Here is a 57,671-nt window from a genome sequence, read left to right as displayed (position 1 = left end):
GAGTAATGCACAAAAGACGGGGCTGTCTCTGCTTAAATTACGCATTCGTACGCGTCCTCTCAACAGAATGAGAACAGGACAGTTCTCATTCAGATTTCTGTGAGGCCGCTCCAGACTGTGCCATGAATTTTTCCAGTACTGATATCACAAAGAGTTCGAATGAAAAAGACTCATCTCATTAGCCTGACTTTATTCGCTTTTAGCGTGGCAGCGAACGTGCATGCCGATGAAAAACGCTATATTTCCGATGACCTTTCCACTTGGGCGCGCAGCGGTCCCGGCAATGATTACCGTCTGGTTGGCACCTTAAACGCTGGCGAAGAAGTGCAATTATTGCAGACAAATGCCAACACCAAATACGGTCAGATCCTCGACCAGCAAGGGCGTACTACCTGGATCCCACTGGCCCAGCTTAGCGATCGGCCCAGCCTGCGTACCCGTGTGCCACAGCTGGAACAGCAGGTGAAAGACCTTTCCGCCAAGCTGGCAAACATCGACGGCAGTTGGAATCAACGCACGGCTGATATGCAGAAAAAAGTCGCCGGTAGTGATGATGCGATCAACAGCCTGAAAGCCGAGAATCAGCAGCTGAAAAATCAGCTGGTGGTGGCGAGGAAAAAGGTCGATGCCGCTAATGTCCAGCTTGACGATAAGCAGCGCACCATCATTATGCAGTGGTTTATGTATGGCGGCGGCGTAGCTGGCGTTGGCCTGCTGCTTGGTTTGCTGTTGCCACGGATGATCCCGCGTAGGAAACAAAACAACCGCTGGATGAATTAAGTAACTGACACTGTTCAGGGTATCTGCGGATGCCCTTTTTCCCGTGTCTGCGATTTATCATTTCAACAACACGAATGATATAGTGCGACGATTCATCATCAGTTTATTCTGGTGATTCGCTTTCTGGAGATGCTCAGTGAAAACATACCTTGTCGGCGGCGCAGTGCGCGACGGACTGTTAAATTTACCGCTGAAAGATAAAGACTGGGTGGTGGTGGGAGCCTCTCCCCAACAGATGCTGGATCGAGGCTATCAGCAGGTTGGCCGTGATTTTCCGGTATTCCTGCACCCGGAAAGCCACGAAGAGTATGCGCTGGCCCGTACCGAACGCAAATCAGGCCAGGGCTACACCGGATTCGTTTGCTATTCTGCGCCGGATGTCACCCTTGAACAGGATCTGGCGCGCCGCGACCTGACCATCAATGCCATTGCCCAGGATACTGACGGCAATTACTACGATCCTTACGGTGGGCGTGCCGATTTACAGCAGCGCCTGCTACGCCATGTATCTGACGCTTTTAATGAAGATCCGCTGCGCGTATTGCGCGTGGCGCGCTTTGCCGCCCGTTTCGCCCATCTTGACTTTCACATAGCTGACGACACGCTAACACTGATGCAGGCTATGACGCAAAGCGGAGAGCTGCACCATCTGACCCCGGAGCGAGTATGGAAAGAGACGGAACTCGCCCTGCAAACGCGCAGCCCTCAGGTGTTCTTCCAGGTGCTGCGTGACTGTGGCGCGCTGGCGGTGCTCTTCCCGGAGCTGGATAACCTGTACGGTGTGCCCGCACCGGCAAAATGGCACCCGGAGATCGATACCGGGGTACATGCCCTGATGGCGCTGGCGATGGCTGCCAGGCTTAGCCCGGAGCTTGATATTCGCTTTGCCACCCTGTTCCACGATGCAGGTAAGGCCCTGACGCCACCAGAAAAGTGGCCAAGCCATCACGGGCATGGCCCGGCAGGAGTGCCTCTGGTTGCCGCCTTATGCGAACGTTTGCGCGTGCCGAATGCGCTGCGTGACCTGGCGCTGCTGGTGACCGAATTTCATGATTTGGTACACACTGTTCAGTGCCAGCAGCCAGCTCAGCTGGTTGCGCTATTCGACCGTGTAGATGCCTGGCGCAAACCGCACCGCGTGCAGCAGATCGCATTGACCAGTGAAGCCGATGCCCGTGGGCGCACCGGCTTTGAAAGTAATCCTTACCCGCAGGGTGATTATCTGCGCGAAGCCTGGCAGGTAGTGCAAGGCGTATCGGCTAAAGAAGTGGTGGAAGCAGGGTTCAAAGGAATGGCAGTGCGCGATGAACTGACGCGCCGCAGGATTGCCGCACTGGATGCCTGGAAACAGATGCAGTCATAGCACTGACCTCGTATCAGACTTTGGGGCGATCGGGAAAGCGATCGCCCCAAAGGCCGGTACAGTGATACTTACAGCACGAACAGGGCGTAGACCGCCGCTGCCACAATAAAGCGGTAGATAGCAAAGGGTATAAACGAGATGCGTTTGATGATGTGCAGGAAGCTTTTAATCGCAACCAGCGCCACGATAAAGGCCGTGACAAAACCAACGGCAAACATGGGAAGATCGGCCCTTGTCAGGAAACCCATGCTCTTATAGAGATCCAGCCCGGTCGCGCCAATCATCATCGGCACCGCGAGAAGGAATGAGAACTCTGAAGCGGCATAACGGCTGACGCCCATCAGCATCCCGCCCGAGATAGTGGCACCGGAACGCGAGAAACCTGGCCACAACGCCAGACACTGGAAGCAACCAATCATAAAGGCCTGGCGGTAAGTGATATCATCCACGCCTTCCGATTTTGGCTGTTTTGGCTTCAGTAGTTCTGCCGCAATCAGCAGCACGCCACCGACCACCAGCGCATACATCACGTTGACCGGATTAAACAGCGTTTTGATCTGGTCATGCAGCAGCAGACCAATCACTACCGCTGGCACCATACCCAGCAGAATATGGATTAACGTCAGTCTGCCCTGCCCGACCCCTTCGTGTTTAACCTCACCAAAGTGAATGCCAATCAAACCAAACAGACGACGCCAGAACATCACCACGACGGCAAGAATTGAGCCAAGCTGGATCACCACCTCAAAAGTCTCTGCCTTGTTTCCCTCAAACCCCAGCAGGTGACCGACAAGGATCATGTGTCCGGTAGAGGATACGGGGAGAAACTCCGTCAGCCCCTCCACAAGGCCAAGTATTGCCGCTATCCACAGCTGATGAATGTCTGCCATTAAATCTACCCCTGTTAAAACATGAAAAAGGCGGTCGCTTTACGCTACCGCCAAATTGTACCCGTTATGCATTAGGGCAACCTTAGGACAGAGGATAATGTGATTTGGTTTCATTGTGATGGCAATCACATTGGATTTATTTCGGATTAGTCCCGCGCTCGATCACCACACCCACCTGCCGTGCCTGCGCTACCGCGCCCGGTTTACTCAGCTTAATCCGTACCCACGGTGAGGCGAACCGAGCCAGCAGCAAGGTTGCCACCTCTTCCGCAACGCGCTCAACCAAGGCGAATTTACCCTGACTGACATGTTCAATGATGACTTCGGCCACATCGGCATAGCTCAGGCAGTCGTTCACATCGTCGCTGGCAGCGGCTTTGCGGTTGTCCCAAGCCATTTCGACATCGAACACCAGCTTCTGCTGAATAGTCTGTTCCCAGTCGTAAACGCCAATGGTGGTGATAACGGACAGTTGATCGATAAATACGATATCCATGATGTGGCTCTCTGTTTTTGTGGTCACCGGATACCATCCCCGGCAGTTTATGCGTATTATCCACAGATGGTGACAACAAAACGACCCCAACAAGACGGAACGGTGTTATGAGTGTATTCGCGCCTGGCATGATCCTTTTCGCGTATCTGTGTGGTTCCCTCTCCAGTGCAATCCTGGTTTGTCGACTGTTCGGATTACCCGACCCTCGCCATCACGGTTCAGGAAATCCGGGTGCCACTAACGTACTGCGCATCGGTGGCAAAGGAGTGGCAGCCACGGTACTGGTTTTTGACGTGGTCAAGGGAATGCTGCCAGTCTGGCTGGCTTATCACTTCGGGGCGACACCTTTTTATCTTGGGTTAACCGCGATTGCCGCCTGCCTCGGTCATATCTACCCGGTGTTTTTCCATTTTAAAGGTGGTAAAGGCGTTGCCACGGCGTTGGGAGCGATTGCGCCCATTGGCTGGGACCTGACCGGATTGATGACCGGCACCTGGCTGCTCACCGTGCTGTTAAGCGGCTACTCCTCACTGGGCGCAATAGTTAGCGCGCTGATCGCGCCCTTTTACGTCTGGTGGTTTAAACCGCAGTTTACCTTTCCGGTGGCGATGCTTTCCTGCCTGATCCTGTTACGTCATCATGACAACATTCAGCGCCTGTGGCGCGGGCAGGAAAATAAGATATGGAAGAAAAAAAACAGGCAAGGGTCAGGAGAAACCTGACCCTCTGATTCAGATAGCTGGCAGTTCAGCCAGTGGCCAGCGAGGACGCACGGTAACACTGAGTTCAGCGTGCGTGCCGCCTTTCAGACGCACCATGCCAGCATAGGCGATCATTGCCCCGTTATCGGTGCAAAATTCCGGGCGGGCATAAAACACCTCTCCTCCGCGTTTCTGCATCATTTCGGCCAGCTTAGCGCGCAGCGTACTGTTAGCGCTAACGCCCCCGGCAATCACCAGCCGCCTGAAACCGCTCTGATCCAGCGCCCGGCGGCACTTGATCGCCAGTGTATCAACCACGGCGTCTTCAAAAGCACGGGCAATATCTGCACGCGTCTGGCTGCTATCGTCATTGTCACGAATGGTATTGGCGGCGAACGTTTTCAGCCCGGAAAAACTGAAGTCCAGGCCGGGTCGGTCGGTCATCGGGCGTGGAAAAATAAAGCGTTTTTCCACCCCTTGCTGCGCCATTCTTGACAGCATGGGGCCGCCGGGATAGTCCAGCCCAAGCAGTTTGGCCGTTTTATCAAACGCTTCACCTGCGGCGTCATCAACTGACTCACCCATCAGGGTATATGCACCAATACCGGTCACGCTAATTAACTGCGTATGACCGCCGGAAACCAGCAGCGCAACAAATGGGAATTCCGGTGGGTTATCTTCCAGCATCGGTGCAAGAAGATGCCCTTCCATATGATGTACGGCAATCGCTGGCACCCCCCAGGCAAACGCCAGCGACCGGCCGATGGTGGCTCCCACCAGCAGAGCGCCGACCAGCCCCGGCCCAGCCGTGTAGGCTACCGCATCAATGTCCTGTGCCTGTAGCCCGGCTTCCTGTAGCGCCGCCTGGATCAGCGGCACGGTTTTGCGCACATGGTCACGCGAAGCCAGTTCCGGCACCACGCCACCGTAGTCGGCATGGAGTTTGACCTGGCTGTAAAGTTGATTGGCGAGCAAACCGGCGACATCATCATAAATGGCAATGCCGGTTTCATCGCAGGATGTTTCAATTCCGAGAACACGCATGGCTTTTTTCACCTCATTCTTGCGGCGCGCAGTGTAGCATGAAGGCGCCCTGCCGAGCGGCAAATTTACCCACGGGACGGTTACACCTTGTACAATAAGGTGTTTTTTTTCACACCCGAAGTATGCGATTCGTGTATAATCAGCCCCCTGAAAAAAACCGGCAGCCGCACAGGCGCATCTGTTGGTGACATAATGCTATGGTGCTTTACAACGCAGCCTGTGTTGGAGTAAAATTCCGCACCATTTTGAAATGAGCTGGCACCGATGCCAGCAGCAAAACCGAATTTATCGAGGTGAGAGTTACATGCCGGTAATTAAAGTACGTGAAAACGAGCCATTCGACGTAGCACTGCGTCGCTTCAAGCGTTCTTGTGAGAAAGCAGGCGTTCTGGCTGAAGTTCGTCGTCGTGAGTTTTATGAAAAACCGACTACCGAACGCAAGCGCGCTAAAGCGTCAGCAGTTAAACGCCACGCGAAGAAACTGGCTCGCGAAAACGCACGCCGCACTCGTCTGTACTAATATCCTGAAGGTTCGCCTTCACGCTTAACAGACAAGTTAGTAGTTATCAGGCCGTGCTTCCGAAAGGAATGCGCGGCTTGTTGCCGTTTATGAGCCATAAACAGTTGGAAGCAACTGAGCGAATCCCGGGAACTTACAAACAGTAAGTGACCGGGGTGAACGAAGGCAGCCAACACCGCCAGACGCTGAAAGATGAAGGGGATTTATGGCAGGACGCATTCCGCGTGTATTTATCAATGACTTGCTGGCACGCACGGACATCGTGGATCTTATCGATGCTCGCGTTAAGCTGAAAAAGCAGGGCAAGAACTATCACGCATGCTGTCCTTTTCATAATGAGAAAACCCCTTCTTTCACCGTTAATGGTGAAAAACAGTTCTATCACTGCTTCGGCTGCGGCGCACACGGTAACGCCATCGACTTCCTGATGAATTACGATCGTCTGGAATTTGTCGAAAGTATTGAAGAGTTGGCGACCTTGTATGGACTGGAAATACCGTATGAAAGCGGTAGCGGCCCCAGTCAGCTCGAGCGCCACCAGCGTCAAAGTCTCTACCAGCTGATGACTGGCCTACGCGATTTTTATCAGCAGTCATTGGGCCAGGGCTCAGCATCCGGCGCTCGCGACTACCTGGCGCAGCGCGGGCTGAGTAATGAGGTCATTAAGCATTTTTCCATCGGTTTCGCCCCGGCAGGCTGGGACAACGCGTTAAAACGTTTTGGCAGTAATCCCGACGATCGCCAGTCGCTGATTGATGCCGGGATGCTGGTCACCAATGACCAGGGACGCAGTTACGATCGTTTCCGTGAACGTGTGATGTTTCCCATTCATGACAAGCGCGGACGGGTGATTGGCTTTGGTGGACGGGTATTGGGCGATGCCATGCCGAAATACCTTAACTCGCCGGAAACCGACATATTTCATAAGGGCCGCCAGCTGTATGGCCTGTATGAAGCACTAAAAAATCACCCTGAACCGGGCAAGCTGCTGGTGGTAGAGGGCTATATGGACGTGGTGGCGCTGGCTCAGTTTGGCGTGGATTATGCCGTTGCATCCCTGGGGACCTCCACCACGGCGGAACATATTCAGCTGCTGTTCCGCTCGACCGATACGGTTATTTGCTGCTATGACGGCGACAGAGCGGGGCGTGAAGCCGCATGGCGCGCACTGGAAACCGCTCTGCCTTACATGAATGACGGTCGTCAGCTACGCTTTATGTTTCTGCCTGACGGCGAAGACCCGGATACGCTGGTGCGTAAAGAAGGTAAAGAGGCGTTTGAAACACGCATGGAGCAGGCGATGCCGCTCTCGACCTTCTTATACGACACCTTGTTGCCTCAGGTAGACTTGAGTACTCCTGATGGCCGTGCTCAGCTGGCGACACTGGCACTGCCCCTGCTTCGACAGGTACCGGGAGAAACCTTGCGCATCTATTTGCGTCAGGTACTGGGCGACAAGCTGGGTATCCCCGATCACATTCAGCTGGAAAAGCTCTTACCAGAGAAAGCGGAAAGTGCGAAACCCGCAGCACAACCTCAGCTAAAACGTACAACTATGCGTATACTTATTGGGCTGCTGGTGCAGAATCCACGGCTGGCGGCGATGGTGCCGTCCCTGGAGGGGTTAGCACAGTCGGAAACGCCTGGTTTTTCGCTCTTTGTTGAGTTAGTGAGCACTTGCGTTGCTCATCCTGGCCTGACGACCGGACAGCTACTAGAGTTATATCGCGGCACAAAATTTAGCCAGAACCTTGAAACCCTGGCAACATGGAACCACATGATCGTAGATGACGAAGTGGAAACCATGTTTCAGGATGCGCTAGCCAGCATGTACGACAATGCGCTGGAGCGCAGGCTGGAAGAGCTGATCGCCCGCGATCGCACTCACGTATTGAGTGCTGAAGAACGTCGTGAGTTCTGGGCATTAAGCCAGGCTCTGAAAAAACAATAAAAAGGTGAACCCTTTTTGTTATTACCCGACTCACAAACAGAATTTAGAAATGTTATCGGTTTTTTAGATAGCTTTAACACAGAACACAGCGGCTTAAGTGCCGAATAAGCGTCAGGTCAATCCTGACAGCCGCCACGACGGGCAGCGGCAATAATCTCAACGCCCTCACTGTTATTGTTGGCACGTTAGCCGACCGACACCAATCTAATTTAACAGAAGTGTGGACACCGTCTTATGGAGCAAAACCCGCAGTCACAGCTGAAGCTACTTGTCACCCGTGGTAAGGAGCAAGGCTATCTGACCTATGCCGAGGTCAATGACCATCTGCCGGAAGATATCGTCGACTCAGATCAGATCGAAGACATCATCCAGATGATTAACGACATGGGCATCCAGGTCGTGGAAGAAGCGCCTGATGCCGACGATCTGATGCTGAATGAAAACAGCAGCGATACCGATGAAGATGCTGCCGAAGCGGCTGCTCAGGTGCTATCCAGCGTAGAGTCTGAAATCGGGCGTACAACCGACCCGGTGCGTATGTACATGCGTGAAATGGGTACGGTTGAGCTGTTGACGCGTGAAGGCGAGATCGATATCGCAAAACGCATCGAAGACGGCATCAACCAGGTTCAGTGCTCCGTTGCAGAATACCCTGAAGCGATAACCTATCTGCTTGAACAGTACGATCGTGTTGAAGCCGGTGAAGCGCGCCTGTCCGACCTGATCACTGGCTTTGTCGACCCTAACGCCGAAGAAGATATTGCGCCGACCGCCACGCACGTGGGTTCTGAGCTGTCTGCGGAAGAGCGTGAAGATGACGACGAAGATGAAGAATCTGATGACGACAGTTCGGATGATGACAACAGCATTGACCCTGAACTGGCGCGTGAAAAGTTCAGCGATCTACGCATCCAGTACGAAACCACCCGTACGGTGATCAAAGCGAAAAGCCGCAGCCATGCTGACGCCATCGCAGAGATCCAGAACCTGTCCGATGTATTCAAACAGTTCCGCCTGGTGCCAAAGCAGTTCGATTTCCTGGTAAACAGCATGCGTGTCATGATGGATCGCGTTCGTACTCAAGAACGTCTTATCATGAAGCTGTGTGTTGAACTGTGCAAAATGCCTAAGAAGAACTTCATCACTCTGTTCACCGGCAACGAAACCAGTGAAACCTGGTTCAAAGCGGCGCTGGCAATGAACAAGCCCTGGTCAGAGAAGCTGAAAGATGTTTCAGATGACGTGGCCCGTGGTTTGCAAAAGCTGCAACAGATTGAAGAAGAAACCGGCCTGACCATCGAGCAGGTGAAAGATATCAACCGTCGCATGTCCATTGGTGAAGCGAAAGCGCGCCGTGCGAAGAAAGAGATGGTTGAGGCTAACCTGCGTCTGGTTATCTCTATCGCCAAGAAATACACCAACCGTGGCCTGCAATTCCTCGATCTTATCCAAGAAGGCAACATCGGCTTGATGAAAGCGGTAGATAAATTTGAATACCGTCGCGGTTATAAGTTCTCCACTTATGCCACATGGTGGATCCGTCAGGCCATCACCCGCTCTATCGCCGACCAGGCACGAACCATCCGTATTCCGGTGCATATGATTGAGACGATTAATAAACTCAACCGTATTTCGCGTCAGATGTTGCAGGAGATGGGCCGTGAGCCAACGCCGGAAGAGCTGGCCGAGCGGATGCTGATGCCTGAAGATAAAATCCGTAAGGTGCTGAAAATTGCTAAAGAGCCGATCTCTATGGAGACGCCGATTGGTGATGATGAAGATTCACATCTGGGCGATTTTATCGAAGATACCACGCTGGAGCTGCCGCTGGACTCGGCAACCTCAGAAAGCCTGCGCTCTGCCACCCATGATGTGCTGGCAGGCCTGACAGCGCGTGAGGCGAAAGTTCTACGCATGCGTTTTGGTATTGATATGAATACTGACCATACGCTGGAAGAGGTAGGCAAACAGTTTGACGTTACGCGTGAGCGTATCCGTCAGATCGAGGCGAAGGCGCTGCGTAAGCTGCGTCATCCAAGCCGCTCCGAGGTTCTGCGCAGCTTCCTCGATGATTAATCGCTAGTCTGCGATATAAAATGGCCCCTTCGCTCACCGCAAGGGGCCATTTTTTTGTTTAGACGCTATCGCCGTTCACGCCGCTGTAATCCGTGCTCCAGCTAACCCAGTGACCGATACAGTTGCGCGTAGGCCTCGGTCATCTCCTGCTGGGAAGCACGGTTCAGTCCGCTAGGATTCGGCAGTACCCAGATTTCCGTCTCGCCCACAGCCAGAGGCTGCCTGCCCCACTCCACCTTAGTACGGCGAAAGGCCTGCTGATAAGCCTGCTTGCCCAACACCGCCAGCGCAGCGGGCTGGAAGCGTTCTATCTTATCCATCAGCGCCTGCCCGCCGCTGCGCAATTCGCTGCCCTCCAGTTCACTGGCCAGCACCGTTGGCCGCTCGACCAGCATGGTGATGCCGCAACCGGTTTCCAACAGCTGCTGTTCCTGTTCAGGCTTTAACTGCGTCCGGGTGAATCCCGCCTGGAAAATGGTTTTCCAGAAGCGGTTGCCGGGATGGGCAAAATGAAAACCGGTGTGAGCCGTGGACTTTCCGGGATTGATACCGCAGAACAGCACCCGCAGACCGGGCTGAATAATATCGGCGATGCCGTGTGCTTCCATGTCTCCGTCTCTCTCAGGCAGGCGTTCCCCGGTATGACACCGGGGAACGGGTAAAACTTAGAAGTCGTAACGCAGACGCACCAGGTTCATATCGCCCAGGTTGTCGGTACTGGAGGTAAAGACGTGTTCGTAGTCAACGCGGAAGCCGTAGTCCAGCTTGAAGGTGACGCCCACACCGTTATCAATACGCTGGTAGTCGCGCCCGGTGACATATTGCATACGGTCACCCATCACATACGGCATCACTGACTTCAGGCCATATTGGTTAACCGCAACGGTATATCCGGCGAGGTATTCAATACCCCAGGCATCACCTGAGAAGTAGTGATTAACATCGACTTTTTTGCTCGGCAGGAAGTTATCATACCAGCCGCCGCCGACGGTAAAGGTCCAGTTGTCCGGCGTCCAGCTCAGAGCAGTACCGAAGATGTTCTGGTCATATGATTTTTCATCACCGTTGCCAGGATTGCGCATTTCCGCCCGGGTGTAGTTCCATGCGGTGCCCCAGGTCAGCTCTTTAGAGATATGATAATCCACGCCCAGCGATCCGCCGCCCTGGCGCTTATAACGCAGACCATTGCCCGGCAGGTATTCATTATCAGCAAACAGGTAGGAGGCGTAAACATCAGCATCGCCGAAGGTATTTTTATATTTCAGCATCTTGCGTGAACGATATGAACCATCGTAGTCGCCTTTAATGCCATTACCCGGAGCCTGGCCCAGCATGTCGTAGTCCCAGAGATCGGTTTTCGCCCCGACCACATCGTAATACACGCTGTTTTGCTGGCCAAAGGTGAGCTGCCCCCAGGTTTTGCTTTTCAGGCCGGTATACAACATGCGGCGCGAGGTGTTATTCGCCCCGTCAGCATGGTGACTATCCCAGTCGAACAGAGTTGGAAAATCTATCCCCAACTCGTAGTAGTTTACCCAGCTGATATCATCAAAAAGATAGTAATCAGCCGCAAAGCGTAAACGGCTGCCGCCATCAAAGCCGTTACGTTTGTAGGATCCCTTGTCACCGTCGCCGGTTAAATTGTTAAACTGCGGACGAATGCTGCCACCCACGGTAAAATTAAGGCGGCTTAATGGATCGCCTGCCTGCGGATTCTGTTTCAGAACGGTAATCTCCGCATTTGCAGCGAAGGAGGCACTGCCAATAACCAGCCCCAGACCAATGGCCTGAGTTAAAATATGTTTTTTGGTTAACATTTCGTAGCCCTGTGTAGTATAGAAAAAGGAATAGCCAGCGCATACTATCCTGATGGCTGTCCTTTAATAGCGGTAACAGAGCTAATTTGTCTGTATTTATGTCAGAATAGATTAAGCAAGTATGTCAAACAATGAATCTGTTAACACAATCAAACCATTGTGACCTGAACTTTATTCGGCAAAAGGTGCGTACAAGGAACTGCCTGCACGATGCTGCCACATCACAGAGGCAAAGCGATTATCCGTAGCGGGTTCATCCCCGATCGATTGCTTGTTAAACCAAATATAAACACAACCCATTATGCAGTGAAAACCACCTAACCCCCTGTTTCTACGGAGGGTTGTCTGGGGTAATTTACTGCGTTAAATTTCCTCATCATTTCTTTCCTCGCAGCTACCTGACAGGGAGTGCGTCAAAACAGGATAAACTCAACCTAATGGTTTCAGAATGGATAGCGTTGCTGTTATTTTTCACTTCGGCTCTCCTCTACACTTGGAAGGCTGGACGCCATAAGCTGTGGTTTATTGCAGTATTGTCGTTGCTCGGCGTCTACATCGTGCTTAATGCTTCGCTGTTAGCCAGTGACTATTTTACCGGCGAAGGGATCAATGACGCGGTCATCTATACCATCACCAGCAGCCTGAGCGGCGCCGGACTGCAAAAATATATGTTGCCCGCAGCAGGGCTGGTCGTGATTTTATTGCTGCTGTTTGCCTTGCTCGCGTGGGTTTTACGCCTGCGCAAAAGCCACAATTACAGCCCGCTTTACAGCATACTGGCATTAATACTGGCGCTGGCCTCCATTAAAACCACCCCGGCTTACCAGCAGGTGACGGCGCTGATCCAGTCACAAACGAATAAAGGCGAATCTGACTTTTACAGCAACTACCGGATACCCGCTAAAACCCTGCGCGGCGAGCGGCCTAACCTGGTGTATATCTATGCGGAAAGTCTGGAACGCACCTATTTTGACGAGCAGGCCTTCCCTAATCTGGCACCAGAACTGAATAAGATAAAAGACCAGTCGCTTGATTTCAGTCATACCGAGCAGTTACCCGGCACCGAATACACCATTGCCGGTATGGTCGCTTCACAGTGCGGCATTCCCCTGTTCGCCCCGTTTGATGGCAATGCGTCCAGCTCGCTTTCCACCTTCTATCCGCAAAATATCTGTTTGGGCGATATTCTTAAATCTTCGGGTTATCAGAACTATTTTTATCAGGGTTCCAGCCTGAGCTTTGCCGGTAAGGACCTGTTTCTCTCCTCTCACGGTTTTGACCATCTTTATGGATTCAAGGAACTGAAAAGCGTGGTGAAAGACGAGAAGTATCGCAACGACTGGGGCTGGTATGATGATACGGTGCTCGAACAGGTGTTCGATAAATACACAGAGCTGGCGCAGAAGGGGCAACCCTTCTCGCTGTTTGCCCTGACTGTTGATACCCATCATCCGGACGGATTTATCTCACGCAGCTGTCAGCGCAACGCTTACCCGTTCGAGGGGAAAGAGAATAAATCCTTTGCGGCAGTGGCCTGTAGCCAAGAGCATATTGCCCGGCTTATTGAAAAAATCCGTGCCACTCCCTGGTTCAAAGATACCCTTATCGTGGTCAGTTCCGACCATCTTGCGATGAACAACACCGCCTGGAAATCCCTTAACCAACACGATCGTCACGATCTGTTCTTTATGCTGCGCGGCGATGACGCCGACGGCCGGGTGCTCAATAATAAACGCAATACCCTGGATAACGGCGCAACCGTGCTGGATGCGATGGGCGGCGATAACTTTATTGGTCTGGGGCGCAGCAGCCTGTCATCCACTTCGCTTTCTACCACTTATCTCAATATCAAAGAGAAGATCAATGAGTGGAAACCAGACGTGATAAAGCTGTGGAACTTCCCTAAGACGATTTCAGACTACACAATCGATACGGCGAAAAATACTTTCAGCTTCTCGGGCGCGCATTTCAAACTGCCGCTGCTGCTGTCCGTGATGCCGAACAGGATCGAACCCAAGCTGGATGCCTGGCTGGCAACACCGCTAAAGCAACAGCTGGCAAGATTCTCCGCCGATGAAAAGTTCGTCTGGATCGACCACTGTTTTAAGATCGGCAGTATCTGGGATGATGCGCTGGCGCTGAATAGCGGCCTGTGCGTGGCTAACGGCACGCTCAACGTGCAACCGACCATTTTGCAAGTACAGCCTGGCACCTCGCAGGGGAAAATCCTTTTCCCGGCGAGTAACGAACAGAGTGAGGATCGCTACCTGCGTAGCCTGGCACGCCTGCGAATTGCCGATACCGACCTGACATATCACTCCGACACTATTCTATTTAATCTGCCCGGCATGCCGCAGCAGGTGCAGAAGATCTCCGGCCTCTCTTATCCTGAACCCTGGGGGCGCTGGTCGGATGCCAACCTACAGCCGGATGTCACCATACAGTATCGGGAGCCGCTGCCCGCAGCCTTCACACTGACGATAACCGCGCGCACCTGGGGCAATAACAGCCTGCACCCGGTGACGGTGAAAATGGGTAACTGGCAGCAGCAGGTGACTTTTTCCGCGCATGACACCACCCTGACTCTGCCGGTCGATAATCCCGCACGGGCGCGCACTATTACCATCACGCCATCGCAATCGACAGAGTCCACTGAGGGAACAATGGACGGCTTTGCCGCGCGAAAACTCGGCATTGGCCTTGTCAGCCTGCTTGTCACTCCGCAGCCATGACCAGCACGATGACTCCACAGGAAAGACTTGCAGTTAAAGTCAAAAAAACTACTATGAATCGCCCATTCATTCACTGACAAGAGCGGCCACCCGTTGAAACCCTTGCTTTGTGCTTTTTTGCTGCTTCCCGTACTGGCACTGCCGCTGGCAGGCCATGCGCGAACCGCTCCCGATCCCTTATTGGCAGCTAAGACGGTGGAGCGCTACGCCGATAATATTTTTTACAACACCAAAGCCAGCGCAATGGCGATAGTGGCGATCGATGCCAATCAGCGGATGTTCGTCAGCCGTGGTTCGGTGCGTCCCGGTAGCCAGCAGCCACCGCAAAAAGATTCCCTGATCCGCGTGGCGTCACTCACCAAATTGATGACCAGCCAGCTGATGGTTAAGCTGGCCGAAGAGGGGCGTTTGCAGCTGGACGACCCGCTTAGCAAATATGCTCCTCCCGGCAGCCGGGTGCCGAGCTTTGACGGGCAGCCTATCCGCCTGATTAATCTGGCTACACATACCAGCGCCCTGCCGCGAGAGCAGCCCGGCGGTAAAGCGGTACGGGCGGTATTTACCTGGCCTACCTACAGTCAACGCTGGAACTGGCTGCGCAGCGCGCAGCTGAAATGGGCGCCCGGTGAACGGGCCGGTTACTCTAACCTCGCTTTCGATCTGCTGGGGGATGCACTGGCAAGGGCTGGCGGTAAGCCTTATTCGGCTCTGTTCCGCGAGAAGATCACTCGCCCGCTGGGAATGAAGGACACCACCTTTACCCCCTCGCCGGATCAGTGTGGTCGCCTGATCATCCCGGCCAAAAGCCCCAGTCCTTGCGATAATTCCCTGGCGGCTATAGGCAGCGGCGGCGTTTATTCCACCCCGGATGATATGGGGCGGTGGATGCAGCAATTCCTCTCATCTGATGTGCATACCCGCAGCCCGCAGGCCGATCGTCTGCAAACGATGATTTATCAGCGTAGCCAGCTGACGAAAGTGGATGGAATGGATGTGCCGGGACGGGCCGATGCGCTGGGGATGGGCTGGGTCTATATGGCACCGCACGATGGCCGCCCGGGTATTATTGAAAAAACCGGCGGCGGCGGCGGCTTTATCACCTATATGGCAATGGTGCCGCAGTACAGCGTAGGGGTATTTATTGTGGTTGCCCGGTCGGCAGAAACTCGCTTTACGCCCATGAGCGACGGAGCGAATAATCTGTTAACCGAGCTTATTGGCAATACCTCCGGCAGCGCCCGGCTAGCCGCCAGCATTATGGCTAACTGAGCAACACCGCCAGAAAGCGAAGTTAAGCGGCACTTTCTGGCGGTATGATAATAATATCCTCTTTATCGCCCGTGACGCGTGACCGACGCAGCCGCTGTTCACGAGCCAGCAGCCGTCCCCGGCTGTCGTAATAACGGCTGGGCCAGATCGCTGCCGGATGAAGCCCCAGTGCGGCAGCAATAATAAACTCCCCTTTTGGCCACGGCCTCTTCAGCGCATTCGCCAGCGTACCGGAATTCAAACCGGCCTCACGCGACAATGCCGCCAGTGACGTCTTGCGTTTTTTGAATGCGGCCAGAATATCTGCCGGATGCATATCTGTTCTTTTTTTCATGCCTTCCTCTGCTTATGATTTATGTCCGTTTAACTCCTGCTACCCTTAAAAGTTAGCACTAAGTATTACTTAGTACAATTTACTTGAGCAGCTAAGAGAATCCTGTTAGTTATTCAGAAGTCAGGATCGACATGCTGCCACATCGTTTGAAAGAAGCTCGCCTGAAAAAAGGCCTTTCCCAACAGAAGCTTGGGGTTTTAGCGGGCATTGATGAAGCCACCGCCAGCGCACGGATGAATCAATACGAGCGCGGCATACACGTTCCTGATTTTGAACTGGTCTGTCGGCTTGCGGCAGTGCTGGATGTGCCTTCCTGCTACCTTTACGCGGTTGAAGATGATCTTGCCGAGCAGATCCTGCTGTGGCATGAACAACGCAATAAAAGCAAATCTTAGCCCCGCCTCGTCTTTTTCTGCTTATAAATCATGCTTTTTTATCATAAGCCGCGTCATTGACTCAGCGGCCTGATTGCGGTTATTTATTATTCTGCTATCTGACTGAATCTAAGGATAAATAACGTGAAGCCTGCCCTGAATCATACTGTAACCGCCGCGCTGTTGATGCTGGGTTCCCTGCTGGCGGGTTGTGACAACAAAAATTCGGACGCCCATCATATTAAGGTAGGTGTGATTAACGGTGCCGAGCAGGATGTGGCAGAAGTGGCGAGCAAAGTGGCGAAAGAAAAATATGGGCTGGACGTTGAATTGGTGGGTTTCAGCGGTTCACTGCTGCCCAATGAGCCGACCGCCCATGGCGATCTTGATGCCAACGTCTTCCAGCATCGCCCGTTCCTCGAACAGGATAATAAAGCCAAAGGCACGTCGCTGGTTGCCGTCGGCAATACCTTCGTGTTCCCGATAGCCGGTTATTCGAAAAAGATTAAACGGATTTCCGAACTGAAAGACGGTGATACCATCGCCATCCCTAACGATCCGACCAACCTCGGGCGCGCACTGTTGCTGCTAAACAAAGAAAAGCTGATCGCCCTGAAGCCCAACACCGGGCTATTGCCAACGGCGCTGGACATCACCGCGAATCCACGGCGTTTAAAGATTATCGAAATAGAAGCCGCACAGCTGCCGCGCGCACTTGACGATGCCCAGGTGACGGTGGCGATTATCAATACCACTTATATCCAGCAGACCGGCCTGAATCCGCTACGCGATAGCGTGTTTATTGAAGATAAGCAGTCACCCTACGTCAATATTATTGTGACGCGAGCAGACAACAAAGACGCAGCCAACGTGCGCGATTTCATTCATGCTTATCAGTCGCCGGAGGTGGCAGCGGCGGCGGAAAAAATCTTTAACGGCGGTGCCGTGGTGGGTTGGTAAATCGTGACAGCAAACGCCACGCGACGACACGCGTGGCGGAAATGGGCGTTAATGCAACTGTCTTTTCTGATGCAGACTCAACGCCGCCGGGCGTATAGCCGCAATGCTCCGCTCATATTCATCCGGTGAAAATGTGTCCAGTTCGGCGAAGTGCTCTTCCTTGCCATGTAGCGCAATCACCTGTAGCGCCGGGTGCAGGGATTCATGTAGCCTGGACCAGTCGCCCAGCGCCACGCCTTTCATATAGCCGAAACACCACTCTTCCACCACGGTAAATTCCTGGCCTTCCACTTCACGGGTGCCAAACAGCGGTTCGAACTGGTCGGGATATTCATTCAGGCGGTCGGCAATATCATTCATATGCTGCGCGATCAGGTCCATAAACTGCTCGAACTCCTCCTCGCTTTCCCAGTCAGGGTCGTGCTCTTCCCCACCCCAGATCAGCGGCAGCCACAGCTGCGGCTCCACCAGCGTTGGGCCGGAGAGAATGGCGGTAAACAGTCCGTCCAGCTCAGAGGCATCAAGTACCGACTCTTCATTACCATATTTGGTTAAGATATCGTCCAGCCACTCCAGCTCTTCTTCTGTTAATGGTCCTTGCTGCATACTTATCTCCTCGCTGCGCATAGGGATTTTCATCCGGCGTCTGCCGGTCTGGGGCTATTCTGGGCGGCAGGAAGGGAAAAATCCACCTTAATCGATGTGCTTTCGCCAGGCTGACGGATCTTATTCTGACGTTTCGTGCGCCGGCCGTTTGCAATCTTTAGCAGAAGAGCAACGCTATTTTCAGCCTGCCGTCCGTCATTCTGTAGCAAGAGAAAATAGCGTCATAGCCTGATGATGTCGTCATAATGCACGGAAAAAAACACTCACCACGCTAATAGTTTATAGCTGACATATATGTGTATAACTTGGAATTAATCCAGTTTTTTCGGAGTATCTCCCTTGCATCCTCTCCGCTGTCGATAGCCATCACTTGCATACATCATTTTTTTCAGAAACACATTCAGACAGATCATTCAGCTAAAAATTTGCCTCATGGTAAAACTAATCACACCACCATCTTGCTTCTTATGCGCATTAAGACCAGCAATCACCATATTATGAAAATAAAGAAATAGGATATTTACGTTAAATTTGAGTTAAGAAAAAATAATTTATCCAGAACGGTTATTTTTAAGATTGACCTTATTATGTAACCATAAAAACCATAATTATTATTATCGAGTAGATAATGTATTATCTAATAGGAATAATCTTAAATGATGTTAGGTTAATACTCTGTTTTTATCGATTTAACGATCTATTATGTTGCTTAATGCATTAGTTGAAGTAGGATATATGCATACGAAATGTTGATTTGCGAGATAACGTAACCAAGTGTGAAAACAGGCGGTTCGTATTTGAGCCATTGTTCTTTGCAATGGCCAGGGATGCAAAGGGAATGAACGGGATGCCAACCATATCGAAACAGACGCACACCACGCGCCGAGCGCTGGTTCTGGATAATAACAGTTATTTTCTTGATGCCGTAGAAAAATGGGCAGGGTTAAATAACATCATTGTTAGTGCGACCAGCCATTCGGATGATTTTTTCTACCGCCTGGCGATGAATGACGATATCGACATTGTATTTGTCTCTTATAATCCTGTTTGGACAAGAACGCTGCATCTTCTCGACAAGCTACAGCGATTCTACCCTGATATCAGAACGGTCGTTGTGGTTGATTTCCCTCATACTCCATCCGTTATCTTGATGAGAAGTTTTGGGGTAAATATCATTATTACCAAACAAGATATTTTAAGCTGTCTGCCAAAAACCATAACTCTCGCTCCATCGAGCCTTTACCTTAGTCCATCTATTGCTGGACAGGTTGACGGTGAGCACCTTGAATTTAAAAATCGTCTTACCCATGAAGGCGTCACGCTGACTCAAATGGAGCGTACGGTGCTGGCCGAACTTAGCGGTGAAAAAACGATTAAGCTTATTGCCAGAGAACGGGGATGTAGTGCGAAAACCGTTAGTCAGCATAAACAAAATGCGTTATGCAAAATGGGTTTCAGAAAGTTGAAAGAAGTATTTTCAATCAATAAAAAAATAAATATGGCAGGGCTGGTTTATCTACTCGCCACCATACTATTTTGCCAGCCTTACCTGGATATTCTTAAATTTAGTTTTTAAATGGATAGGTTTACTTAAAATCCATAGACCTACTCTTAACTTAACGTTTCATACAAGTTAGCAAGAGACGCACCTATTCCCTTTTCGGGAGGGGCAGCTTTTCTCGCTTATTAGCGTAGTGCATCAATGTGTTTTATTAAGGAGATAGAAGTAATGAAATTGAATAAACTGTCAGCCGTATTAGGATTAGGTTTTGTACTGGCGAGCGGTGCCGCTTTCGCTGCTGATCAGGGTCATGGAACGGTGACCTTTAAAGGATCTATTATTGATTCACCTTGCTCAATCACTCCTGAAACAGCTAACCAGACTGTTGATATGGGACAGATCTCTAACAAGGCTCTGCAGAACACCGGTAAGTCAACCGCGCGTCCTTTCTACATCAAGCTGGAAAACTGCGACGTCTCTTCACTGACCAACAAAACCGTCACCACCACCTTTACCGGCACCGCATCTAAAGCACAGCCTAAAAACCTGGCGTTAGTGGGTCAGGCTTCCGGTGCAGCGCTGGTTATCACCAATGGTGACGGTGCTTCTATCGACCTGGGCAGCGCATCACTGCCAACTTCCGTGCAGACCGGCAACAATACGCTTTCTTATGCTGCATACCTGCAGGGTGACTCTGCCGATGTCGCTGTAGTGCCAGGTGACTTCTCCGCAGTTGCTAACTTTACTCTCGCCTACCAGTAAGCCTGAAACGTCGTGACAGGCGCCTCAGTGCGCCTGATTTACAGAAGTTAACGGTTATCAACGGGAAGGGGGAGCGATGGTCACAGGCCACAATTCTGTTTTTTTACTTTGCCTTATGCTGATGCCTTCGGCGGTTTTTGCCGACCGCCAGGCCGATCAAGGGCACGGGCTGGTTGAAATGCAGGGATCGATTATCGATACCCCCTGTGCCATTGATGTTGCCGATCGTAACCAAAGCATTGATATGTCGGTGATCCCTGTCAGCCAAATTATGCGCGACGGTCAGGGACCTACACGTCCATTTACTATTCGATTAATTAACTGTGTGCTAACCCCGCTAAAACCGGGTCAGCCTATGGTTTCCAGGTTCAGCGTCACCTTTGACGGTGCAACCACCAACGATAACCTGTTTGCCGTATCCGGAGAGGGCAAAGGGGTTGGGCTGCAAATTGCCGATGCCAATGGCAACCTTGCCGATCCTGGGCAGCCTCTGGCCGGTGGCAATCTGCAACCCGGTAACTCAAATCTTGATTACACGCTGCGCCTGGTGAGCAACCGTCAAACGTTGCGTGCAGGCACCTATGCCGCCACTATTCGCTTCAAGCTGGACTATTACTGATGAATGTCTACCGCTATTTCGCCGTACGCCCTCTTTCCGCGCTGCTGGCTTTAGCTGCATTGGTGAATCTTCCGGCGTTGGCTGTAGAAACGATCGAGTTCAACACCGATGTGCTGGATGTTAAAGACCGCAGCAAAATCGATCTCAGTGATTTCTCCCGAGCTGATTATCTGATGCCGGGGCAATATCAGATGGTTGTCCGCATCAACAAAAACGAGCTGCGCGAGCAAAACATTACGTTTATGCCGCCCGCAGACGACCCAAAAGGCAGCATACCCTGCCTGACGCCGGAGCTTGTTAAACAGCTCGGCTTCACCGCGTCTGCCATGCGCGAATTACGCTGGTGGAATAATGGGCAATGTCTGAGATTAGACTCCCTGAAGGGAATGACCGCCCGTGGAGATTTAGGCAGCGCATCGCTATACATAAACGTTCCCCAGGCGTATCTGGAGTACGTTGCTGACAATTGGGATCCACCCTCACGCTGGGATAACGGTATCAGCGCGCTGATGTTCGATTATAACCTGAATGCCCAGAGCACCCATCAGTCTAAAGGTCACGAAACCCAGACTCTGAGCGGTAACGGCACCACCGGATTTAATCTCGGCGCATGGCGACTGCGTGCCGACTGGCAGGGAGGTTACGACCACTCTACCGGTAAGGGCGAGGGCAGCAACAATAACTGGGATATGAGCCGCTACTACGCGTATCGGGCTATTGCATCGCTGCGTGCCAAGCTGATGATGGGCGAGAGCTATTTGAACTCCACCATTTTCGACAGCTTCCGCTTTCTCGGCGCCAGCCTGGTCTCCGACGACAATATGCTGCCGCCCAACCTGCGCGGCTACGCGCCGGAAGTTTCCGGAGTGGCTAAAACCAATGCAAAAGTCACGGTAAGTCAGCAGGGACGCGTACTCTATGAAACGACCGTATCCTCAGGGCCGTTCCGCATCCAGGATCTTAATTCGGCAACCACCGGTACGCTGGATGTCAACATTCAGGAACAGGACGGAACCAGCCGCACTTTCCAGGTCAGCACCGCCAACGTTCCCTATCTGACCCGACCGGGCCAGCTGCGTTATAAGTTAGCGCTAGGTAAACCCTCTGACCTGAAGCATAACACTCAGGGGCCGGGATTCGCCGCCAGCGAACTCTCATGGGGAATTAATAACGGCTGGTCGCTGTACGGCGGAACCGTGTTGGCCGGAGACTACAACTCTGCGGCGGTTGGCGTGGGGCGCGATCTGCTGTCATTCGGCGCGCTGGCGTTCGACGTCACCCAGTCGCGCGCCACTCTGCCACAGCAGGGAATGTTAAGCGGGCGATCGTTCCGCCTGAGCTATTCAAAACGCTTCGACGAGTATGACAGCCAGGTGACCTTTGCCGGCTATCGCTTCTCCGAGCGCGACTATATGAGCATGACGCAGTACCTTGATTCCCGCTATCACGGTAACAACTACGGCAGCAGTAAAGAACTTTATACCGTCACCTTTAATAAGCAGTTCCCGGATATTGGGATCAGTTCCTATATCAACTACAGCCATCGTACTTACTGGGATCGTCCGGCTAACGACAACTATAACCTGTCGCTATCGCGCTACTTCAACGTAGGCCGCGTGCACAATGTCAGTATTAACCTTTCGGCCTATCGTAACAGCTATAACAACCGCGATGACGACGGCATGTTCCTTAGCCTGACCGTCCCCTGGGGAAATACTGCCAGCGTCACCTATGACGGACAGTTCAACAGTAGTGGTAGCAGCAATATGGTGGGTTATTACGACCGTATCGACGATAACAACTCCTACAACGTCAAGACCGGCGTCGCACAGCAGGGTCGTGGCGCGGCCAGCGGCTACTTCACTCATGATGGTGATATGGCGCAGATGACCGCCAATGCCAGCTATGAAAGCGGAAGATACTCTTCGGTCGGACTGGGGTTACAGGGAGGTATCACCGCCACGCCGCAGGGTGCCGCGATGCACCGGGTTAATGCCTTGGGAGGCACCCGCATGATGGTCGATACCGACGGAGTCAGCGATGTTCCGATACGCGGTTATGGTGGTCTCAGCCACAGTAACCACTTCGGTAAGGCGGTTATCAGTGACGTAAACAGTTACTACCGCAACAGCATCTCGGTCGATGTCAACGCCCTGCCGGATAACGTTGATGCCACCCGCTCGGTGGTGCAAGGCACGCTGACCGAAGGTGCCGTGGGTTACCGCCGCTTTGGCGTGATTTCCGGAGAAAAAGCGATGGCAAACCTGCGGTTAGCGGATGGTTCTTCTCCGCCGTTTGGTGCCACCGTCGTGAACCAGAACCACTATCAAACCGGCATCGTTGGTGATAATGGCAGCGCATGGTTAACCGGTATTAAGCCTGGGGAAACAATGCGTGTGCGCTGGAATGGCAAAACGCAGTGCGTTATTTCTCTGCCTTCACCGCTGCCGCCACTGACCAGCAACCTGCTGCTGCCGTGTCGCGCAGCAGGAAACGACCTGGCAAAAGACGATGCCGTAGAGAAAGAGAACGGCCTGTAAAGGCCGGATGAAGATGACGCACGCCGGGGTGAACTTCCCTCCCCCGGCGAAAGCTAATGAGGTGATAAAGTGAACAGATCGGTGATGAAATATTTGGCGGCAGTAACCCTGACAACGGCTGGCCTGCTTGCGGGCGTACAGCAGGCCAGCGCGGCCATAGCGCTCGACCGCACCCGCGTGATTTTCGACGGCGCGAATCACTCCATGAGCGTGAATATCAGCAATCAGAACAGAGAGCTACCTTATCTGGCACAGGGATGGATTGAGGACGATAAAGGCAACAAGATTGAGTCCCCGCTGATGATACTTCCCCCGCTACAGCGTGTGGAGCCAGGGGCAAAGAGTCAGGTAAAAATCCAGGCCACCCCGGCACTGAATGCACTGCCGCAGGATCGCGAATCCCTTTTTTACTTCAATCTGCGCGAGATCCCGCCGCGCAGCGAAAAACCTAACACGCTGCAAATTGCGCTGCAAACTCGCATTAAGCTGTTTTACAGGCCGGCCAGACTGCAGGCGGGGCAAAATGAGTACAACGATCCCTGGCAGAAAAAGATCACCCTGACGCGCGAAGGCGATAAGTATCGCCTGAATAATCCAACCCCCTACTTCGTCACCCTTGTTGCGGCAGAAACGTCGCAGAGCGGGAAGGATATCGCCAGCTTTAATCCGCTGATGGTTGCCCCACAAAACTCATCGCTGCTTACCCTAAGCGCGGAAACCCTCGGCAGTACTCCGGTACTGACCTATATCAACGACTTTGGCGGCCGTCCGAAGCTGGTGTTTAGCTGTAACGGCGCAACCTGTAGCGTGAAAGAGAACCTGCCGGGCTAAGCTGAACATCGGCAGGGTTGCAGGATAGTTAACGGATAACACAGATAGGGTATGGTCGTCAGACTCTGCCCATCGCGGAGGAGAGTACGATGGCAGGAACCGGGCATCAGGAAGTCCGTAACGGACGATACATCGTCAGGTCAGGCGCGATTGCCATGCTGTTATGCCCGGCGATTGCGCTGGCCACGGTGGATAACTGGAACGTTGAAGGCGAAAACGGCGTACTGCACGTCACCGGCGCGCTGAGCGCCGCCGCCTGTCGGCTGGATATGCAATCAGCCCGTCAAGAAGTGGCTATGGGTACAACCCCGCTGTCGAGCCTGAGGCGCGTTGGCGATCGCGGTACGCCCGTTGCCTTCCAGCTTTATTTGCGTGACTGCATGATGAGCGGAGGCAGCCAGCAGGATCGGCGCACCGCCGGACGAGTATGGGACCCGAAACAGCCCGTGGTGACGCTAAGTTTTAGCGGCAATAGCGACATGCAAAAGCCGGAGTTGATCCAACTTAAAGGCGTTTCCGGCGTTGGCCTGCGCATCCTGGACGAACAGAGCCGAGATATCCGTTTGGGTAGCCGGGGAATGCCGCTGTTTCTCACCCCGTGGAACGCCCAACTGACCTACTACGCCGTGCCTGAGCGAACGCCGGCAACGCCGATCGCCGGACCGTACCAGGCGGTTGTTGATTTCAGACTGAGCTATGAGTAAGGGAAAGCCCATGCGATTTACCCGTTTATCAACATGTTCTACTCCCGGCCTTGTCGCTGCGGCTTTGCTGTTCTTTATCAGCCTTGATGCATCGGCCTATACCTGCCGCAACAAGCAGACCGGTCAGAGCCTCAAAGGAGGTAACTCCTCCGTGACCGTACCGATAAGCCGTACGCTGACGTTCGGCGAACAGGTGGTCTTTGATATCGGCCAGTATTACGAATGTAAGAACGATAATCCGGGAACTTACAGCGACTATATGGAGACCCAGGCTAACGCCTCGTCGACCACCTTGCCCGCGTCGTTTGACACCGGTGCTCTGATTAACGGGGGGAAATACGACTTCCCGCTCCCCAAGGTGAACGTTTTTTCCCTGCCGAAAGGGGGCGACAGCAATTACCATAATGTCCCGATACAGGTTTACTATTCGATGAAGGACACCCCAGGGGAGCTGGTAAAAATATCTAAAGGCCAGACGCTGGCCACCCTGAGACTGCATAAATACGCCACCACTACCGGCGGTCCTCAGGATACACAAGACTTCACGTGGAATATCATCGCCGCCAATGACTCCATATTTTCTTCAGGCAGCTGCGAGATTAACGGCGGCCGCAATATCGATATAGATTTTGGCCAGGTTGCCAGATGGCAGCTGACCAGCGCCGGTTCTTACAGCCCGTTCAGAAGACAGGTAGAAGTCCCTTATAACTGTAAGAATCCGGTATCGATGTCGGTGGCGATTACCCTTTCAGCCGACAGCGCCACATTCGCCAGCGACACGATAAAAACCTCCAACGCCAACCTCGGTGTACAGATGTTGCAGAATGGTCAGCTGGTGAAGCCGGGTGATTCCGTGCACACGCAGCTAGTCAGCGGCATTGGCCGCAGTCAGTTTGAGTTTGTCCTGCTGAAAAATGCCAACAGCACGGTCGACACCGGTGATTTTACCGGCAGTGCGGTGCTGGTGATGAGCGCGGATTAACGTTTGGAAAGGGAACCAGATGAAAGCCCCTTAGGGAAATGACCTAAGGGGCTTACTTTCGTGCGCAGATCGCGCCGCATGCCTACCTGAGCAACGATGCTCCCCTTTTGCAAAGACTTTCGCCGCTGAAAGCGCTGTCAGTCCCCCCTAACGCTCTGCGCAATCAAAGCCGCCAAGCGCTACAAATGAATCAAAAAGTTAACTCCTGCCTGGAAACCTGAGAGCTTAAACATCGGATTGCGGCGCTTGTGGCCACACTATAGCGCGAGAAGGTACGCAAAACGCCTCGCTTGGTTTAAGATCACCCCCCGCGCCGCCGAAATGGACTATTGAGATAACCATGAAAAAAATCGCCATCAACAGTAACGAGGCTCACTCTGCCGATCTGGTAGCAGGAAATATTGAACAGCTCAACGCGCTGTTTCCTGAGCTTGTCACCGAAGGGCCAGACGGCGTTGTGGTCAATGTTGACGTGCTGAAAGGACTTGTGGGTGACCGCACCGTCACCGATGCCGATGAGAAATATGGCCTGAGCTGGCATGGAAAGCGTAGCGCCCGCCAGCTTGCGCTGACGCCGAGCACCGGCACCCTACGTCCGGCCACCGAGGTTAGCCTCAACTGGGAGTCCACCCAGAACCTGATGCTGGCAGGCGATAATCTCGAAGTCCTCAAACTGCTGCAAAAAAGCTATTCCGGTAAGGTCAAACTGATCTTTATCGATCCGCCTTATAACACCGGTAAAGACTTTGTTTACCCGGACAATTTTCAGGACAACATCAAAAACTATCTGGAACTCACCGGGCAGATGGAGAACGGGCAGAAGCTGAACAGCAACGCTGAAGCCAGCGGGCGTTTTCATACCGACTGGCTCAATATGATATACCCACGCCTGAAGCTGGCCCGTAACTTACTGAGCGACGACGGCGTGATGTTTATGTCCATCGACGATGGCGAAGTCGCCAACCTGCGTAAGGTCTGCGACGAAATTTTTGGCGAAGAGAACTTTATCGCCAACATCGTTTGGCAGAAGAAATACACCCGCTCCAATGACGCAAAATGGTTCTCCGATAACCATGACCATATCCTCGCCTATGGCAAAAACAAAGAGCGGGTGACGCTCAACGGCCAGGAGCGTAATGAAGATCAGCTCAAGGCTTACACCAACAAGGACAACCATCCGAAAGGCCCGTGGAAAGCCACGCCACTGCATGCCAAAAGCGGCACCAACACCAAAGCGTTTACCTTCAAAAACGGCGCTGTCTGGGCACCGCCGAAAGGCACCTATCGCCGGTTCAATGATGCCGCCATGCAGCAGATGGACGAAGATGATGAGATCTGGTTTGGAGAAGACGGCAGCCTGACGCCACAGCGAAAATCGTTCTTAAGCGAGGTCAAGCAAGGTGTGACGCCGGTAACTCTGTGGCCGTATCAGGAAGTCGGGCATAACCATGAGGCGAATAGCGATCTTAAAGCGCTGGGACTGGGCGGCATTTTCGACAACCCGAAACCCGTCCGTCTGCTGCAACGAATGATCCATCTGGCGACCAGCGCGGATCGGCAACACATCGTGCTGGACTTCTTCGCCGGTTCCGGTACCACCGCGCAGGCGGTGCTGGAATCCAATGCGCAGGACAATGGCAACCGCCGCTTCATCTGCGTTCAGCTTCCTCATCCGCTTTCCAGACCGGTGAGTGAACACGGGATGACGCTGAGCACGATTGCGGATATGACAACGGAGAGGATCCGCCGCGCTGCCGTCGCGCTGCGCGAGCATCATAAGGACTATAAAGGGGATACTGGGTTTCGCGTCTACCGCCTGAGCAACTCCAATATCCGCGCCTGGGACCCGGCACCAGAGAGCCTGGAGCAATCGCTTTTCGACACCGCGCCGCATATCCTTGAAGGCCGTAGCGCGGCGGATGTGCTCAGCGAACTGCTGCTGAAGCTGGGGCTTGAGCTGTGCGTCCCCGTTGTGACCAAGACCTTTGCAGGCCACGAGGTGTTCTCGGTGGCGGGCGGCGTATTAATCGCCTGCCTGACGCCATCTATTGCCGCAGACGATGTAGAAGCGCTGGCGGCGGGGATTGTTGAGTGGCGTCGCGAACTCGCCCCGCAGGCAGATCCCACCTGCGTCTTCCTTGATGATGCCTTTGCTGATGATAGGGCGAAACTGAACATCACGGCGATTCTGCAGCAGTCCGGTATTAAAAACATTCGCAGCTTATAAGGAAGACGCTTCTCATGGTTATTGCTCCCCTGCAACAGGCGCGGTGCACGGACAGATGTCAGATCACCGGTGGCCCAGAGCCAGGCAACTGGATTGTGCCGTCATTACCTCTCGGCTGGCGGCTGGTAAGCTTCCACTTTTTCGTCGACTGGAACCATACGCCGCTTGCGGTGGCCGATCGCATCTGGATGACCCGCCAACTACGGCTTGATGTGGGGGACACGCTCGACAACATCAGCAAAGATAAGATCCTGGCGCAGTTTTATGACGGCGGAACGTTTGAGGAATTTGCCGAGCTGGAGCGTATCTTCGCACCCTGCGGCCAACAGGTGTCTGTCATTCTGCTGCCGGAAATTCCTGTTGGCGATATTGATGACAATACGCCCATCTGGGCGATTATCAGGGGTCAAAACGGGGAGCCTCAGTTCGGGAAATGTCCTGTCAGTCACTTGAAAACACGCATACAACATCATTCAGGCGGCCCGGTTTCCGTCGGGAATAAAGGCCTGACCTACGGCACCAGTGCGGTGGAGTGCGCCTTGTCGAGGACAAAAGCGGCTTTCCCAGGCGACGCGGACGCGGTGATTGTCGACGACCAGCATCGGATACGCTATATCATTGAATACAAAAAGCACACGCTGGATACGCCGATTAGCGAACATTTAGTGCATGAATATTACCCGACCCCCGATCGCCGTAAGTACCAGCGGCTGGAGGCATTGGCCACGCGTTACCGCAGATCGCAGTCATCCCACATTCCGCTGGTTGTGCTGTATTACTCGACAAAAAAGCCAGAAATACGACTACAGGAAATCACCTCGATGAATGCCACAAACATCAAAATAGGCAAGGATTCGCAAGATTGGCCTGTAAATGCAAACACCTCAGCTGATGTTGTGAACTGGCTTGGAAAGCTCTGATGAAACTGAATTTTGAAGCAAACTTAGACTATCAGCGACAGGCTATTGAGTCGGTATGCGATCTCTTTCGCGGGCAGGAAGTGTGCCGCACCGAATTTACGGTCACCCAGCAAACGCCTGGCGCACAGCCGCAGCAGATGTCACTCGGGATCGCCGAGTCCGACCTCGGGGTCGGCAACCGTCTGACCCTGCCCGACGATGCAATACAGCAAAACCTGGAGGCTATCCAGCTACGGAGCGGCCTGCCGCCATCCGATGCCTTAACCTCCGGCAACTTCACCGTTGAAATGGAGACCGGTACAGGTAAAACCTACGTCTACCTGCGCACCCTTTTTGAACTCAACAAACGCTACGGCTTTAGCAAGTTCGTGATTGTGGTGCCATCGGTTGCCATCAAAGAAGGCGTTTATAAAACCCTGCAAACCACCGAAGATCACTTCAAGGGGCTATACGCGGGCGTGACGTTCGACTATTTCCTCTATGACTCCGGCAAGCTTGGCCAGGTCCGTAACTTTGCCACCAGCCCACACATTCAGATCATGGTGATGACGGTCGGGGCAATCAACAAAAGAGACGTCAACAACCTCTACAAAGAGAGCGAAAAGACCGGTGGCGAGAAGCCCATCGATCTGATTAAGGCCACGCACCCGGTGATCATCGTGGATGAACCACAGAGCGTCGACGGCGGCCTGGAGGGACGCGGTAGAGAGGCGCTGGCGGCGATGGACCCGCTATGTACGCTGCGCTACTCCGCCACCCACGCCGACAAGCACCATATGGTGTATCGCCTGGATGCGGTGGATGCTTACGAGCGCAGGCTGGTGAAACAGATTGAAGTCGCCTCTGCTACGGTCGAAGACGCGTACAACACGCCGTTTATCCGATTGATCAAAGCCGGGAGCAAGCGCGGCAACATCAGCGCGACCATCGAGCTGGATATCGCTACCGCTGGCGGTGTCAGACGCCAGGAAGTGAGCGTGCAGGACGGCGACGATCTGGCGCGGCTCTCCCGCCGCCCGCTGTACGCCGATTTCCGCATCGGTGAAATCAGCACCGCCAAAGGCGGGCAGTTTATGGAGCTGCGCTATCCCGGCGGCGAAGTGTTGTTGCAGCCGGGACAAGCCCACGGCGGCGTGGATGCGCTCGCCCTGCAACGTGAGATGATCCGCCGCACCATCCGCGAGCATATGGACAAGGAGCTGCGCCTGCGCCCGCTGGGCATCAAGGTGCTGTCGCTGTTCTTTATCGATGCCGTCGAGATGTACCGACAGTACGACGCCAGCGGCCAGCCGCTGAAAGGCGTCTACGCGACGATCTTTGAGGAAGAGTACCGACGTGCCAGCAAACTCCCTGCCTATCAGAGCCTGTTTGCTGACACCGACGTGGAGGCCCTGGCACAGGCGGTACATAACGGCTATTTTTCCATTGATAAGCGGGTGGTCACTCCGTTTTCCGACCTTGAGCTGAAAAAATCGGCAAAAAAAGAAGATATTGAAACCAGCTCCTACAACCTGATCATGAAAGAGAAGGAGAAATTGCTCTCCTTCGAGACGTCGTTACAGTTTATTTTCTCGCACTCGGCGCTGAAAGAGGGCTGGGACAACCCCAACGTCTTCCAGATTTGTACGCTGCGCGATATTCAGACCGAGCGGGAACGCCGCCAGACCATTGGACGTGGCCTGCGTTTGTGCGTCAACCAGCAGGGTGAGCGGGTGCGTGGCTTTGACGTTAATACCCTGACGGTGATCGCCACCGAGAGCTACGAGCAGTTTGCCGAACAGCTTCAGACGGAAATCGAGAGAGATACCGGCATCCGCTTCGGCATTATCGAACCGCACCAGTTCGCCGCTATCCCGGTAATGAGCGTGGACGGAACATCAGCCCCGCTGGGCGTTGACCGGTCTAAAACGCTGTGGCAAAGCCTGCAAACGCAGGGACATCTCGATGCGAAAGGCAAGGTACAGGAGTCACTGAAACAGGCGCTGAATGACGGCACGCTGTCGCTTCCTGCCGAGTTTGAGGCGCAGCGCGGGCAGATCGTCGAGGTGCTGCGCAAGATGTCAGGCCGCCTTGTGATCAAAAATGCCGATGAACGTCGTGCCGTACCGCTACGTAAAGGCAACGATGGTAAAGCCCTGTACCTGAGTGAGGCTTTCCGCGCGCTGTGGGATCGCATCAAGCATAAAACCACCTACCGCCTACAGTTAGATAATGAGCAGCTGATATCCGAGTGCATCGCGGGTTTGCAGGCGGCGCCAGACATAAGCCGAACGCGTCTTCAGTGGCGCAAGGCCGATATCGCTATCGGTAGAGCGGGCGTGGCAGCGACTGAGAAAAACGGCGCAATGTCGGTAACACTGAACGAAACGCATAGCGAACTGCCGGATATTCTGACGGATTTACAGGACCGGACTCACCTCACACGCCGCAGCCTTGCCCGTATCCTGACCGCCAGCGAACGCCTGGACGACTTCAGACGCAACCCGCAGCAGTTTATCGAACTGGCCGCCGAGGTGATCAACCGTTGCAAACAGCTGGCGCTGGTCCGGGGGATTGTCTATCGAAAACTGGGGGAGCATGACGTTTACGCCCAGGAGCTGCTCGGGAAAGAAACCCTGACGGGCTACCTGAAAAACATGCTGGAAGAGACCCGTAAATCGATATACCAACATGTGGTCTACGACTCGCTTCAGGAGCGGGACTTTGCCGACGCGCTGGAGAAAAACGCCGCCGTGAAGCTCTACGCCAAACTGCCGGGATGGTTTAAAGTCCCTACCCCGCTTGGCAGTTACAATCCAGACTGGGCGGTGCTGATCGAAGAGGAAGACACCCAGCGTCTTTACTTTGTGGTGGAAACCAAAAGCAGCCTGTTTTCCGACGATCTGCGCGATAAAGAGCAGGCAAAAATCATCTGCGGACATGCGCACTTCCAGGCCCTGGCCAGCGGGGATAATCCCGCACAATACGTCGTGGCGCGCACGGTAGATGATCTGATTGGAAACAGCCGGTAGGTAGAGGCTATGGATGGCGGGTTTTTAGATTGTTAGAGCGGGCGTGGGCGATACTGGCAATGCACCAAGATTGAATGCTCCAGCACGTTCAAGACGAATGAGAGCATAATTGAGGTGATTACCTGCCCGCCGCAGCCGGAACCCGCACCAGCGATTACGCAAGAAAAGGTCAGAGAGCACCAGATACTCGGGCGCTATGGCACATCATGCCGAACCGCTAATTAGTGCTAACGGCCGCTGGATACACAGCGGCTTATTTGCGTCCGTTTTTTGCCCCTTTAACGCCTTTTTTCTGGCTAGCACGGTTTGAAAAGAACCGTGTATGTGTATAGGGTTCAGTCCAAGAGACGATTAAACTTTCGTTAATTCCTGATCTTGTAACTCAACCCATACTTCCTCGACGTCATCAAAATATGCAACGCTACTCACACCATTCTCGATGAGATTTCTTTTACTTATCAAATTTCTCGCCCCGCCTCGCGGCTGTGCTTCGATAGGTTGAACAGGTACATACTTATCCGCGAGATACTCTAAAATACCGTTTAAATCATCATGGCCATCTGAATTATAGATATCTTCAACCTGACTACCTTGCAAAAGGTGCTTTATTTTGATTGCATTAACTGCGCACATAATTACCTCGTCATTTTTCTAAATTTGTGGGGTTGGCGGATAGTCTTTATGATTAACCGAGATAGGCAGATAATTTCTAAAGACTTTAACAATCGAAATGGATAATACTTTATGTGCGATTTACTCATCAACATCATAATGAGCCTTGTAACAGGCGGCTATATGGGGATTATAGTGTCAAAAGCTGTAGCTTTCTCTAACCTCAAAAAAGAGGCCCTACGTATTATACGAAAAATTGATACCTTGGGTCCGAACGGTACCATTTTTCATAAAACAGAAAATGTTGAGACGTTGGCTCTGTTGAGCTCTGAGCTAAGAGGATTACATCACCCTGATGCGGGAGATGCTGTCTTCTGAATATATACCAAAATTAGCAAGGAGATTATATCACCTTCAGAAGACTCGTCTATCAGAGACAAACTATTAGAAGAAGCTCAAATGAAAATCAGGACGCTTCCAGTCAACAAAAAGACCTTATTTAATCCCTTTAATTTCAGTCTTTGAGCTAATACTCCTCATTTTGAAGCCCCCACCTGCGTGATGAATGTCTGAACGTGCACAGGTTCCTGTCACTGAAGATGCTCAGGAGAAGATCGAGCACTGGCGGCAGGAATATAACCAGTACCGGCCACATACCTCGTTAAATAACCAGACTCCGGCAGAATTTGCCCGAAGCCTGCAAACAGGCGCGGATCTCTGATTTATCCTGGCACCGATATTGGGAGGAGATCACCTTTGAGAAAACTTATCTGGTGCATAAATTTTTTATGTACCAGATAAGTGTTGGCCAAGCAAAGCGCGGCAGGGATTTTCTCATCCAATTAGAGCCTTAGCCTTTGCTCTGATCTCAGCAAGTTCTTCAGGCGATACAGTGCCTTTTTTTGTTACTTTTCGCGCTCTCCAGTCAACACAGGTAACTTGATCGGCAAGAACAACACTTTCGCGGCTACCCGATAGTTCTACCTCAAATGGATAGCCTTTAGCTTTAGTGGTGCACGGAACGCAAAGCAGCAACCCTACGGGATTATTGTAAGAAAAAGGGCTAAGGACGACAGCAGGGCGATGGCCCCCCTGTTCGTGACCTTCTACGGGGTCAAAATCCAGCCAGATTAGATCACCAGAATTTGGTACGTAACGTGAAACCATTTAGATCAATTCCTTTCCAACTGGCGAACCAAAATCTATTTTTCCGTGAACGTTATCTGGTGTGATACCTGATAACAGTACATCCAGTGAATACTCTTTAGATTTCAATGGCACTAAAACAATTTGGCCAGCTTCATCAATTTTCAAATCGAGTTTATCTTCGACATTAAGTGCTGCTGCTTGCATTACGCTGGCTGGTATTCTGATCGATGGGCTATTGCCCCATTTTTTTAGCGTTACCGTTGTCATTAACATTTCCCCCCCCCACATTTGTAGATACATTGTAGATGATAAACAATGTATCTACAAGCATCCTCCTTCCTGCTAGACCGGGTTTTTAGCTAACTTTCAGTAGTGATGTTGATCTCCTCCAAATATCGGTACTGAACAAAGGGAAGAGATCACTTCCTGAACATCAGGCCAAAATCCTACGCCGGATACCGCTCCGCCAGTTGATTTCTTCCCTCGCCACGTATAGAACATAGCATCAGAAATACCCAGCTTGCGGCAGACATCCGGCACGGACGTCCCCTGCCCGGCCTGCTTCGGGGCAAAAACAATCTGCTCTTCAGTGAATTGTGGCTTTTTCATCGGCACCACCTCCGTTCAGGGGAGTGTTTATCATGGCGGAATTCTGTTTCTGAATGGAGCAGGATTTCTGGTCAGGGGCAATATGTTAGCGGAGTGATTCACTGCTGCCTGTAATATGGGGATTAAGTGAATTCTCAGCCTGAGATTAACAGCACGTCTAAAAGGAAGTCTGGCCCTGCTCTCAGGATGTTCTGTATAGAACGGTAATAAGATGACCCGTTGAAACGGTCAGCTGGATTTGTCGTCTGCAAATGGCTTCATACTATATTCGTATGAACAATAATTTTGATTTACTCATTGCTTAACCGCCCCTATCTTGTTAACTGTCAGTACCAACATTAATTCGGCAGCACAAATAACACGTTATTTAGGGACAACCCATGCTCAACAAGCCCTCACTGAAGAGTCTGCTGTGTCTGCACTCGGTATGCGGCATACTCCTTACAGCAATCCTGCTTTCCATAGTGACCGGCTTTGCGTTAAGGAACCTGACCGAACAACGTATCCTTGAATCCAACACTGCATATGCACGCAAGCTGGCCAACACTGCAGATAACATGTTCCGGACGGCCCAGAAGGAACTCGCTTTCAGCGCCGGACAGATAACCAGTTACAGAGATTTGCAGGCGTTGCAGTATGAAACCGACAGACTCCGTCTGCAGTCAGACATGTTCAGTTCCGTACTGGCCCTGTCACCCGAGGGGCGGATTGTGGCCGCTTCTCCATTAAATTTACTTCCGTCCGGTACTTCGCTCAGTGTAGCGCCCTGGCAGCTGCAGGCTGTAAAAAAAGGCCCCTTTGTTTCTGACCCTGTGACCCCCTATACGGGAAACTACCTCGTCTTTTTGTCGAACCCGGTACATTCGCCGTCAGGCGAATATCTGGGTTATCTGGCAGGCTCAATCTATCTGACAAAGAGCAGTATGCTGAGCCGTCTTCTGAACCAGCACTTCTACGCTGATAAGACGACTGTCAGCATTGTTTCTGATACCGGCGAAGTGGTTCACTCACCGGATAAGACTCTGACCGGGAAAAAAATCAACCTGAGTGCGGACCTCTCGGCGCAAATGAAAGAGAAAAAATATGGTGCGGTGAAAACCCTGTTGAATCAACAGGAATGCCTGCTGGGTTATTCGGACGTTGTGAAAACGAACTGGCATGTGTTCGTCTGCGTTTCATCCGACGTGACGACCGCAATACTCAACCGCATCGTCAGAGATGTGATCCTCTACGGGCTGGTGCTGGCGCTTCTGCTGGTCATTGCGAGTCTGTACATTTCCGCCAGGATTTCACAGCCACTCGAGAATCTGACCCGCTTGACGAGCTCAGGCACGGCCGGGCGGCTATCAGGAAAAGTGGATGAAATAAAAACCTGGTATCGAGAGGCTGACAGGCTAAAAAAAGCGTTTCAGGCTTATTCAAGAACCATCAATAAAACATTTTCTGTACTGCGCGATGATGCCCTGACGGATCACCTGACGAAACTGCACAACCGGCGGGGATTCGATCAACTCACTGCACCTTTTGTCGGGGGACAGGGTTCACACAGCCTGGCTCTGATTGATATCGACCACTTTAAACAGGTTAATGACCAGTTCGGACACGATACCGGGGACGAGGTACTGGTGGCTGTATCAGGTTTATTAAAAGAAGGATGCCGCACTCAGGACATCATCTGCCGGTTTGGTGGTGAAGAGTTTGTCATTTTGTTTCCAGACACAACGCTGACCGAAGCCGGAAGGGTTGTAAACCGTATCCGTGAAAACATTGCAAATGTGCAGTTCCCTACAGTGAAGCACATCACGATTTCAGCAGGCGTTTGTGAACTCGCTCAAGATGGCGATAACAGAGAAAAAGCGCTGGCTGTGGCAGACCAGCTTCTGTACAGGGCCAAGCATGAAGGCCGGAACCGGGTAGTGACCCCGGTACATTCGGTTCACTTACCCTGAGGGTACGTTTTTCTAGTCCGCATCATCCGAACGCAGATTACGCGTGTGATTAGCCGGCAGCATAGCCGTTAATTGCTTCTCTCACAGATAAAAAGCGGTGTATTTTCACTATAAAAAACCCAGGCATCTTTACCATAGGGCCTGATCTTGAGTACCAGCGGCATATTGTTCTCTGTAAAAAATTCGGGTAGCCATTTCTTCTGATCGGAAAGGCTCATCGTCATCTGAGGGGAATCAATGACCAGCTCAGACCTGAAGTAGTAAAAAAAACTATTCTGTAAGTATGAAAATGAAACCGTCTTACTCAGATAAGCTTTTGTTTTATCTTTCTCATATAAAATTCCAGACATTGAAAGAACGCCCTTTCCGCCATGAAGGGTTTGCGTAGTGAGTAAATCCAGCCGGTCCTGCTTCCAGTGATAGGCCACATCGGATTTACATGAAATGGTGTCCCCCCCGTTCCTGATGAATGGCGTAAATAAATAAATAGCAATGCAAAAGATAATCAGTAGAGTAATTTTAATCATTATTCAGGTTCTTCACATAGTAGTGTGAACGGCAGTTTGTTCTGGTATGTCCACTCAACGGACGCTCGCAATCAAAGTAGGAAAGACTGTCTGCATGTTTGAATGCGGTAAGATAGACATAAGATGTTGTACTACATTTTATTTTCATCTCATCAACCAGTTTCTTTACCTCATCCTTTCTCAGCCACCCATCCGCATTATTGAATATGATACAGCCTTTGTAGTTGGTACTGTAAATAAACACAGCATCATTGTAATTCAGTCCGGATCTGATATAAAAAAAAGACGAAAACAAAAGTGCAAAAACAAGCATAAAGGTTACGGCCATCCTTTTTTTTGACTTAAGAAAGGCTGGAAAAAATTGACATTCAGTCAAAGCAGAATATAAAAAATTCTTGTTTCCAGAATCAGATTCTTGCTTATTCTGTTCTGTTCTCATCCTTTCATCTGGGGGGCTATGGTCTGGTATTTCATTGCCACCCGCGGAGAGAGTATTAGCTCTCTCCGACTCAGTGCTGACGGGTGTGAAGGAAGAAAGGCTTTCTCTCTGAATGGTTGTCTGTGGAGAAAGGAGAAAACCCTTACGTGGCATGGTCCGGATGATATCCTCCTGAAGACCGGCTTTATTTAGTGCGCGTCTCAGCGCCGAGATATTCTGGTAAAGGGTCGTTGAAGCAGGTTCCGTACCAAACCGACGCCATACATAGTCATAAAACTGTTGATGTGTGACAAGTAGCCCTACATTTTCAATGAGTAGTTCCAGACACAGTGATGCGGATGCGCTGATAACCGCCGGGTTCCCCCTGCCGGTGATTCTTTTTTTATCCGGTTCAAAAATCAGAAAATTGTTAAGAGTGATTTTTCTGCTCAAGGCATTTTCCACCAGTAAATTAAGCAATAATAATCCCGCATAAAACTTGTGCCTAACGAGCGGGAAAGGTCTTCTGGAAGCAGAAGATCGTAAATACGAAAATTACTCAAATTGAGTAATATAATTATAGCACATCTTTTTAGTGCAGGTTTACATTTGCATTCCACATAAATCACCATAAAAAACCATTTAACTTATTGATTTATAACAATATAACTTTGAACATAAAATTCATATGAATTTAAACAAATTTAGTGAAATTCAAAGGTGTGATCGTCTCCCTTCTCACATAAAATGTTTTCGCTGGCTTTGTTATTTCGATGAGATAAGTATTTTAGCTCTATTTACAATGCTGATAACTATATCTCTTGATCCATTTACTCAGGCATCAGTCAGCATATTTATTAACAAATAAAATTCAAAGGATTACTGGTATGTTCAAAAAGACCTTATTAACCGGGTTCGTTTCCCTGACCGTATTATCTGCCAACAGTGTATATGCAGCACAGCAAAACAATATTCGCTTCAAGGGCGAAGTGTCCGCCCAAACGTGTAATGTCAGCATCAACGATTCAACTTCATCGGCACCTGTTGTCTTGCTGCAGACGGCAAAACTCAGCGAGCTTTCGACCACGGGAAATACGTCTACCCCCACGACTTTCAGCATGAAGCTGACAGGATGTACCGATCCTAAAACAGCTGATCAGGACATTAAAATGCATTTTGCGTCATCTAATGTTGATGCTTCCGGTAACCTGAAAAACATTGCCACTTCCTCCCCGGCAAGTAACGTCGCAATTCAGTTACTGGATCCGGATAATAATGTCATTGATTTAAAGTCAGGCGAAGCGTTTGCTAAAGCATTCTCGCTCAAAACGGGTGAAACCAGCGGAGAAGCACAGTATACCGCGCGGTATATTGCTACCGGTGGGGCTGCAACAGCCGGTAAAGTTGAAGCGACCGTTCAGTACTCTATCAGTTATCTTTAAAAACTGCGCCCCGCGATTTCTCGCGGGGCTGGAATAAATTATGAAATTTGTGACTTTTCTGAAATTATTTTCAGTTTACTTCTTTTTAATCAGTGGCGTAACGCATGCGGCTGTGGTCATGAACGCTTCGCGTATTGTGATGGAGGATACCACTGAGAAAACTATTATATTTGATAACACCAGTGAAAATCCGTTTATTGTTCAGGTTGAGGCAGATAATAAAGAAAAGCCTGATTTTATTGCCCTGCCGCCTGTTTTCAAAATTAAAGAGAAAGGCGGGCAGACGGTAAAAGTTAAACTATTGTCCAGTCAACTTCCTCTGGATAAAGAGTCGCTCTTTTATCTGAATTTCACTCAGATTCCGGGCGTGCGGAAAGATGAAAATGGCGATGACCGGCTGAATATCATCATACGGAGTCGGCTAAAAATTATCTACCGACCGGCTTCCGTCAATGCTTTTTCTGCAAAAGATGAAAATAAAATTTCATACCGGTTGCAGAGTGGAGCCTTAGTGATTAGCAACAAATCGCCGAATATTCTCTCCATTAGAGACATCAGCAATGGGAAGCGGGTTTTGGCGGAAAAAGTGACGTTGTTGCCTGGTGAAAATTATTCCACAGTCCTCAAAGACAATCATCTCAGTGGTCCGCTCAATGCGGTAATAATTAATGATTATGGCACGCCAGTAAATTTCCTGATTACAGATAAATGACGTGATATTTTTACAAAAATGAAAATAAGTATTTATTCCCTGCTTCTTTCCTTCTGCACTTTGTCTGTTTATGCGGAAGAATATGAATTCAGCCCCGCCATGCTCAGAGCAGGCGGCCTGAGCGATATTTCCGCATTATCAGGAGACGACACATTTTATAAACCGGGTGAATATGACGTTTCTGTTTACGTGAACAATAAATTATTTTCAAAAAAGACGCTGACTTTTGAACGGAAAGGCAAGACGTTAACGCCGTTATTTACAGGTAATTTTATCAACAGCTTACCGCTTAAAAAAAAGCCACAAGCCCTTGGTGATGACAGAAAATACGTTCTGGAAGCCGTTCTGCCGGAAGTAAAGACTGCGCCCGATCTTTCCTCTCTGCGGGTAAACATTACCGTGCCTCAGTCTCTGCTGGTACACCGTCCGGATGATTATATTCCGTCGAGTGAGTTTGAGGCAGGCAGTACCGCCTTATTTTCGAATTATACGGTAAACCAGTATGAGTCACACAGCCCCTATGCAGGCGGGTTAAGCTCGACCTACCTTGGGCTCAGCAGTGGCTTTAACGCAGGAAAGTGGCAGTTCCGGCAGCAGGGGAATTTCAACCGTAACCGCTTCGGATCCAGATGGCACTCCTCACGCCTGTACGTCAGTCGGGGCTTACCGTCGCTGCGAAGTGAGCTGTCGCTGGGTCAGCTTAGCTCGGACTCTGATGCCTTCAGCGGACTCAGTTTCAGAGGTGTAGGACTCAAGACGGATAACCGTGTGTTACCCCCTTCCATGGTTCAGTATGCGCCGACGGTGCAAGGTACGGCGAGAACCAACGCGAAAGTCGAAGTCTTTCAGAAAAAATACAAAATTTATGAGACTACTGTTCCACCGGGTAGCTTCAGAATTGATGACCTGGCACCGGCTTTCTACGGTGGAGACCTCAGTGTCAGGGTGACGGAAAGTGACGGCAGCCTCATTGAGTATTCAGTGCCCTACTCTACACTGCCGGGTTCCGTCCGCCCCGGACGCCTGGACTATAGCTTTTCTGCCGGCGAAATCAGCGATTACAGCCGCGACAACCAGTTTTCTGAGCTTTCCGTCAAGTATGGCGTTTCTAATTCGGTAACGGCAAACAGCGGGGTACGTATCGGCAGCGGCTATCAGGCGGCCAGCGGCGGGCTCATCTATTCTTCGTCGCTCGGTGCATTCGGCACTTCTGCAACCTGGTCCAATGCCAGACTCAGAAATGGCAGCGTCGCGCAGGGCGGGATGGTGAATACCCAGTACAGTAAAACGCTGGATTCGCTCGGTACCACCATCAGTTTTGCCGGCTACCGATATTCCACCAGGGGCTACCGGGATCTTCAGGACATCGTTGCCCTGAACAACTCGGACACCCCGCTGTCGTCGGTGGAGGGTGGAACGTACATGCAGAAAAACCGCCTTCAGGTCAATCTCAGTCAGCCGCTGGGTTCACTGGGCAGCATTTATGTTTCCGGCTCCTCGCAAAACTACTATGACGGACGAAACAAGGACACCTCTTATCAGGCGGGATACAACACGGCACTGCCTTACGGCATTCACATGGATTTCAGTATTTCCAGACAGTACCGCACCCGGATATCAGACGCGCGGAGATGGGGAGTACCTGACGAAAACCGGCACAAGGAATATTACAAAGACACCCAGTTTGCGCTGAATTTTTCCGTGCCTCTCGGACGTGATACCCGTAATACAGCACTGTCTGCGTCATACATCAGCAGCAACAGTGAACACAGCTACCAGACCTCGCTCTCCGGCAGCGCAGGTAAAGACAACACTACCCAGTGGGGTGTGAATTACAGTCGGGACAGCTCGGGGAGCAGTTCGGGTCTAAACTTGGCCACCATTCTGCCCAAAGTCAACGTGAGTGGAACGGTCTCAAAATCTCCGGGAAGCTGGCAGGCATCCGGTTCGATGAGCGGTGCCGTCGCATTGCACAGCGGCGGGCTCACCCTGGGGCATACCGTGAGTAACACGTTTGCCATTGTGGAAGCAAAAGGAGCAGAAGGCGCCACTTTACTCAACGGGCAGAACATCAAAATCGACAGTTCTGGTTACGCCATCATTCCTTCGCTGATGCCCTACAGACGTAACAACATCAACCTTGATGCGCCGGAAGGGGAGTCTGCGAATGTCGATATTATTGACAGCCAGCGCGTTGTGACGCCATACGCGGGTTCCGTCAACCGGGTGGTCTTCAGAACGCGCCAGGGCATACCCGTCATGATGCAGCTCAGGCGGGGGGATGGCAGCTATGTCCCCCTGGGTTCAGATATTTTGGATTCCGGTGGTAATAACGTTGCCACGGTAAGCCAGGCCGGTAATACCTACCTGCGGCTGGAAAACCGTCAGGCACTGACTGCCCGCTGGGGCAGTGCGCCCGATGAACAGTGCACCATCCGGTATACGCCTGTGGATATTAATTCCACGAAAGCGCTGAATTATATTACCGCAGTCTGCCAATAAGGCCTTAAACATGAAAAAGTATGCAGTCTTTATTTCCCTGGTGATCACGACGTTCTGTACATCGTCAGCCTTCGCCAAATGCCAGCCTGTCTATAAAGCCAAACAGGGCGATGACACAGAAGGCGGCGTGCCTCTGACTTTTGGTTCAATAAAACTTCAACCCACTGAGTTTATGCCAACCGGCCTGATAGGCTCTACTACTTCCAGAGTAGGGCAGGCTCAATCCTTCCCTGAAGGAGAAAATCAGCTGTTATATACCTGTGATCTTGCCGACCAGGGACAGACCTATGAGTATTTTGCCACCAATGGCGACAGTAACGTGGGTGGCAACGTCAGCGCGGGGGATGGCGTCTATCAGACCTATTTTCCTTTCACTGGCATCAAACTCATCCGTGACAGTGACGGTAAGGTGTTCTCAAGATACTGGCAGCATTCACCCATAAACGGGCACCTGGAAGGTAACAAGCTTAATTTTTATGCCCGTGACTTCAGCGGTGTGACGGCAGAAATTTACCGCTTACCTTCCACAATAAGGGGAGGCGATCCTATTGCGAAATATGGGTGTAATGGCCCTGCGGATGATACCGCCAGCGGTATTGCTTACACCTGTCACCAGCCCAACGGCTATACGGTTTTTGTCGGACCGGGCTGGAACGACGACCAGGATATCACGGTCCCTGGCGCCGACAGTAACAATCACTGGGGAGGATTCAGTAACTGGAACTGGATTGGCTTTGGTATGCAGTACTCTTCGGCAAACACGTTCACACAAACGTCCTGGGGATGTCGCGTCTACAACTACACCAACCCTGTCATTTTACCGCCAGTCACTATTGCTGAATTAAAGTCTGATTTTGAAACAACAGGTAAGAACTTTACTGTAACTTACCGGTGTGGTGGCGCGCTCATTAATAGCTTTATCAACCAGAATGCAGGTGTTGGACCTGATAAAATATCGGTCGCATTCAGCACTGACAATCCTATTCCCGGGAACGGCGTTTCGTGGTCGCGTTACGCGTTATCGGATAATTACGGACAGGATGGATATGCGTCTAACGTCGGCATAGGTTTATCTGTTGCCGGTAAGGCGGTTGGATTTATAACCAATGCGTATACTAATGATTATCAAACAGGCTGGTTTTCGCTGCTCGACGGGGAAACCTCGCGTTCTCAAAACACCCCTTCTCAGGTGGATATCACATCTCAGTATTTCGCATTCTACGGCATCGTTGACACCACTAAACCTGTCACCCCCGGGAAAATTGATGCGACGGCGCATATTATTGTGAGGTACTGGTGATGAGATATTTTTTACACTGGGTCAGTTTTATCTTTTTGTTTAATTCGCTGGAGCTTCAGGCAACGGTTATGCCGTTGCAGGACAGGGTGCTGTTCAACAGCACAGACAGCAACAGGCGCCTGCTCATCGTCAACAACGACAGTCATGCGCCGGTGTTACTTCAGAGCTGGGTTGATGACGGAAGTGCCGGCGATATTAATAAAGAAAAAAATTACCCTTTTGCTGTTATTCCGGCAGTTGCCAGGATGACACCGGGTAAAATTTTGAATCTGAAGATACTGCCCACGGAAAAAATGCTTGATTTGCCCCGTGACCGTGAGTCCGTATTCTGGATAAATCTTTATGAAATTTCGGGCGTCAAAAGGTCTCAGCAGGCGAAAAATGCCAATAAAATAGAGGTCGGATTAAACACCCAGCTGAAAATTATCTACCGGCCTTTTAAAAGCAGCATGGACATTAACAGTATTGGCGGAGCCATAAAAATCCGCTTTACCGACAACGGTCATTCACTCGAGCTGAGTAATCCTACGCCATATTACGTGACGCCTGTTTCAGTAAAAGTGAAGTTATTGGCTGGAGAAAAGTCACTAAAGCTGGGTATGGACAGAATGATCGCTCCTTTTGGCAATAAAAGCTTTGGTTTACCGGAGGTAATGAACAGCCAAAATCTGACCGTTAAATACACGCTGGTAGATGACACCGGAAAAGAGGCAGTTTTTACTAAACCCCTGAATTAGCTTTTATTTTATATAAGCTATTTTCAGACTGGCAGAATAACGTTGCCGACAACTTTTTATGACATTATTTAATCCGTTTTAAGCAATGAAGGAGCTGTTACGTTTATGGATAATACCCAACGCTTTCTGTCATTCAATGAGAATGAAGTCGCTGTCACCTGGTTCTTTATGACCGGCATGACGCTGAAGCAGATAGCCGAATGGTCAGGGCTGAATGAGAAAGCCGTCAGTTATTACAAAAGGAGGATGATGAGAAAAATCGGAGTCAAAAACAATAATGAATTTATTATGTGGTTTCTGGAAAATAGATTGATTTATCAGGACAGCTCAAAGAAATTAAGTATTCTGCGCCGAAGTGCTCCTGACTCCCGAAATTGATCTCTTCCCTTTGTTCAGTACCGGCGTAAAGTGGGTTTCCGGCCTTTCTTTCCCTGAAAAAATGAGATCATCCGGCATGAATAAGACGCGTTATACCGAAGAGCAGATCGCTTTTTCCCTGAAGCAGGTAGAAACGCGAGGCGGGCGAATACCTGCTGGCGGCGTACCGCATCGGAGTTAGCAGGGGATGCCGGCTGATTGCCGCCCGCACTCCACGCTGAATTATCAGACGCCATCTGAATTTGCGGCGGGTTGGAGAAAGGCTCATTCTGATAGTGAAGGATCTGACATTACTTACTGACGTCGTATCTAATCCTGGGGGCAGGTCAACGGGTATATGACCCGGCAATCGGTTCCGGCGGATTCTTCGTTTTCAGCGACCGCTTCATTAGAGAACACGCGGGCGAGAAAAATTACAACGCCGCCGAACAGAGGCGCAGTCCATAGCAATTTCGAATCTGTCTCAGATAAAGATGGCTATCTTGGTAGGAGTCGAGACTGCAAACTACTCACTGTCACAGACTCGTAAAGCCTTGCCGCTGGCAAGACGCTCTTATCAAACGTACAATCAAAACTCTAAAATAGCCCTTTTCAAAAAAGAATTGCTTTTAACAGGACTTATAGTGAATAAACAACAGCTTGCGGCAAAAATCTGGGAATCTGCCAACCAGATGCGCTCTAAGATTGAAGCCAACGAATACAAAGATTACATACTCGGATTTATCTTCTACAAGTACCTAAGCGACCAGCTGGTGCAGTTTGTCACCAGACAGGGTATGACGCCCGAAGACATCAAAGCCCTCAATGAAGAAGACGCCGACACCGTTAAATACGTGCAAGACAACCTGGGCTACTTTATTGCCTACAATAACCTGTTTTCTACATGGGTTGATCCAACATCCGAATTTGATGAATCTAACGTGCGTGATGCGCTCTCTGCCTTTAGCCGTTTGATTTCGCCAACGTACAAAAAACTATTTGAAGGCATTTTTGCCACCTTAGAAACAGGTTTAAGCAAACTGGGTGAAAGTGCTGGCAAACGCACCAAAGCCATCAGCGACTTACTGCACCTGATCAAAAGCATCCCTATGAATGGCAATCAAGGGTATGACGTATTGGGCTACATTTACGAATACCTGATTGAAAAATTTGCCGCCAATGCGGGTAAAAAAGCCGGTGAGTTTTACACACCTCATGAAGTCTCGGTACTGATGTCGAACATCATCGCCCATGAGTTAAAACACAAAGATACCATCAAAATTTACGACCCTACCTCCGGCTCTGGCTCGTTGCTGATCAATATCGGTGAGGCGTTCGAGAAATACGCTAAAAACAAAGACAGCATCACCTATTTCGCGCAAGAGTTAAAAGCCAATACCTACAACCTGACTCGTATGAACCTCATCATGCGCGGTATTAAAGCCAGCAATATCAAAACCCGTAATGCCGATACCCTTGAAGATGATTGGCCCTACTTTGATGAAAGCGATCCACAAGGATCCTATTACGCGTTGCATGTCGATGCCGTGGTGTCCAATCCACCATACTCACAAAGCTGGGACCCCAGCTTTAAAGGCAACGATCCACGCTATTCACGTTTTGGTTTGGCACCGAAAACCAAAGCCGATTTTGCTTTTTTGCTTCACGACCTCTATCACCTCAAGCCTGATGGCATTATGACCATTGTCCTGCCTCATGGTGTCTTGTTCCGTGGAGGTGAAGAAGGTGAAATTCGCAAGCAACTCATTGAGCAAAATCATATTGATACCATTATCGGTTTACCGGCCAATATCTTTTTTGGCACCGGTATCCCCACCGTGATTTTGGTGCTCAAGCAAAAACGCCAAAACACCGATGTATTGGTGGTCGATGCCTCCAGGCATTTTATGAAGGAAGGTAAAAACAACAAACTGCAAGCCAGTGATATCAAACGCATTACTGATGTAGTAATTGACCGCGAAAGTATCGACAAATTCTCGCAACTGGTGAGCAAACAAACACTGCGCGACAACGGTTACAACCTTAATATCCCGCGCTATGTGGATTCCTCTGCGGCAGCACAAAGCTGGGATTTGCACGCTACCATGTTGGGTGGCATCCCCAACAGCGAAATTGCCGAGCTGCACCATTACTGGCAAGCCTTCCCGCAATTGCACGGTACTCTGTTTACGCCAAAATCTGCCGCATACAGTGATCTGGCCATTGTCAAAAAAGACGTTAATGCCAGCATCAGTGGGCACCCGCAGGTGTTAGCGTTTATCAGCGCCTATAACCAAGCCTTTCATGGCTTTGATCACCAGCTAAACACCCAGCTAATACAAAACTGGCAAAGCATCAAGCGTAACCAACAAGAGGCGGTATTAAGTGCCGAGCTATTTACTCGCTTAGCCCCCATTGCCTTAATCGACAAATACAAGGCTTATCAATTTCTGAATAACCAATGGCAACTTATCAGCGCTGATTTAGAAATGATGCAAACTGAAGGCTTCGCCGCTGCCAGACAAGTTGACCCCAATATTGTCATCAAGAAAAAAAATGGCCAGGACACTGAGGTACAAGACGGCTGGAAAGGCCATATCCTGCCCTTTGAGTTAGTGCAAAAAACTGACTTAGGTGATGACTTACAGGCCCTGGCTGCTCAAGAAACCCGCCTGTCAGAAATCGCCAGCACGCTGGAAGAAATCTTAGAATCCCTGAGCGAAGAAGAAAAAGAACAGGATACGGTCAAAGAAAGCAAAGACGGTTTTGCCAATGCTGAAGTCAGCAAAGCCGCCAAATCCTTCTTAAAAGAACAAAAAGACAGCAAAGTTAAATTCTCAGAAGAAAGCTATGAAGCCAAAATCATTCGCGCAAGCAAATTAATTGATGAAGAAAAAACCCTGAAAAAAACGGTTAAAGATGCCGCCACTGCTCTGCACTTAAAAACGAAAAAAACTATCGAAGCCTTAACCGATGAACAGGTGAACAACCTGCTGCACCTTAAATGGATTGCGCCGTTAAGCACCGAACTCACTGCTATGCCAAGCGCAGTGATCACCCAGCTCACCAGCCAAGTGCAAGCTCTTGCTGATAAATACGCCGTGACTTATTCACAGGTGGCCAATGATATTAAAACTACCGAGCAAGAGCTGGCGGAGATGATGGCTGAACTTACGGGTAATGAGTTTGATATGCAGGGCTTGACTGAACTCACCAGCTTACTGAAGGGTGAATAAGATGAGTATGGAGAAGAAGGAGCCAGAGATTCGGTTTAAAGGGTTTACTGGGGAGTGGGAGGAGAGAGAGTTTTCAGGTATCGCCTCCAGAGTATCAACACATCATCAAAGTACATGCCTACCTTGTGTTGAATACGAAGATATAGTTGCAGGGAAAGGTAGATTCAATAAGGATATTCATCAGAAAAAAACCTTTAAAGCCGGCTTAAAATTTGAAGCTGATGATGTTTTATTTGGGAAATTGCGACCCTATTTGAAAAACTGGTTTCTAGCTGACTTTGAAGGGCTCGCAGTTGGAGATTTTTGGGTGTTACGTGCCGACAATGTTGCAAGTACTTTTTTGTTTTATTTAATTCAAACCAATGAGTTTGAGTTGATTTCAAACCTTTCAGCAGGCTCGAAAATGCCTCGCTCTGATTGGGGACTGGTGTCCTCCTCTTGCTTTTTTGTTCCTAACAATATTTCTGAAAGCAATGAAATAGGCGACTACTTTCAAAAACTAGACACGCTAATCAACCAACACCAACAAAAGCATGACAAGCTCAGCAGCATTAAAAAATCCATGCTGGAAAAGATGTTCCCCAAGCCAGGCGAAACCATTCCAGAAATCCGCTTTAACGGGTTTAGTGGGGAATGGGAGGAGAAAGCTATTTGCCAACTGTTTACAGTCACTCGCGGGAATGTATTGTCGACAACTAAAACAAACCCTTCACCAACTCCTGATAAGCGCTATCCAGTATATTCATCACAAACAAAAAATAATGGGTTGATGGGCTTTTATGACAAATACTTATTCGAAAATGCGATTACATGGACAACGGACGGTGCAAATGCTGGGACTGTTAATTTTAGGGACGGTAAATTTTATAGTACGAATGTAAATGGTGTTCTCTTATCAGATGAAGGTTATGCCAACAAAGCTATAGCGGAGATATTAAACAAAGAAGCTTGGAGGCACGTTTCACATGTCGGGAATCCTAAGCTAATGAACAACGTTATGAGTGCTATAAAAATAACAATTCCCAACTCATTTGAAGAACAAACCCAAATCGGCAACTACTTCCAAAAACTCGATAACCTGATCAATCAGCACCAACAACAAATCACCAAACTCAATAACATTAAGCAAGCCTGCTTAAGCAAAATGTTTGTCTAACAGGGAGCGCCATCATGATTACCTTTAAAACCGAAGCGCAATTTGAGCAGGCCTTTATCGAAGTACTGACCCATAAGGGTTGGGAAACAGAGATACTCAAAAACAAAACTGAAGCGGATTTACTGCAAAATTGGGCTTCCATTTTATTTGAAAATAATCGCCAGCGGGATCGCTTAAACGATGTGCCGTTAACCGATACGGAAATGCAGCAAATTATTGAGCAAATCAAAGAACTTAAAACCCCGCTCAAGCTCAACGGTTTAATCAACGGTAAAACCGTGGCGATTAAGCGCGATAACCCAGCCGATACCTTGCATCTGGGCAAAGAGGTCAGCTTAAAAATATACGATCGCCAGGAAATTGCTGCCGGCCAAAGTCGTTACCAAATTGTGCAACAGCCTAAATTTGAACGCGGCAGCCCTTTGCGTAACGACAGACGCGGTGATGTGCTGCTACTGATTAACGGTATGCCGGTGATCCATGTAGAGCTAAAGCGCAGCGGCATTCCGGTTAGCCAATCCGTAAACCAAATTGAAAAGTACAGCAAAGAGGGGGTATTTAGCGGCCTGTTTTCGCTCATCCAGGTGTTTGTGGCCATGGAGCCAAACGAGGCCAAATACTTTGCTAACCCCGGGCTAGATGGCAAATTTAACCCTGACTATCAATTTAACTGGGCCGATTTTAATAACGAACCCATGAACCACTGGAAAGATATCGCCTCTACCTTGCTTTCAATCCCTATGGCGCACCAGTTGATTGGCTTTTATACCGTTGCCGACGATACCGACGGCGTGCTTAAGGTAATGCGCAGTTATCAGTATTACGCCGCCAATGCGATATCTGACAAAGTGGCCAAAACTAACTGGCAACAACTGGGTAGCGCGGCCAATAATCCCGATCGCCTTGGGGGTTATGTGTGGCATACCACGGGTTCGGGTAAAACCATGACCAGCTTTAAATCGGCGCAGTTGATCGCACAATCCAAAGATGCCGATAAAGTAATTTTTTTAATGGACAGGATTGAGCTGGGCACCCAGTCGCTCGCGGAATACCGCAATTTTGCTGGCGATGGCGAAGACGTTCAAGCTACCGAAAATACTCACGTACTTATTACCAAATTAAAAAGTACCGCTCCTGCCGATACCTTGATCGTTAGCTCCATCCAAAAAATGAGTAATGTTTTTGAAGCGGTAGACGATGAAGGCACGGCCACAAACTCTGCGGATATTGAAAAAATTCGCGCTAAACGTTTGGTATTTATTATCGATGAGGCGCACCGCTCTACCTTTGGCGATATGCTGATTATTATTAAACGTACCTTTCCGCGCGCCTTGTTTTTTGGCTTTACCGGTACACCGATTCAAGAAGAAAACGAAAAAAACGGCAATACCACCAGTACCGTATTTGGCAACGAACTACACCGCTATAGCATTGCAGACGGCATACGCGATGGCAACGTACTCGGTTTTGACCCTTACAAAGTGCCCACGTTTAGAGACAGTGATCTAAGACAAGCTGTGGCATTAGAACAAGCTAAGGCCAACTCTGTGATAGAGGCCATGGATAACCCGGCCAAAAAGAAAAAATTTAACCACTTTATGAAAGATGTACCTATGGCTGGCCATAAAGATGCCACGGGCAAATACCACAAAGGCATTGAAGACTATGTGCCTAAAAGCCAATATTTAAGTGAAATTCACCAAGCCAAGGTGGTGGAAGATATTCTGCATAAATGGGATGTACTCAGCCAGGGCAATAAATTCCACGCCATTTTGGCCACTAGCAGTATTGCCGAAGCCATTGACTATTACCGTCATTTAAAAGCTGCCAAACCTGAACTTAAAGTATCCGCCCTGTTTGACCCGAACATTGATAACGACGGCAGTGGCGACCGTGGGCCCACCTTTAAAGGCGATGGCCTGGACGAAATTATGGCCGACTATAACGCGCGTTATGGCCAGGATTTTGATTTTGCCCGCCATGCAGCCTTCAAAAAAGATTTAGCGGCACGCCTTGCCCATAAAAAGCCCTACGAGCGCATTCGTACCGAGCCTTCAAAGCAATTAGATTTACTGATTGTTGTCGATCAAATGCTTACTGGCTTTGACTCAAAATGGCTCAATACCTTGTATTTAGACAAGGTGATTAGATACCAAAACATTATTCAAGCATTCTCACGCACCAATCGTTTATTTGGCCCCGACAAACCCCACGGCATCATCCGTTATTACCGCTATCCACACACCATGGAGCAGCACATTAACGATGCGGTAAAACTCTATTCCGGCGACAGACCTATCGGTTTATTTGTTGATAGATTGGAAAGCAATCTTAAAGCCATGAATGAATTAGTGGCAAACATTACCGAACTCTTTATTAGTGCTGGCGTTGAGAATTTTGAAAAACTGCCTGACGATATAGAAAACTGTGCTCAATTCGCCAAATTATTTAATACCTTTAGCCAGCACCTGGAAGCGGCTAAAGTACAAGGTTTGCATTGGGAGCAGTCGGTCTATTCCTTTATTGAAAATGATGTAGAACATGAGGTAAAGCTGGTCATAGACGAACAAATTTACCTGAGCCTGGCCCTGCGTTACAAAGAGTTAGTAGCCAAAGGCGATCGTGATGGCGCAGGTGGCGACGATGTGCCTTTTGATATCAGTGGCTATTTAACTGAAATAGACACCGGCAAAATCGATGCTGACTATATGAACAGCCGCTTTGATAAATACCTAAAAGAGCTGAACAAACCCCAAGACTCTGCGAGCATTGAAACCACATTAAATGAGCTGCACAAGTCATTTGCATCGCTCACCCAAAGCGAGCAAAAGTACGCCAAACTCTTCCTGCACGACTTGCAGCGCGGCGATGCGCAGTTAATCGAAGGCCATACTTTTAGAGACTACATCAACACCTACAAAGATAATGCTGAAAATGTGCAATTAAACGCAGTTGTTAATGCTCTTGGTTTAGATAAAAAACGACTAATCGCATTCATGACTGATAGTGTTAATGCGAAAAACCTCAACGAATTTGGTCGCTTCGACGCATTAAAAGAATCGGTAGACAAGGCAAAAGCCAGGATCTATTTTGAAAAACAAGACGGCGTAACCATACCTCTATTTAAGCTGAATATTCGCATTGACCAGTTTTTAAAACAGTTTATTTTTACACAAACGGATGATTTCTCAAGTGACAAAGACGTTGTTGGTGTAATGGACGTCCCGCCCTCAGCGTAAGTCCTGCCAAACTTATTTTGGTGAGCGTGTCCTCGCTCACCTTGATTACATTTACTATTTCACTGGTTCGCTATCATCTTTCTGATTGCAATATTGGACCAACTTATCTATTCCATAGCGCTTTATGTATTTTTCCTGTTTGGTGATAATCAGAAACCAAATCAATAAAATCCTTATAATCCTTGTTCTCTATTACCAAACGGTTGACGGATTGCCAGTCAATGCTGGTTCGCTCTCGCGCCGGAATGAGAGTCTGGCTATTACCTGGATCTTGCGGGTTAAGCAGGATCACACCGATACCATGTAATGCACACAGCATTTGCAGCTCTCTTTCAACGCCACGCTGCTTATCTTCATTGATTTCGGTCGCGACCAGATAGCCAAAGTGGGCCCAACTTGAATTGCTCACTGCCTGGAAGAAACATTCTCGGACATTGCTACGGTTAAGTTGGCGTTTTACTTCAAACGACCACAGGCGGGTTAAACGCCCTTCGCTATACCGGACGCAGTTTTGCACAACACTATCCCAGCATTTATCGAGAGGCTGCAATGCAACAATATCAGGATAAAGCCAGTGGTTTGCTCCAAGGCCTTTGTTATTGCTTGAACGCTTTTCATCGATACGGCGGCAAAGCAATTCTTCTTCTTCTGAAAGATATTCAATCAAAAGCGGGTAAAGGGCATGCTCAGAAAAACTTACCGTCTCAGCAGATGGAGTCGGAGCGATATCAAAAGATGACTCCTGTTGCGTGCCATTATCACTTTCTTTACCCCAATAAAATAGCCTGGGCCTCGGCTTGTCACGCGTCATAACCTGAGGACACATTGCTTTTGCCTGAACGGTTCTACTCCCACCGACTTCAGCAGCTATTTGACTCAAGAAATCTTCATTGCTGGAAAAACGAGGGTTTTGACGCTTGTCTGCAAGCTCTGCACCATAGCGATCGATGATCTTTTGCGCAAGCTGGCGAGCGGTGAATTGTTCATCAGGATTAGCCTGAAGAACATTAATAATCATCTGCGGGCGACTAGTCATGGCTCCTGCCTTAGATATAACAGTAAGAATACTACTTTCTCACAGGCTAAATCTCTGAACGCTGCTTTTAAGAGGGGACAGTGTAAAACGCCCTATCGCTCAAACCAAGCTTACAATAAGAGATTTCTGACATTGAACAACAGATGATATTTGAAAGGAGAGTAACTGCTGGATTTCAGGCATAAAAAAAGACCTCCATCGAGGTCCATTTACATACTTATGGTGCCGAAGGCCGGAATCGAACCGGCACGCCTTGCGGCGGTTGATTTTGAATCAACTGCGTCTACCGATTTCGCCACTTCGGCACTGAAGGGTATGCGGAAAACGTTGTGGATTATACCGTTACCCCCTGTTTACGCAACCTTATTCGCGTCTTGCGTTTACTGAACGATGAAAAAATACCCACAGGGCCGCCATCGTCCAGCGTCATCGACCTTGCGAAGAGGCGTCATTTCCAATATTGACGACCTTTTCCGCTGAGTTGTTCAAGACTTTCATTCACTTCTTTTGCGGAATTTTCTTAAACCATGCACCATAATTGAAGCCTGACTGTGGTACAGGGAACTCATCGGTTATCCGGCAGTCCGAACAGGTATTCAACGGCGCGGTGCCAGAGTGGAAGCCGCGCGTAACATCACGCTCAAGGATATAATGATGAAAGCAGCAACCAAGATGATTCTGGCATTGTCCATTTCCGGCGCGCTTTTTAGTGGTGCAACGAACGCGGCTAACTGGCAGGATCAGCTTAGCTCCGCTGCCAACGCGCTGGGTCAGAACGCCAATAGCAGCGGCACCTCGGCCACCGGCACCCAGAGCGGTACATCTCTTGCCTCGCTGGCCGGGCTGCTCAACGGCGGTAATCAATCACTGAGCTCTAACAGCATGAGCAATGCGGCCGGCGTGCTGCAATACTGCGTGAAGAACAATATTGTCGACAACAATGTGTCATCGGTAAAAGAACAGCTGCTTGGCAAGCTGGGGCTGGCGGATACGCAAAAACAGCAGCAAAGCACTGACTACAAGCAGGGGCTGATGGGGCTGTTGAACACCGGAAATAATCAGCAGGTTAACCTGAAATCGCTGGGCGATACTGAAATGGGTAAAAAGGTAAAAACCAAAGCCTGCGATCTGGTGCTGAAGCAGGGCAAGAAGTTCATCGCTTAATGTCTCTCAAAGGCGGTGAGGCTGTCCCCTCCCCGCCTCCTTCCCAGGCCACCTTGTGTGGCCTTTTTATCGCGCTTCAGGCCGGGCTGGCGGAGCTAGTGATAACGTTGCCTGCTATGCTTACAATAAGCCTCACCCGAACTGCAACCAAATGGATATTTGAAGATGACCGAGCCGCTGCTGATTGCACAAACCCCTGAACACTCACTGCATCTGCTGCCTGCGATGGCTAACCGCCACGGGCTGATTACCGGGGCTACCGGTACCGGCAAGACCGTGACGTTACAAAAGCTGGCGGAAAGTTTTTCCAACATCGGCGTACCGGTGTTTATGGCCGATGTGAAAGGCGACCTGACCGGCGTTGCCGAAGAGGGCGTGGCGTCTGAAAAGTTGCTCGCCAGGCTGGCTAAGAATGGCGTCAAAGACTGGAAAGTTCAGGCCAATCCGGTGGTGCTGTGGGATATTTTCGGCGAACGCGGTCATCCGGTTCGTGCCACGGTCTCCGACCTCGGGCCGCTGCTGCTGGCGCGTCTGCTTAACCTTAATGAAGTACAAAGCGGCGTGCTGCAAATTATCTTCCGCGTGGCGGACGATCGGGGCCTGCTGCTGCTCGATTTTAAAGACCTGCGTGCCACCACCCAGTATATCGGCGAAAATGCAAAATCCTTCCAGAACCAGTACGGCAATATCAGCAGCGCCTCGGTGGGTGCCATTCAGCGCGGCCTGCTGGCGCTGGAACAGCAGGGAGCCGAGTACTTCTTTGGTGAGCCAATGCTGGATATCAAAGACTGGATGCGTACCGACGCCAACGGCAAAGGGATCATCAATATCCTCGCCGCCGAAAAGCTTTATCAGATGCCTAAGCTGTACGCCACCAGCCTGTTGTGGCTGCTGTCCGAACTGTATGAGCAGCTGCCGGAAGCGGGCGATCTGGATAAGCCAAAGCTGGTGTTCTTCTTTGATGAGGCGCATTTACTGTTTGCGGATGCTCCGGCGGTGCTGCTGGATAAGATAGAACAGGTGATCCGCCTTATCCGTTCAAAAGGTGTCGGCGTTTATTTTGTCTCGCAGAACCCGGCGGATATCCCGGATGCGGTGCTCGGCCAGCTTGGCAACCGCGTGCAACATGCGTTACGTGCCTTTACGCCTAAGGATCAAAAGGCGGTGAAAGTGGCAGCGCAAACCATGCGCGCCAACCCGGCATTTGATACCGTCAGCGCGATTCAGGAGCTGGCAACCGGCGAAGCGCTGGTGTCATTCCTTGATGAAAAGGGCAGCCCGTCGATGGTGCAGCGCGCCTCGGTGATTGCCCCCGGTTCGCGTATGGGGCCGGTCAGCGATGACGAGCGCAACGGGCTAATCAATCACTCGCCGCTATCGGGAAAATACGAGGAGGCGGTTGACCGCGAGTCGGCTTACGAACGTTTGCAGCAGGGCGTACAGGCCGCCAGCGAACAGGCCGGGGCTCCGGCGGCAAAAGGCGATGCGGCGCTGGATAGCGGACTTCTCGGCAGCCTGAAGGATATTCTTTTTGGCAGCACCGGGCCGCGCGGTGGCAAGCGCGATGGCGTAGTGCAAAAAATGGCGAGTAGTGCTGCCAGACAAATTGGTCAGCAGATTGTTCGTGGCATTCTCGGCAGCATTATGGGTGGCCGTAAAAAGTAATTATGGATAAAGAAACGGAACTACGGCAGGCAAAACGTCTGCCGTTATTGCTCTTGGGGATGGCCGCGCTGTTGTTTATCTTCACCGTGCTCTGGCCGCTGTACGCACCGCCGAATCTCTGGGTGTCCGGGCTGAAAGCGGTGGCGGAAGCGTCAATGGTCGGTGCTCTGGCGGACTGGTTCGCCGTCAGCGCACTGTTTCGGCATGTGCCGATCCCGCTGGCGGCGCGTCATACGGCGATTATCCCGAACAACAAAGATCGTATCGCCGATAATCTCGCGCTGTTCGTGCAGGATAAGTTCCTCAACAGCGAGTCTCTGCTGGCACTGATCCGCCGTCACGATCCGGCTCGGCTGATCGCCCGCTGGCTGAGCGCACAGGAAAATGCCGCCCGGCTGAGCGGCTATCTGCTGAAGATGATGCGTGGTTTTCTTGATCTTGCTGACGACCAGCGCATTCAGAACCTGATGCGGCGCGCCATCCACCGGGCGATCGACAAGGTCGATCTCAGCCAGTCGATGGCGGTGATCCTCGAAAGCATGACGAAAAATAACCGTCATCAGCAGCTGCTGGACGATGCGCTGGCGCAGGTGCTGCAACTGGTTAATAAACCCGCCACCCACGAGTTTATCGCGCATCAGGTGGTGCGCTGGCTGAAACGTGAACATCCCCTGAAAGAGAAAATGCTACCCACCGAGTGGCTGGGGGAGAAAAGCGCCGCGCTGGCGGCTGATGCGGTGCAGTCAATCCTGAACGATATTGAAAAGGATGACAGCCACCAGCTACGCCAGGGTTTTAATCGTGCGATGCAGCGATTGATCGAACGCCTGCGTAATGACCCGGAGATGCAGACGAAAGCCGAAGAGATCAAAACGTATCTCAAGCAGGATGAGGCGCTGAATGGTTATATCAGCCAGCTTTGGGGCGATCTGCGCGGCTGGCTGAAAGAGGATCTTAACCGCGAGGACTCGCTGCTGCATGCGAAGGTAAGCGCTGCCGGACAGTGGTTCGGCGATACGCTGATGCAGGATGAGTCGCTGCGCGCTTCCCTGAATCAGCATATGGAAGAGGCCGCGAGCAGCGTGGCGCCGGAGTTCTCGGCATTCCTGAGCCGCCATATCAGCGATACGGTGAAAAGCTGGGATGCCGAAGAGATGTCACATCAGGTTGAGCTGAATATCGGCAAGGAATTGCAGTATATCCGCATCAGCGGCACGCTGGTGGGGGCGACAATCGGGTTGATTCTCTATCTGCTGTCGCTGCTGCCACTGGTGCTGTAATCGGCTGGCAACCTGTTTCTCCGCACGCGCCATAGCGCTAAAACCGATTTAACCTTGGATTTTTTAAACTGACCGGTGTTTTGCTTTAGCTTTATCAAGATGTTCATCTGGCCTTTAACCCTGTACTGGCCCTTAACCTGGCCTTTAACCTTCAGGCGGCGTTAAGCAGCGCCGAAGCCCGGCTGATTTCCAGCATGAGCCGACAGGACGTCGGCGAAAGGGCGTGCCGAGACAGGATGTCGATTCACGACCGATGCGGCCGGAAAGCGGGCGGGCTGAGGGCACCCACGCAGTGGGCGCTGCGCCAGCCGCAAGCCCGGGGTGAAGGGGTGTGGGCGACTGCACACCCCTTCCCGACCGCCTGCAAGGCGGCCGGAACGCCCTGGAACTTGAACTTGATCTGAATTTGACCTGGCTGTTGACCTTTGACTTGGCCTTTGACCTTCAGGCGGCGTTAAGCAGCGCCGAAGTCCGGCTGATTTCCAGCATGAGCCGGCAGGACGTCGGCGAAAGGGCGTGCTGAGACAGGATGTCGATTCACGACCGGTGCGGCGGGGAAACAGGCGGGGGG

General features: G+C 50.8%; 49 protein-coding genes, 1 tRNA gene and 2 pseudogenes. 37 read left to right on the top strand and 15 right to left on the bottom strand.

Annotated features, from left to right (window positions below; genetic code table 11):
* The first annotated feature begins 159 nt into the window (after window positions 1-159).
* The gene (locus EPIR_RS02155; protein ID WP_023653649.1) at window positions 160-780 is read left to right on the top strand and encodes a TIGR04211 family SH3 domain-containing protein; all 621 of its coding nucleotides are present in this window, start codon (window positions 160-162) and stop codon (window positions 778-780) included.
* A 136-nt stretch (window positions 781-916) separates the two neighbouring features.
* Window positions 917-2,143: a multifunctional CCA addition/repair protein gene (locus tag EPIR_RS02150; protein WP_023653648.1), complete on the top strand. Its 1,227-nt coding sequence runs from the start codon at window positions 917-919 to the stop codon at window positions 2,141-2,143.
* Window positions 2,144-2,211: 68 nt separating this feature from the next.
* Here the strand turns inward: EPIR_RS02150 and bacA are convergent, their stop codons facing one another.
* Window positions 2,212-3,033: an undecaprenyl-diphosphate phosphatase gene (gene bacA / locus EPIR_RS02145; RefSeq protein WP_023653647.1), complete on the bottom strand. Its 822-nt coding sequence runs from the start codon at window positions 3,031-3,033 to the stop codon at window positions 2,212-2,214.
* A gap of 136 nt (window positions 3,034-3,169) precedes the next feature.
* Window positions 3,170-3,529 (bottom strand): bifunctional dihydroneopterin aldolase/7,8-dihydroneopterin epimerase, encoded by a 360-nt coding sequence (folB, locus tag EPIR_RS02140; RefSeq protein ID WP_048696714.1) that lies wholly within the window; start codon window positions 3,527-3,529, stop codon window positions 3,170-3,172.
* A gap of 107 nt (window positions 3,530-3,636) precedes the next feature.
* On the opposite strand from folB, the gene plsY reads away from it, so the two are divergent.
* Window positions 3,637-4,251 carry a glycerol-3-phosphate 1-O-acyltransferase PlsY gene (gene plsY, locus EPIR_RS02135; RefSeq protein WP_023653645.1) on the top strand — a complete coding sequence of 205 codons (615 nt, stop codon included), beginning with the start codon at window positions 3,637-3,639 and terminating at the stop codon, window positions 4,249-4,251.
* A gap of 9 nt (window positions 4,252-4,260) precedes the next feature.
* On the opposite strand, the gene tsaD is transcribed toward plsY, so the two are convergent.
* Window positions 4,261-5,274, bottom strand: coding sequence for a tRNA (adenosine(37)-N6)-threonylcarbamoyltransferase complex transferase subunit TsaD (gene tsaD / locus EPIR_RS02130; protein WP_023653644.1), 1,014 nt, complete (start codon window positions 5,272-5,274; stop codon window positions 4,261-4,263).
* A 304-nt stretch (window positions 5,275-5,578) separates the two neighbouring features.
* Here tsaD and rpsU point away from each other — a divergent pair, with 304 nt between their 5' ends.
* The 3 genes from rpsU (at window position 5,579) to rpoD (ending at window position 9,821) form a co-directional block, all read left to right on the top strand.
* A complete protein-coding gene (gene rpsU, locus EPIR_RS02125; RefSeq protein ID WP_001144069.1) occupies window positions 5,579-5,794 on the top strand; it encodes a 30S ribosomal protein S21 in 216 nt (71 codons plus the stop codon).
* 205 nt (window positions 5,795-5,999) lie between these two features.
* Window positions 6,000-7,745, top strand: a complete 1,746-nt coding sequence (gene dnaG, locus EPIR_RS02120) for a DNA primase (protein WP_023653643.1) — start codon at window positions 6,000-6,002, stop codon at window positions 7,743-7,745.
* Between the two features lie 234 nt (window positions 7,746-7,979).
* Complete coding sequence (gene rpoD, locus EPIR_RS02115; protein ID WP_023653642.1) at window positions 7,980-9,821, top strand: RNA polymerase sigma factor RpoD; 1,842 nt, start codon at window positions 7,980-7,982, stop codon at window positions 9,819-9,821.
* A gap of 101 nt (window positions 9,822-9,922) precedes the next feature.
* Here rpoD and mug read toward each other — a convergent pair whose 3' ends face one another.
* Window positions 9,923-10,429 (bottom strand): G/U mismatch-specific DNA glycosylase, encoded by a 507-nt coding sequence (gene mug / locus EPIR_RS02110; RefSeq protein WP_023653641.1) that lies wholly within the window; start codon window positions 10,427-10,429, stop codon window positions 9,923-9,925.
* 57 nt (window positions 10,430-10,486) lie between these two features.
* Window positions 10,487-11,638: a porin gene (locus tag EPIR_RS02105; protein ID WP_023653640.1), complete on the bottom strand. Its 1,152-nt coding sequence runs from the start codon at window positions 11,636-11,638 to the stop codon at window positions 10,487-10,489.
* Window positions 11,639-12,075: 437 nt separating this feature from the next.
* On the opposite strand from EPIR_RS02105, the gene opgB reads away from it, so the two are divergent.
* Together opgB and ampH are read left to right on the top strand one after the other, a co-directional pair.
* Window positions 12,076-14,370 carry a phosphatidylglycerol--membrane-oligosaccharide glycerophosphotransferase gene (gene opgB / locus EPIR_RS02100; protein ID WP_023653638.1) on the top strand — a complete coding sequence of 765 codons (2,295 nt, stop codon included), beginning with the start codon at window positions 12,076-12,078 and terminating at the stop codon, window positions 14,368-14,370.
* 57 nt (window positions 14,371-14,427) lie between these two features.
* Window positions 14,428-15,639: a D-alanyl-D-alanine-carboxypeptidase/endopeptidase AmpH gene (gene ampH, locus EPIR_RS02095; protein ID WP_048696708.1), complete on the top strand. Its 1,212-nt coding sequence runs from the start codon at window positions 14,428-14,430 to the stop codon at window positions 15,637-15,639.
* Between the two features lie 22 nt (window positions 15,640-15,661).
* Here the strand turns inward: ampH and EPIR_RS02090 are convergent, their stop codons facing one another.
* Window positions 15,662-15,973 (bottom strand): helix-turn-helix domain-containing protein, encoded by a 312-nt coding sequence (locus EPIR_RS02090; RefSeq protein ID WP_023653636.1) that lies wholly within the window; start codon window positions 15,971-15,973, stop codon window positions 15,662-15,664.
* A 131-nt stretch (window positions 15,974-16,104) separates the two neighbouring features.
* Between EPIR_RS02090 and EPIR_RS02085 the strand changes: the two genes are divergently transcribed.
* Both EPIR_RS02085 and nlpA read left to right on the top strand, forming a co-directional pair.
* Window positions 16,105-16,368, top strand: coding sequence for a helix-turn-helix domain-containing protein (locus tag EPIR_RS02085; protein ID WP_023653635.1), 264 nt, complete (start codon window positions 16,105-16,107; stop codon window positions 16,366-16,368).
* Between the two features lie 123 nt (window positions 16,369-16,491).
* Complete coding sequence (gene nlpA, locus EPIR_RS02080; RefSeq protein ID WP_023653634.1) at window positions 16,492-17,307, top strand: lipoprotein NlpA; 816 nt, start codon at window positions 16,492-16,494, stop codon at window positions 17,305-17,307.
* 48 nt (window positions 17,308-17,355) lie between these two features.
* Here nlpA and EPIR_RS02075 read toward each other — a convergent pair whose 3' ends face one another.
* Entirely contained in the window at window positions 17,356-17,913 is a 558-nt protein-coding gene (locus EPIR_RS02075) for a YecA/YgfB family protein (RefSeq protein ID WP_023653633.1), read from the bottom strand.
* Window positions 17,914-18,760: 847 nt separating this feature from the next.
* On the opposite strand from EPIR_RS02075, the gene EPIR_RS02070 reads away from it, so the two are divergent.
* The 10 genes from EPIR_RS02070 to EPIR_RS02025 all read left to right on the top strand — a co-directional run bounded on the left by EPIR_RS02070 (window position 18,761) and on the right by EPIR_RS02025 (window position 32,010).
* The gene (locus EPIR_RS02070) at window positions 18,761-19,489 is read left to right on the top strand and encodes a helix-turn-helix domain-containing protein (RefSeq protein WP_167337179.1); all 729 of its coding nucleotides are present in this window, start codon (window positions 18,761-18,763) and stop codon (window positions 19,487-19,489) included.
* Window positions 19,490-19,642: 153 nt separating this feature from the next.
* Window positions 19,643-20,176, top strand: a complete 534-nt coding sequence (locus EPIR_RS02065) for a fimbrial protein (RefSeq protein ID WP_023653631.1) — start codon at window positions 19,643-19,645, stop codon at window positions 20,174-20,176.
* Between the two features lie 76 nt (window positions 20,177-20,252).
* Window positions 20,253-20,795 carry a fimbrial protein gene (locus tag EPIR_RS02060; RefSeq protein ID WP_023653630.1) on the top strand — a complete coding sequence of 181 codons (543 nt, stop codon included), beginning with the start codon at window positions 20,253-20,255 and terminating at the stop codon, window positions 20,793-20,795.
* Entirely contained in the window at window positions 20,795-23,335 is a 2,541-nt protein-coding gene (locus EPIR_RS02055) for an outer membrane usher protein (RefSeq protein WP_023653629.1), read from the top strand. Before EPIR_RS02060 ends, EPIR_RS02055 begins: the two co-directional genes overlap by 1 nt.
* Window positions 23,336-23,419: 84 nt before the next feature.
* A complete protein-coding gene (locus EPIR_RS02050) occupies window positions 23,420-24,166 on the top strand; it encodes a fimbria/pilus periplasmic chaperone (RefSeq protein ID WP_023653628.1) in 747 nt (248 codons plus the stop codon).
* 89 nt (window positions 24,167-24,255) lie between these two features.
* Window positions 24,256-24,870 carry a fimbrial protein gene (locus EPIR_RS02045; protein WP_023653627.1) on the top strand — a complete coding sequence of 205 codons (615 nt, stop codon included), beginning with the start codon at window positions 24,256-24,258 and terminating at the stop codon, window positions 24,868-24,870.
* 10 nt (window positions 24,871-24,880) lie between these two features.
* Window positions 24,881-25,852 (top strand): fimbrial protein, encoded by a 972-nt coding sequence (locus EPIR_RS02040; RefSeq protein WP_023653626.1) that lies wholly within the window; start codon window positions 24,881-24,883, stop codon window positions 25,850-25,852.
* 340 nt (window positions 25,853-26,192) lie between these two features.
* Window positions 26,193-28,079: a site-specific DNA-methyltransferase gene (locus tag EPIR_RS02035; protein WP_023653624.1), complete on the top strand. Its 1,887-nt coding sequence runs from the start codon at window positions 26,193-26,195 to the stop codon at window positions 28,077-28,079.
* Window positions 28,080-28,093: 14 nt separating this feature from the next.
* A complete protein-coding gene (locus tag EPIR_RS02030) occupies window positions 28,094-28,999 on the top strand; it encodes a hypothetical protein (protein ID WP_023653623.1) in 906 nt (301 codons plus the stop codon).
* On the top strand, window positions 28,999-32,010 hold the full coding sequence (locus EPIR_RS02025; protein ID WP_023653622.1) for a type III restriction-modification system endonuclease: 3,012 nt from the start codon (window positions 28,999-29,001) through the stop codon (window positions 32,008-32,010). Before EPIR_RS02030 ends, EPIR_RS02025 begins: the two co-directional genes overlap by 1 nt.
* 351 nt (window positions 32,011-32,361) lie before the next feature.
* Here the strand turns inward: EPIR_RS02025 and EPIR_RS02020 are convergent, their stop codons facing one another.
* On the bottom strand, window positions 32,362-32,643 hold the full coding sequence (locus tag EPIR_RS02020) for a hypothetical protein (protein WP_048696703.1): 282 nt from the start codon (window positions 32,641-32,643) through the stop codon (window positions 32,362-32,364).
* A gap of 111 nt (window positions 32,644-32,754) precedes the next feature.
* Between EPIR_RS02020 and EPIR_RS02015 the strand changes: the two genes are divergently transcribed.
* Window positions 32,755-33,000, top strand: a complete 246-nt coding sequence (locus EPIR_RS02015) for a hypothetical protein (protein ID WP_048696700.1) — start codon at window positions 32,755-32,757, stop codon at window positions 32,998-33,000.
* Window positions 33,001-33,176: 176 nt separating this feature from the next.
* A pseudogene (locus EPIR_RS17965) lies at window positions 33,177-33,343 on the top strand (integrase core domain-containing protein); the annotation flags it as partial.
* Window positions 33,344-33,456: 113 nt separating this feature from the next.
* Here EPIR_RS17965 and mazF read toward each other — a convergent pair.
* The 3 genes from mazF to EPIR_RS19265 all read right to left on the bottom strand — a co-directional run bounded on the left by mazF (window position 33,457) and on the right by EPIR_RS19265 (window position 34,380).
* The gene (gene mazF / locus EPIR_RS02010; protein ID WP_023653620.1) at window positions 33,457-33,789 is read right to left on the bottom strand and encodes an endoribonuclease MazF; all 333 of its coding nucleotides are present in this window, start codon (window positions 33,787-33,789) and stop codon (window positions 33,457-33,459) included.
* On the bottom strand, window positions 33,790-34,038 hold the full coding sequence (locus tag EPIR_RS02005) for an AbrB/MazE/SpoVT family DNA-binding domain-containing protein (protein ID WP_041691825.1): 249 nt from the start codon (window positions 34,036-34,038) through the stop codon (window positions 33,790-33,792). It lies immediately after the preceding gene.
* 99 nt (window positions 34,039-34,137) lie between these two features.
* Entirely contained in the window at window positions 34,138-34,380 is a 243-nt protein-coding gene (locus tag EPIR_RS19265; RefSeq protein WP_023653619.1) for a transposase, read from the bottom strand.
* 380 nt (window positions 34,381-34,760) lie between these two features.
* On the opposite strand from EPIR_RS19265, the gene EPIR_RS01995 reads away from it, so the two are divergent.
* Window positions 34,761-36,329 carry a sensor domain-containing diguanylate cyclase gene (locus EPIR_RS01995; protein ID WP_023653618.1) on the top strand — a complete coding sequence of 523 codons (1,569 nt, stop codon included), beginning with the start codon at window positions 34,761-34,763 and terminating at the stop codon, window positions 36,327-36,329.
* A 68-nt stretch (window positions 36,330-36,397) separates the two neighbouring features.
* Here the strand turns inward: EPIR_RS01995 and EPIR_RS01990 are convergent, their stop codons facing one another.
* Both EPIR_RS01990 and EPIR_RS01985 read right to left on the bottom strand, forming a co-directional pair.
* A complete protein-coding gene (locus EPIR_RS01990) occupies window positions 36,398-36,856 on the bottom strand; it encodes a hypothetical protein (protein ID WP_023653617.1) in 459 nt (152 codons plus the stop codon).
* A complete protein-coding gene (locus EPIR_RS01985; protein WP_048696803.1) occupies window positions 36,849-37,727 on the bottom strand; it encodes a winged helix-turn-helix domain-containing protein in 879 nt (292 codons plus the stop codon). The genes EPIR_RS01990 and EPIR_RS01985 overlap by 8 nt, the downstream gene beginning before the upstream one ends.
* 434 nt (window positions 37,728-38,161) lie before the next feature.
* Between EPIR_RS01985 and EPIR_RS01980 the strand changes: the two genes are divergently transcribed.
* The 10 genes and pseudogenes from EPIR_RS01980 (at window position 38,162) to EPIR_RS01940 (ending at window position 51,955) form a co-directional block, all read left to right on the top strand.
* On the top strand, window positions 38,162-38,716 hold the full coding sequence (locus EPIR_RS01980; RefSeq protein WP_023653615.1) for a fimbrial protein: 555 nt from the start codon (window positions 38,162-38,164) through the stop codon (window positions 38,714-38,716).
* Between the two features lie 40 nt (window positions 38,717-38,756).
* Window positions 38,757-39,428, top strand: a complete 672-nt coding sequence (locus EPIR_RS01975; protein ID WP_023653614.1) for a fimbrial biogenesis chaperone — start codon at window positions 38,757-38,759, stop codon at window positions 39,426-39,428.
* 18 nt (window positions 39,429-39,446) lie between these two features.
* Window positions 39,447-41,930 carry a fimbria/pilus outer membrane usher protein gene (locus EPIR_RS01970; RefSeq protein WP_023653613.1) on the top strand — a complete coding sequence of 828 codons (2,484 nt, stop codon included), beginning with the start codon at window positions 39,447-39,449 and terminating at the stop codon, window positions 41,928-41,930.
* Between the two features lie 10 nt (window positions 41,931-41,940).
* Entirely contained in the window at window positions 41,941-43,230 is a 1,290-nt protein-coding gene (locus EPIR_RS01965) for a fimbrial protein (protein WP_023653612.1), read from the top strand.
* Window positions 43,230-43,967, top strand: a complete 738-nt coding sequence (locus EPIR_RS01960; protein WP_023653611.1) for a fimbrial biogenesis chaperone — start codon at window positions 43,230-43,232, stop codon at window positions 43,965-43,967. Before EPIR_RS01965 ends, EPIR_RS01960 begins: the two co-directional genes overlap by 1 nt.
* A gap of 105 nt (window positions 43,968-44,072) precedes the next feature.
* Entirely contained in the window at window positions 44,073-44,345 is a 273-nt protein-coding gene (locus EPIR_RS01955; protein ID WP_023653610.1) for a helix-turn-helix transcriptional regulator, read from the top strand.
* A 330-nt stretch (window positions 44,346-44,675) separates the two neighbouring features.
* Window positions 44,676-44,786: pseudogene (locus EPIR_RS18650) on the top strand (N-6 DNA methylase); the annotation flags it as partial.
* 182 nt (window positions 44,787-44,968) lie between these two features.
* On the top strand, window positions 44,969-47,560 hold the full coding sequence (locus EPIR_RS01950) for a type I restriction-modification system subunit M (protein WP_023653608.1): 2,592 nt from the start codon (window positions 44,969-44,971) through the stop codon (window positions 47,558-47,560).
* A gap of 1 nt (window position 47,561) precedes the next feature.
* A complete protein-coding gene (locus EPIR_RS17950) occupies window positions 47,562-48,716 on the top strand; it encodes a restriction endonuclease subunit S (protein WP_023653607.1) in 1,155 nt (384 codons plus the stop codon).
* Between the two features lie 14 nt (window positions 48,717-48,730).
* Window positions 48,731-51,955: a type I restriction endonuclease subunit R gene (locus tag EPIR_RS01940; protein WP_048696697.1), complete on the top strand. Its 3,225-nt coding sequence runs from the start codon at window positions 48,731-48,733 to the stop codon at window positions 51,953-51,955.
* A gap of 103 nt (window positions 51,956-52,058) precedes the next feature.
* On the opposite strand, the gene EPIR_RS01935 is transcribed toward EPIR_RS01940, so the two are convergent.
* Window positions 52,059-52,991 (bottom strand): COG2958 family protein, encoded by a 933-nt coding sequence (locus EPIR_RS01935; protein ID WP_023653605.1) that lies wholly within the window; start codon window positions 52,989-52,991, stop codon window positions 52,059-52,061.
* Between the two features lie 220 nt (window positions 52,992-53,211).
* Window positions 53,212-53,296, bottom strand: a tRNA-Leu gene (locus tag EPIR_RS01930).
* A 349-nt stretch (window positions 53,297-53,645) separates the two neighbouring features.
* On the opposite strand from EPIR_RS01930, the gene EPIR_RS01925 reads away from it, so the two are divergent.
* The 4 genes from EPIR_RS01925 to EPIR_RS01910 all read left to right on the top strand — a co-directional run bounded on the left by EPIR_RS01925 (window position 53,646) and on the right by EPIR_RS01910 (window position 57,623).
* A complete protein-coding gene (locus tag EPIR_RS01925; protein WP_048696694.1) occupies window positions 53,646-54,155 on the top strand; it encodes a YjjA family protein in 510 nt (169 codons plus the stop codon).
* 165 nt (window positions 54,156-54,320) lie between these two features.
* Complete coding sequence (locus EPIR_RS01920) at window positions 54,321-55,820, top strand: helicase HerA-like C-terminal domain-containing protein (RefSeq protein ID WP_023653603.1); 1,500 nt, start codon at window positions 54,321-54,323, stop codon at window positions 55,818-55,820.
* Window positions 55,821-55,822: 2 nt separating this feature from the next.
* Window positions 55,823-57,100: a DUF445 domain-containing protein gene (locus EPIR_RS01915; protein ID WP_023653602.1), complete on the top strand. Its 1,278-nt coding sequence runs from the start codon at window positions 55,823-55,825 to the stop codon at window positions 57,098-57,100.
* Window positions 57,101-57,431: 331 nt separating this feature from the next.
* Window positions 57,432-57,623: a hypothetical protein gene (locus EPIR_RS01910; RefSeq protein ID WP_023653601.1), complete on the top strand. Its 192-nt coding sequence runs from the start codon at window positions 57,432-57,434 to the stop codon at window positions 57,621-57,623.
* Window positions 57,624-57,671: the final 48 nt, after the last annotated feature.

The sequence above is a fragment of the Erwinia piriflorinigrans CFBP 5888 genome (assembly GCF_001050515.1).
GTDB classification, from domain to species: Bacteria; Pseudomonadota; Gammaproteobacteria; order Enterobacterales; family Enterobacteriaceae; genus Erwinia; species Erwinia piriflorinigrans.
Note: the sequence above shows the minus strand (reverse complement) of the source record. Positions and strands in the feature narration are given on the sequence as shown.

Coding starts and splice junctions, on each gene's coding strand:
- EPIR_RS02155 (WP_023653649.1), top strand. CDS start 160: ATGAAAAAGACTCATCTCATTAGCCTGACTTTATTCGCTTTTAGCGTG.
- bacA (WP_023653647.1), bottom strand. CDS start 3,033: ATGGCAGACATTCATCAGCTGTGGATAGCGGCAATACTTGGCCTTGTG.
- folB (WP_048696714.1), bottom strand. CDS start 3,529: ATGGATATCGTATTTATCGATCAACTGTCCGTTATCACCACCATTGGC.
- plsY (WP_023653645.1), top strand. CDS start 3,637: ATGAGTGTATTCGCGCCTGGCATGATCCTTTTCGCGTATCTGTGTGGT.
- tsaD (WP_023653644.1), bottom strand. CDS start 5,274: ATGCGTGTTCTCGGAATTGAAACATCCTGCGATGAAACCGGCATTGCC.
- rpsU (WP_001144069.1), top strand. CDS start 5,579: ATGCCGGTAATTAAAGTACGTGAAAACGAGCCATTCGACGTAGCACTG.
- dnaG (WP_023653643.1), top strand. CDS start 6,000: ATGGCAGGACGCATTCCGCGTGTATTTATCAATGACTTGCTGGCACGC.
- rpoD (WP_023653642.1), top strand. CDS start 7,980: ATGGAGCAAAACCCGCAGTCACAGCTGAAGCTACTTGTCACCCGTGGT.
- mug (WP_023653641.1), bottom strand. CDS start 10,429: ATGGAAGCACACGGCATCGCCGATATTATTCAGCCCGGTCTGCGGGTG.
- EPIR_RS02105 (WP_023653640.1), bottom strand. CDS start 11,638: ATGTTAACCAAAAAACATATTTTAACTCAGGCCATTGGTCTGGGGCTG.
- opgB (WP_023653638.1), top strand. CDS start 12,076: ATGGTTTCAGAATGGATAGCGTTGCTGTTATTTTTCACTTCGGCTCTC.
- EPIR_RS02090 (WP_023653636.1), bottom strand. CDS start 15,973: ATGAAAAAAAGAACAGATATGCATCCGGCAGATATTCTGGCCGCATTC.
- EPIR_RS02085 (WP_023653635.1), top strand. CDS start 16,105: ATGCTGCCACATCGTTTGAAAGAAGCTCGCCTGAAAAAAGGCCTTTCC.
- EPIR_RS02075 (WP_023653633.1), bottom strand. CDS start 17,913: ATGCAGCAAGGACCATTAACAGAAGAAGAGCTGGAGTGGCTGGACGAT.
- EPIR_RS02070 (WP_167337179.1), top strand. CDS start 18,761: ATGCCAACCATATCGAAACAGACGCACACCACGCGCCGAGCGCTGGTT.
- EPIR_RS02065 (WP_023653631.1), top strand. CDS start 19,643: ATGAAATTGAATAAACTGTCAGCCGTATTAGGATTAGGTTTTGTACTG.
- EPIR_RS02060 (WP_023653630.1), top strand. CDS start 20,253: ATGGTCACAGGCCACAATTCTGTTTTTTTACTTTGCCTTATGCTGATG.
- EPIR_RS02055 (WP_023653629.1), top strand. CDS start 20,795: ATGAATGTCTACCGCTATTTCGCCGTACGCCCTCTTTCCGCGCTGCTG.
- EPIR_RS02050 (WP_023653628.1), top strand. CDS start 23,420: ATGAAATATTTGGCGGCAGTAACCCTGACAACGGCTGGCCTGCTTGCG.
- EPIR_RS02045 (WP_023653627.1), top strand. CDS start 24,256: ATGGCAGGAACCGGGCATCAGGAAGTCCGTAACGGACGATACATCGTC.
- EPIR_RS02040 (WP_023653626.1), top strand. CDS start 24,881: ATGCGATTTACCCGTTTATCAACATGTTCTACTCCCGGCCTTGTCGCT.
- EPIR_RS02035 (WP_023653624.1), top strand. CDS start 26,193: ATGAAAAAAATCGCCATCAACAGTAACGAGGCTCACTCTGCCGATCTG.
- EPIR_RS02030 (WP_023653623.1), top strand. CDS start 28,094: ATGGTTATTGCTCCCCTGCAACAGGCGCGGTGCACGGACAGATGTCAG.
- EPIR_RS02025 (WP_023653622.1), top strand. CDS start 28,999: ATGAAACTGAATTTTGAAGCAAACTTAGACTATCAGCGACAGGCTATT.
- EPIR_RS02020 (WP_048696703.1), bottom strand. CDS start 32,643: ATGTGCGCAGTTAATGCAATCAAAATAAAGCACCTTTTGCAAGGTAGT.
- EPIR_RS02015 (WP_048696700.1), top strand. CDS start 32,755: ATGTGCGATTTACTCATCAACATCATAATGAGCCTTGTAACAGGCGGC.
- mazF (WP_023653620.1), bottom strand. CDS start 33,789: ATGGTTTCACGTTACGTACCAAATTCTGGTGATCTAATCTGGCTGGAT.
- EPIR_RS02005 (WP_041691825.1), bottom strand. CDS start 34,038: ATGACAACGGTAACGCTAAAAAAATGGGGCAATAGCCCATCGATCAGA.
- EPIR_RS19265 (WP_023653619.1), bottom strand. CDS start 34,380: ATGAAAAAGCCACAATTCACTGAAGAGCAGATTGTTTTTGCCCCGAAG.
- EPIR_RS01995 (WP_023653618.1), top strand. CDS start 34,761: ATGCTCAACAAGCCCTCACTGAAGAGTCTGCTGTGTCTGCACTCGGTA.
- EPIR_RS01990 (WP_023653617.1), bottom strand. CDS start 36,856: ATGATTAAAATTACTCTACTGATTATCTTTTGCATTGCTATTTATTTA.
- EPIR_RS01980 (WP_023653615.1), top strand. CDS start 38,162: ATGTTCAAAAAGACCTTATTAACCGGGTTCGTTTCCCTGACCGTATTA.
- EPIR_RS01975 (WP_023653614.1), top strand. CDS start 38,757: ATGAAATTTGTGACTTTTCTGAAATTATTTTCAGTTTACTTCTTTTTA.
- EPIR_RS01970 (WP_023653613.1), top strand. CDS start 39,447: ATGAAAATAAGTATTTATTCCCTGCTTCTTTCCTTCTGCACTTTGTCT.
- EPIR_RS01965 (WP_023653612.1), top strand. CDS start 41,941: ATGAAAAAGTATGCAGTCTTTATTTCCCTGGTGATCACGACGTTCTGT.
- EPIR_RS01960 (WP_023653611.1), top strand. CDS start 43,230: ATGAGATATTTTTTACACTGGGTCAGTTTTATCTTTTTGTTTAATTCG.
- EPIR_RS01955 (WP_023653610.1), top strand. CDS start 44,073: ATGGATAATACCCAACGCTTTCTGTCATTCAATGAGAATGAAGTCGCT.
- EPIR_RS17950 (WP_023653607.1), top strand. CDS start 47,562: ATGAGTATGGAGAAGAAGGAGCCAGAGATTCGGTTTAAAGGGTTTACT.
- EPIR_RS01940 (WP_048696697.1), top strand. CDS start 48,731: ATGATTACCTTTAAAACCGAAGCGCAATTTGAGCAGGCCTTTATCGAA.
- EPIR_RS01935 (WP_023653605.1), bottom strand. CDS start 52,991: ATGACTAGTCGCCCGCAGATGATTATTAATGTTCTTCAGGCTAATCCT.
- EPIR_RS01925 (WP_048696694.1), top strand. CDS start 53,646: ATGAAAGCAGCAACCAAGATGATTCTGGCATTGTCCATTTCCGGCGCG.
- EPIR_RS01920 (WP_023653603.1), top strand. CDS start 54,321: ATGACCGAGCCGCTGCTGATTGCACAAACCCCTGAACACTCACTGCAT.
- EPIR_RS01915 (WP_023653602.1), top strand. CDS start 55,823: ATGGATAAAGAAACGGAACTACGGCAGGCAAAACGTCTGCCGTTATTG.